Below are 54,697 nucleotides of genomic sequence, written 5' to 3'. Positions count from 1 at the left end.
CCCCCTCAAGATGAGATTTCCCACCGCGTCAGGCGGGTAAGATCCCTCGAAGATGACGAGGTCGATAGGTCCGAGGTGGAAGCGTGGCGACACGTGGAGCTGACGGATACTAATCGATCGAGGGCTTAACCTAACAAGAAAAGTGGAGGCCGCCTGCTTATCGGCGAGGTGCGCTGGAGGGCCTGCGAGCGGGCTTAGCCCGCCGCAGCAGGACCGAAGCGTCGCGAGCCGATGGCGGCTGGAACTAGACAGCGAAAAGCGCAGGCGAGCGGTTCGCCGCGGCTTCTTCCTGAAACGGTTATCTAGTTTTGAAGGAATGACTTTCCTTCTTGACAACATTTATTTTTTAAGTATAATAAATGATGTCAAAACTGAATCGCTTGCCTAGTGGTGATAGCGGAGGGGAAACACCCGTTCCCATCCCGAACACGGAAGTTAAGCCCTCCAGCGCCGATGGTAGTTGGGGCCAGCGCCCCTGCAAGAGTAGGTCGCTGCTAGGCGGAAAACAGAGCACCCTATTGTGCATGACGCGCAATGGGGTGCTTTTTTTACCCTTTATCGTCTACTAGTATAGAATGTTATCAGTGTGGGAAACATAGAGAATGGGAGGTGGAGAGCGTGGGGGCGCCGGTGATTGGGAAAAATCGACGTGAAAAAGTTTGTCTCGTTTGTGAGCAAGAAAAAGAGAAGGGCATTTTCCTTTTTGGCCATTTTCTTTGTATTGACTGCAACCAAGCGATTGTACAAACGAATACGGATGACCCAAATTACGCATTTTATGTGCAGAAGCTTCGGAAAATGGTTGCGTCGAAAATTTACTCATGAAGGCCTGTACAGGGCCTGTTTTTATTTTTCTTCGGGAAAAATGGCGGCCGCTGTCTGTTCATTTTCTTTCCGGCTGGTTCATGTTAATATTATTTTTAGCATTTCCCATCAGGCTGGCGAAACACAATGATTTCGGCCGACCCGTGTTTTGGGCTGCAAGGGAAGAGCTGTTTTGAAAAGGTTTCTCATCTTGGAAAAAGCACGTTTGGGGCCGATGGTTCAACCAATCATCAGCCTTCATACATATCGGGTGTCTGTGTACTTTTGGTGCATGCGGCCGTTGCACTTCGTAAATGATGATTAGGAAAGAGGATCATGATGGATCAAGCGAAAACTCCTTTATATGATGCATTGGCACGGCATTGGGCCCGCCGCCCCGTGTCTTTCCATGTGCCGGGGCATAAGTATGGGGCGTTGTTTCCGCCGCAGGCAACGGAATTTTTTGCGCCGTTGCTGGCTCTTGATGCGACGGAGATCGGGGGGCTTGACGATTTGCATCATCCGGAATCGGTTATCGCTGAGGCGCAGTCATTGGCGGCTGAACTGTATGGGGCTGCTAAGACATTTTTCCTTGTCAACGGGTCAACAGCGGGCAATTTGGCGATGATTGCCGCTGTATGCGATAAAAATAAACAGAAAGTCATCGTACAGCGCAACTGCCATAAGTCAGTGATGCATGCGCTGCAAATCGCGGGGGCGGCTCCGGTTCTCCTTTCTCCCGAATTTGACAGCGATGTACGCGTCGCCTCGCATGTTCGTGCCGAAGCTGTCAAGGAAGCGCTTGAGCTTCATCGCGATGCGGCGGCTGTTGTGTTGACCAATCCAAACTATTACGGGATGTCCATTGATGTAACGGACATCGTCCGCTTTGCCCATGAACGCGGCGTTCCCGTTCTAGTTGATGAAGCGCATGGCGCCCATTTTGCGGCTGGCCCGCCGTTTCCTCAGTCAGCGCTTGCCTGCGGCGCCGATGTCGTTATCCAGTCGGCGCATAAAACGTTGCCGGCGATGACGATGGGAGCGTTTTTGCATGTAAACAGCGAGCGGGTTGATCTTGAACGGTTGAAATATTTTTTGCAGTTGTTTCAGTCAAGCAGCCCATCTTACCCGATTATGGCCTCGCTCGATTTGGCGCGGCGCTACGTCGCTCAGCTGACGGCGGACGATGTCGCGGCGATTGTCGCTGAAATTGACGGATTTAAGACAGCGCTTGATCGTATTAGCGGGGTGGCGGTCGTTTCCTCCCGTCAGCCCGGTGTTCAAACCGATCCGCTGAAGGTGACGGTGCAGACGCGCAGCTCGCTGACGGGCTATGAACTGCAGCGGCGTCTTGAGGAAGAAGGAGTGTTTGCCGAACTGGCTGATCCTTCCAATGTTTTGCTCATTTGCCCGCTTGCTGCCACTGGACGGTTGATGGAGGCGGCGGAGAAAATCAAATGGGCGTGGCGCGATCTGCCGGTTGAGGAAACGCCGCCGTTTGACTTCATCCCTTGCGTACATCCTCCGATGTCGACGGTGGTTCCATACGATGAGTTGCGCCATGTGCGGACAAAAGCCGTCGCGATCGAGGAGGCGGAAGGGTGCATAGCGGCGGAAACGGTTATTCCGTATCCACCCGGGGTGCCGCTCGTTTGGGTTGGGGAGCGGATTGACGGGCGCCATATTGAGCAGATTCGCCGTCTTCTCGGCCATCGGGCGCATATACAAGGAGGGAGCCGGCTTAGGCACGGGCAGCTGGTCGTCTATGAACTCGAATGAGAGAAAGGATGCCGTGAACGATGAACGGGTATTTTTTTTCGTTTGAAGGGCCGGAGGGGGCTGGAAAAACGACGATGGTCGGCAAGCTCGAATCGTTGTTGCGCAAGCGTGGATTTGACGTGATGGCGACGAGGGAGCCGGGCGGGGTGCGCATCGCCGAGGCGATTCGCGCCATTATTTTGAATCGCGATTATACGGAAATGGATGGACGGACGGAAGCATTGCTGTACGCGGCGGCCCGGCGCCAACACTTGCTCGAGAAGATCGTGCCGGCGCTTGAGGCGGGGCGCATTGTTCTTTGCGACCGGTTTGTGGACAGTTCGTTGGCTTACCAAGGGTTTGCCCGTGGGCTTGGCATTGAGGAGGTATGGAAAATTAACGAGTTTGCCATTGATGGATATATGCCATCGCTCACCATTTATTTCGATCTTGACCCAAAAATCGGGCTCGAACGGATTCGGAAACATACGGGGCGGGAGGTCAACCGGCTCGACCTCGAGGCGTTGTCTTTCCATACGAAAGTCAGGGAGGGGTACTGGAAGCTCGCCAAGCGGTTTGCCGACCGAATCGTGGTGATCGATGCGAGCCGGCCGCTCGATGTCGTGTTTGACGAGACGGCCGCGGCAGTGCTCGCCTGCCTGGAAGGAAGATCAAAGCGCGATTTCCATGAATCCGGCCGTGATGATTTGCCATAAACATGATAGAATAGAAGGTAAGAAATGAGAGAGAGTGATGGCGATGCGATGGGAGCAGCTGGCCAAGCATCAGCCGGTGGCGGCGAAAATGCTGCAAAGCGGCCTTGAAAAAGGGCGGATTTCCCATGCGTACTTGTTTGAAGGGCAGAGGGGGACGGGAAAAAAAGCCGCTAGCTTGTTGTTGGCAAAAAGCTTGTTTTGCTTGTCCCCGTCAGGAATCGCCCCGTGTTTGGAATGCCGCAACTGCCGGCGCATCGATTCCGGCAACCATCCGGACGTTCGGGTGATCAGCCCGGATGGAGGGTCGATCAAGAAAGAGCAAATCGAATGGCTGCAACAAGAGTTTACAAAAACAGCCGTTGAGTCGGATAAGAAGATGTATATCGTCGAGCACGCCGATCAAATGACAGCCAGCGCAGCCAACAGCCTGCTGAAGTTTCTGGAGGAGCCGCATCCGGGAACGGTGGCCGTGCTGTTGACCGAGCAATATCACCGAATGTTAGGAACGATTATTTCCCGCTGTCAAGTTCTTTCTTTCCGACCGCTGCCGCCGGCGGAACTCGCGGCCCGGCTCATGGAGGAGCGCGTGCCGCCTTCGTTGGCGTTGCTGGCGGCCCACGTGACGAACAGCTACGATGAGGCGTTGGCGATCAGTCAAGACCGTTGGTTTGCTGATGCGCGAACGTTAGTGCTACAATTGTATGAGATGCTCGGCAAACCGGAGCTGCAGTTGCTGTTTTTCATCCACGATCGTGTGGTTCCGCACTTTTCGGAAAAACACCAGCTTGACCTTGGCCTCGATTTGCTTTTATATATATACCGCGATTTATTGCATATTCAGGTGGGACGGAGCGAGGGCGCCCTCTATCGCGACCATCTTGACCGCCTGCAGCAGTGGGCGCTTTCTTGCCCGCAGCGGCGGATTTTGGACAGCATGGAAGCGATTTTGCAAGCGAAAGCGCGTTTAAATACAACGAACATGAGCCAGGCGCTGTTGATGGAGCAGCTCGTTCTTCAATTAAAGCGGTAAAGGAGGGAGAGCGTTGTATACTGTCGTCGGTGTCCGCTTTAAAAAAGCGGGGAAAATTTATTATTTTGATCCAGGTGATTTCATCATTACCGTCGGCGAATTTGTCATCGTCGAAACGGCGCGCGGCATTGAATACGGAAAAGTCGTCGTCGCCAATAAACAAGTCGATGAAAACGATGTGGTGCTGCCGCTGAAAAAAGTGATCCGCGTCGCGAACGAAAAAGACAAATGGGTCGTTGAAGAAAATAAAAAAGCGGCGCGCGAGGCGTACGACATTTGTTTGCGCAAAGTGGAAGAGCACGGGCTGGAAATGAAGCTTGTTGATGTTGAATATACGTTTGACCGCAACAAAGTCATCTTTTATTTCACCGCCGATGGCCGCGTCGATTTCCGTGAGCTTGTCAAAGACTTGGCCTCGATTTTCCGGACGCGCATCGAGCTGCGGCAAATCGGGGTGCGCGATGAGGCGAAAATGCTTGGCGGCATTGGACCGTGCGGCCGCATGCTTTGCTGTTCGACCTTTCTTGGCGATTTTGAGCCGGTGTCGATCAAGATGGCGAAGGATCAAAACTTATCGCTCAACCCGACGAAAATTTCCGGGTTGTGCGGACGTCTCATGTGCTGCTTAAAATATGAGAGCGAGGAGTACGAAACAGCGAAAGAACAACTTCCTGATTTAGGGGAATATGTCGAAACGCCGTATGGCTTTGGCAAAGTCGTCGGGTTAAACATTTTGGAGCGGGTGTTGCAGATCGAATTGCCGGAGCACGGGCGGGTCGTTGAATATACGCTCGATGAGCTGATGAAGAACGGGACGCTGTCCATTCGTGTCGCAGATTAATTTGGGGTGGGGCCATGTGGAAAAGGTAGACAAAAAAGAAGTGTTTCAATTGGTGGCCAATATGGAGGAGCAGCTGAGCCATTTTTACCGTGAGCTTGTGCAGCTGAAGCAACGCGTATCAGAACTTCTCGAGGAGAACCATCAGCTGCAGATTGAAAACGCCCATTTGCGCCGGCGGCTCGAGCAGATGTCGGAAGCATGGGATGAGGAGAAGAAAAAAGAAACGAAACAGGGCAAAAAGCTGCTTGACATTGGCGAAGGGTATGACAATTTGGCACGCCTTTACCAAGAAGGATTCCATATTTGCCACGTCCACTACGGAAGCGTTCGCACGGAAGGCGATTGTTTGTTTTGCTTGTCGTTTTTGAACAAAAAATAAAGGCAGTGCTCCCCTTTCCATTTCGGAAAGGTTATTTTTTTCTATGGAGGATTGTGCGCAAAATGGTGGAATTGTACGCAGATGAACGACTCGATTATTTGCTCAATGAGGAGCTTCGCATTATCCAAAGTCCGTCTGTGTTTTCCTTTTCCCTTGATGCCGTGCTGCTTGCCCATTTTGCCTACATGCCGATTCAAAAGGGGAAGATTGTCGATTTATGCACAGGCAATGGGGTCATCCCGCTGCTGTTAAGCCGGCGGACAAAGGGGAAGATTATCGGCATCGAAATTCAGGAGCGGCTTTGCGACATGGCGAGGCGGAGCGTCGCATACAACGGACTTGAAGGACAAATTGAAATCATACACGGTGACATTAAAGAGGCGCCGCAGCGCATCGGCTACAGCCAGTATGATGTTGTCACATGCAACCCTCCGTATTTTCCGACTGTCGGCCGAGAGGAGCTAAGCAAAAATGAACATTTTGCCATCGCCCGCCATGAAATTTACTGCACGCTGGAGGATGTCGTTCGTGTCAGCAGCCAGCTGCTGAAACAAGGCGGAAAGGCGGCGTTCGTCCATCGGCCTGGACGGCTGCCCGACCTTGTGACGTTTATGCGCCGATACCGGCTTGAGCCGAAACGGCTTCGGTTTGTATATCCAAAAGCGGGCAAAGAAGCGAACATGATTTTAATCGAGGGGATGAAAGATGCGAACCCGGACTTAAAAGTGTTGCCCCCGCTCATCGTGTATGGCGAGGATGATGAATATACCGAAGAAACGAAGCGCATTCTATACGGCATCATTTCATCGTAAAGGGGCGGGAGACGGATGCTTTGGCACCAAAAAAGCTTTGCTGACCGGGATAAACAAGGAACGCTATACATCGTGCCGACGCCGATCGGCAATTTGGACGATATGACGTTTCGGGCTGTGCGGATCCTGCGGGAGGCGGACGTGATCGCTGCGGAAGACACAAGGCAGACGAAAAAGCTGTTGTCGCATTTCGACATTCATACGCCGCTCGTCAGCTACCATGAACACAATAAATATGCGAGCGGCCGGCAGCTTGTCGAATGGCTGAAAGAAGGGAAAACGGTGGCGCTGGTGAGCGACGCCGGCATGCCCGGCATTTCCGACCCTGGCTATGAGCTTGTTGCTGCTGCACTGGATGAACGGTGCCGCGTCGTGCCGCTTCCCGGAGCCAACGCGGCAGTGACGGCGCTCGTCGCCTCCGGGCTGCCAACGGAGCGTTTTTTGTTCGTCGGTTTTTTGGACCGGTCGAAAAAAGAAAAACGAGAGCAGCTGCTGTCGTTGAAAACAGCGCGGGAAACGTTGATTTTTTATGAGGCGCCCCATCGCTTGAAAGAAACGCTTGCTGTCATGTACGACGTGTTCGGTGAACGGCGCATTGCTCTTTGCCGTGAGCTGACGAAACGGTTTGAGGAATTCATCCGCGGCGATTTGAGCGAGGCGGTTGCTTGGGCCGAGACGGCGGACATCCGCGGCGAATTTTGCCTCATTGTCGAAGGGGCGCGCGGCGGTGGACATGAAGCCATGCAAGAGGAGGGGGCATGGTGGCAGCCGCTGTCGATTGTCGAACATGTCGACTATTATGTTCAAGAGCAGGGCCTTTCCGTAAAAGAAGCCGCAAAGCAGGCAGCGGCTGATCGGCATATGTCCAAACGCGACGTCTATCAACAGTACCATCAGCAGCAAGAAAAAAAAGAGTTTCTCTGAAACCAGAGAAACTCTTTTTTTTACTCGTTGTCCGCCGCTTCTTGCAAATGCTGGCGGATTTCCTGCAGCAAAATTTCCGCGCCTTCGCGGCTTAAAATGATTTTGCCGCCCGCTAATTTAAAGTTGTCGTCCGATACTTCCCCCGTGACGACGCATGTCATATTCGGCTTATATTTTTTCAAAATGATGCGATCGTCATCGACGTAAATTTCCAATGCATCCTTTTCGTTAATGTCCAGTGTACGGCGCAACTCAATCGGGATGACGACACGGCCCAACTCATCGACTTTACGTACGATCCCCGTCGATTTCATCGTCTGCTCTCCTCTCCGCAATGATTTTTGTCGTTTATTCGTCAATATTCGACAAATTTCCTACACCCTAATCATATCAGTGTTTCCATTATGCGTCAATCCTTTAATATGTAAAATTTAAAAAAAATGTATATTGTTATTGTGGAAAAAAGTTTGTGGTTGGGTATAAAGGAACATGAACCATTTTATTTGCCAAAACTCTATCCCTCTATAATAAATTCGCGGCGATTGCCCAAAATAAGGAGGTATTTTTGCCCATTTGCGTATATTTTTTTCGTCAAGGAGAAATAGATGTTTTTGTACAATGAAAAAATTATGTAAAATAGAAGTAACGCCGCTCTCGTCCTCAGGACGGGGGCTTTTGTGCGCAACAGTACGAGGGAGGGCCTAACCGATGGAGAAAAAGACGTTTTATTTGACGACGCCGATTTATTACCCAAGCGACAAATTGCACATTGGCCATGCTTATACGACCGTGGCGGGGGATGCGATGGCTCGCTATAAGCGGCTGCGCGGCTATGATGTCATGTATTTGACCGGAACGGACGAACATGGGCAAAAAATTCAGCGCAAGGCGCAAGAAAAAGGGGTCACGCCGCAGCAATATGTCGACGACATTGTCGCCGGCATCCAAGAGTTGTGGAGAAAACTGGACATTTCATACGACGATTTTATCCGGACGACACAGGAGCGGCATAAAAAAATTGTCGAAAAGATTTTCGCCCGTCTTGTCGAACAAGGCGATATTTATTTAGGCGAGTATGAAGGCTGGTACTGCACGCCGTGCGAATCGTTTTACACCGAACGGCAGCTTGTTGACGGCAACTGCCCAGACTGCGGCCGGCCTGTTGAAAAAGTGAAAGAAGAGTCGTACTTTTTCCGGATGAGCAAATACGTCGACCGCCTGCTGCAATATTACGAAGAAAATCCAGATTTCATCCAGCCGGAATCGCGGAAAAACGAGATGATCAACAACTTCATCAAGCCGGGGCTCGAGGACTTGGCTGTATCGCGGACGACGTTTGACTGGGGCATTAAAGTGCCAGGTGACCCGAAGCACGTCATTTACGTCTGGATCGATGCGCTGGCCAACTACATCACAGCGCTCGGCTACGGTACGGACAACGATGAAAAGTTTCGCAAATATTGGCCGGCGGATGTCCATCTCGTCGGCAAGGAGATCGTCCGCTTCCATACGATTTACTGGCCGATCATGCTGATGGCGCTCGGCCTGCCGCTGCCGAAAAAAGTGTTCGGACATGGCTGGCTGCTGATGAAAGATGGGAAAATGTCGAAATCGAAAGGCAATGTCGTGGATCCGGTGATGATCATTGATCGTTACGGGCTTGATGCACTCCGCTACTATTTGCTGCGGGAAGTGCCGTTTGGCTCTGACGGGGTGTTTACGCCGGAAGGGTTTATCGAGCGCATCAATTACGATTTGGCCAACGATTTAGGCAATTTGTTGCACCGGACCGTCGCGATGATTGAGAAATATTTTGGCGGCGCGATTCCGCCGTACCGCGGCCCGAAAACGCCGTTTGACCGAGATCTTTCCGAAACGGCGCGCGAGGTTGTCCGTCAATATGAAGAGGCAATGGAGCGGATGGAGTTTTCCGTTGCCCTCTCCGCCGTTTGGCAGCTGATTGGCCGAACGAACAAATATATCGACGAAACGCAGCCATGGGTGTTGGCGAAAGAGGAAAGCAAACGGGAGGAACTTGCCTCTGTCATGGCCCATCTAGCCGAATCGCTCCGCCATACGGCGGTGTTGCTGCAGCCGTTTTTGACGCGCACGCCGGAGCGCATCTTCACCCAGCTCGGCATCAGCGACCGTTCATTGAAAGAGTGGGACAGCCTGTACGATTTCGGCCTTATTCCGGAAGGGACGAACGTGCAGAAAGGGGAGCCGCTCTTCCCACGCTTGGATATCGGCGTTGAAGTCGAGTACATTAAGGCGCATATGCAAGGCGGCAAACCGGCGGAAGCGGCCAAAGAGGAAAAACAAGCGGCTCGGGCGGAGGAAATCTCCATCGACGACTTTGCGAAAGTCGACTTGCGCGTCGCCGAAGTCGTGCACGCCGAGCGAATGAAAAACGCCGACAAGCTGCTGAAGCTCCAGCTTGATCTCGGCGGCGAGAAGCGGCAAGTGATTTCCGGCATCGCCGAGTTTTACAAGCCAGAGGAACTCATCGGCAAAAAGGTCATTTGCGTCGCCAACTTAAAACCGGCCAAGCTGCGCGGCGAATGGTCGGAAGGAATGATTTTGGCCGGCGGCAGCGGCGACGGCTTTTCGTTGGCAACCGTCGACCAGCACGTGCCAAACGGCACAAAAATCAAATAATGCAACGGATGAGGGGGTGTCGTCGTTGACACCTCCTTGTTGCTATTTTGTAATGGAAATGTTACTGAGTTGTGACATACGTAATCAATTTCTATGCTACACTTAACATCAAAGTGGAAAAGAGGGACTTCGTATGCTTTTTGACACTCATGCTCATTTGAACGCCGTCCAATATGAGGAAGACTTGGAGCAAGTGATCGAGCGCGCCCGCGCTGAAGGAGTTTCGCACATCGTGGTTGTCGGGTTTGACCGGCCGACGATTGACCGGGCGATCGAGCTCGCTGAGCGATATCCGTTTATTTATGCAGCGGTCGGCTGGCATCCGGTCGATGCGATTGATATGACCGATGACGACTTGGAGATGATTGAACAGCTCGCCGCCCATCCGAAAGTGGTGGCCCTCGGCGAGATGGGACTCGATTACCATTGGGACAAATCGCCGAAAGACGTGCAGCAAGACGTTTTCCGCCGGCAAATCGCGCTGGCGAAAAAAGTGAAGCTGCCGATCATCATCCATAACCGTGAGGCAACAGCCGATATTTTAAAAATTTTGCAAGAGGAAAACGCTGCTGAAGTCGGTGGGATTATGCATTGTTTCAGCGGCAGCGTTGAGGTGGCCAAACAATGCATTGACATGAACTTTTTCATTTCCCTTGGCGGCCCGGTCACGTTTAAAAATGCGAAAAAGCCGAAAGAAGTGGCGAAAGAAATTCCGCTCCGCCATTTGTTAATCGAGACGGATTGCCCGTACTTAACGCCTCACCCTTTCCGTGGAAAACGAAATGAGCCGAGCTATGTCAAATACGTTGCCGAGGCCATCGCGGAAATTAAAAACGTTCCTTTTGCCGAAGTAGCGGAAACAACGGCGGAAAATGCCAAAAAATTGTTCGCCATCGACCGCTAAAATTAGGCGTCGAATAGCGGGGAGGCTTGTCGAAGGTGCGGCGAAGACGATAAAATTCTACAAATTCAGCCGATATGAACCAACCGCGTGTCGACAAGTCTTCCTTCCTTTTTCACTGAATTTTCTGCATAATAGAGTATGCTCGCGCGTACATGTTAGAGGGAGAGGGGATTTCAGAGGAAAAGGAGGCGTTTCCGATGTTGCCAAACAGGAGAAAGTGGCTGGACTTATGGAGGAAAAATGCGACCGTTACGGCGAGCGGATTTCTCGCCATTTCGGCAACCACAGGGGTGGCCGGCTACGAGATGGCCAAAGATGATGTAACGCTCACGATCAACGGAAAAAAGCAGGAAATCCGCACTTATGCGAAGGATGTGGAGGAACTGCTTGAGGAACAAGGCATTCAGCCTCGCAAGGAAGATTACGTCTATCCGTCTCTAAATACACCGATCACCGACGATCTTCACATCATTTGGGAAGCAAGCAAAGAAGTGACATTGACGATCAATGGAAAAAAGAAAAAAGTGTGGACGACGGCCGATACGGTCGGGGAATTGCTCCGTTCGCAACACGTGGCAGTCGGGCCACATGACAAAGTGGCGCCGTCGCTTTCCGCCAAAGTTCAAAAAGGCATGAACATCGGCATTGAAAGGGCGTTTCCGGTTCGCCTAAATGTCGGCGGCAAACAGCAACAGGCATGGACCACTTCGACTACGGTCGCTGACTTTTTGAAACAGCAAGGGATCTCGTTGGGCCAATGGGACCGAATTGAACCTTCCTTGCAAGAAACAGTCAAAGCTGGGATGACGGTTTACATCGTTCGGATTAAAAAAGTCACCGATGTAGTGGAAGAGCCCGTCGACTTTGCCGTGGTGACGAAGCGGGACGATTCGCTGCCAAAAGGAGAGCGGCGCGTCATTGCACCCGGGGAAAAGGGAAAAATCGAAAAAACGTATGAAGTGACATTGGAAAACGGCAAAGAAGTGGCACGCAAATTGCTGGCGACAAGAACGATAAAAGAGAGCAAACCGCGCATTGTCGCCATTGGCACTAAAACGGTGCACCCGGTTGCATCATCCGGCCGGCCGTCCTCGCGCGGCGCCGATCAAGCCGCGAAGGAGTTTTACGTCACCGCCACCGCCTATACCGCCTATTGTGCGGGTTGCTCAGGCATAACGAGCACAGGCATCAATTTGCGCCAAAATCCTTCCGTCAAAGTGATTGCCGTCGACCCGTCCATCATCCCCCTCGGGTCGAAGGTGTATGTGGAAGGATACGGATATGCCATTGCCGCTGACACCGGCTCAAGCATTCGCGGATATAAAATCGACGTGTTTTTCCCGGAACGGTCGGATGCGTTTCGTTGGGGCAGAAAGCGTGTCAAAATACGGGTGCTGCCATAGAAAGGCGATTGGAGAATGCAAGCGGAGGGGTTTTTCCCCTCTGCTTTTTTTCGCTATAATGGCATTGGGCCGCAACAATGCGCGTATTGCTCCATCTGTCTAATTAGACGTCTGATGCAGAAAAAAGTTTCAACAAAGTTGAAAAAATAAAATAGGGGCATGGAGCGGCGGCGGTTCGCTCTACCCTTTATTTTACCGGAAAGGAGGCATTGCAGAAATAGGAAAAATCGCTCATTTCGCTGTTTCTGCAATGATGGGATGAAGATTAAAGAAGTGATTGTCGTGGAAGGGAAAGATGATACAGCGGCGATCCGGCGCGCCGTTGATGCCGATACGATCGAAACAAACGGGGCGGCGGTGGGGGCGGAAGTCATCGAACGGATCAAGCTGGCGAAAGAGCGGCGCGGGGTGATCATCTTCACCGATCCCGACTTCCCCGGCGAGAAAATCCGCCGCACGATTGCCGAGCAAGTGCCGGGATGCAAACACGCCTTTTTGCCGCGCGAAGCCGCGAAAGCGAGAAGCGGGAAGGGCATTGGGGTCGAGCACGCTTCCCCCGACGACATTCGCCAGGCGCTTGCGAACGTGTATGAAGAGACAGCCGATTGGGAAGAAGAAATTACGTTTGCAGAATTGATTGAAGCCGGACTGGTTGGCGGGGAGATGGCGCGCCGGCGCCGGCAGCGGCTCGGGGAGGAGCTGAAAATCGGTTATGCCAACGGCCGACAGTTTCATAAGCGGCTGAAAGTGTTCCGCATTTCCCGAGACGCCTTTTACGCCGCGCTGGCGCAAGTGATGCGGGAGGAGGCGGGCGATGCATAAAGACATTGCAACACCGGGGCGGACGAAAGAAATTTTGGAGCGGTATGGTTTTTCGTTTAAAAAAAGCCTCGGACAAAACTTTTTGATTGACGCGAACATTTTGCGGAAAATTGTTGATGCTGCCGGCGTCTCCAGCGATACGGGGGCGATTGAAATCGGACCCGGCATCGGGGCGTTGACCGAACAGCTCGCACGGCGGGCAAAAAAGGTCGTCGCCTTTGAAATCGATGGCCGGCTGCTGCCGATTTTGGCGGATACATTGTCCCCCTACGACAATGTGCGCATTATTCACCAAGATGTGTTGAAGGCGGATTTGCATGCGGTCATTGCGGAAGAGCTGGCCGATGTGAACGACCGGATGGTGGTCGCTAACTTGCCGTATTATGTGACCACACCGATCATTATGAAGCTGCTTACCGACCGGCTCCCAATCCGCGGCATCGTCGTCATGCTGCAAAAAGAGGTGGCCGACCGCCTCGCTGCCAGGCCGGGAACGAAAGATTACGGCTCGCTGACGATTGCTGTGCAGTATTACACAGAGGCGGAAGTCGTGATGGCGGTGCCGCGCACCGTGTTTATGCCGCAGCCAAACGTCGATTCCGCCGTCATCCGGCTGACGAAACGGGCCCATCCGCCTGTCGCTGTTGAGGATGAGGACGTGTTTTTCCAAGTGGTGCGGGCGAGCTTTGCTCAGCGCCGCAAAACGCTGCTCAATAATTTAGTGAGCAGCTTGCCAGGCGGAAAAGAGAACAAAGAACAAATCGAACAGGCGCTTGCTGCGGTGGGCATCGATCCGCGCCGCCGCGGGGAAACGCTTCATATAACCGAGTTTGCCTCGTTAAGCAACGCATTGGCGCCGCTTTTTCGCCGTTGAGGCCGCAGCAGCTGAAAACAGGCGTCTATCACCTATTGTCCGCGTCTGCATATCGTATGGATGACAACGATTATGCAATGGAGTGAGCGGTGATGGACGTCAAAATCGGCGATATTGTCGCCCGCAAGTCTTACCAATGCGACGTATTGTTCCGCGTCATTGACCTTAAAGAAAAGGACGGGGAATGGGAAGCCATTTTATATGGCGAGGACGTGCGGCTTGTGGCCGACGCCCCGTGCAGCGACTTGGTCATTATCGATGAGCGGGAGCAACAAGAACGAAAAAGGCGGGAAATCGAACTGATTGAACAGTCATACCGGCTGTTTCGCCAAGATTATCAGATGATCAAGCAAAAAGTCGAGTATCGGGCAACCGGCGGGTACCGGGTGGAGAAAGATTTTTTTCAAATTCCGGGACGCGTCCTTCATTTGGACGGCGACCCGTTATATTTGCGCAAATGCATGGATTTGTATGAACGGATTGGGGTGCCGGTGCACGGCGTTTACTGTGAGGAAAGCGAGATGCCGGAAAAAGTCGGCTCCTTGATTGAGCAGTTTCGTCCGGATATTTTAGTCATTACCGGTCATGACTCGTATTCAAAGTCAAAAGGAAAGCTTCATGATTTGAAAGCGTACCGCCATTCACGCCATTTTGTTCAAACAGTGAAAGAAGCGCGCAAAAAAGTGCCGCATCTCGATCAGCTCATCATTTTCGCCGGCGCCTGCCAATCGCATTTTGAATCGCTCATCCGCGCGGGGGCGAATTTTGCCAGTTCGCCGGCGCGGGTCAACATTCACGCCTTAGATCCGGTTTATATCGTTTCTCGTCTCAGTTTTACCCCGTTTACGGAAACGGTCGATGTGTGGGATGTGCTTCGCAACACGCTGACCGGGGAAAAAGGGCTGGGTGGAGTCGAGACGAAAGGTGTGCTCCGCACCGGGATGCCGTTTCGCCTGATCGACGAACGGGGGGAAAACCGCCGCAATTGACGGGCGGTTTTTTTATGTCTTTCGCCATATTTTTTATAAAAAAGTTCCACAAGGTACATAAAAAGAAGGATATTGTAGAAAAATATTCATTGACAGCAATAAAAACACGCTGATATAATTTTTATTTTTTTGACTTTGAAGACCATTTTTGTTATAATTGCAAATAGTGAGGTGGATGACGAATGCCAAAAACTTTATCCGATATTAAAAAAGCGCTGGACTCTAATATCGGGAGACGTTTAACGTTGCGGGCCAACGGCGGACGCAGAAAAATGATCGAGCGTTGCGGCATTTTGGCGGAGACTTACCCATCGGTATTTGTCATTGAACTGGATCAAAAAGAAAACTCATTTGAACGTGTATCGTTCAGCTACGCCGACGTGTTGACAGAGACCGTAAAGCTGACGTTTTGGGACGATGAGCAAGCAGGGGGGCAGTAGACAAATTTGTTTGCTGCTTTTTGTTTTGTCATAAATAGGCGGACATAAAGCCGCCTTCCTCACTTCATACTAAAACTGCCGCAGCCGCCTTTCATCTGCCCCATGACCAAGCGAGTCAGCCGGCTGTTGCGCCGGCGGGTTGCACAACGTTTCGCGCCTTAACGCCAACGAACATGGAAAGGGGTTGCTGACATTGGGTCGACGCCGCGGGGTTATGTCGCAACGCTTAAAAGAAGAGCTAGCAAAAGAGCTGGGCTTTTACGATGTCGTGCAGCGTGAAGGGTGGGGAGCCATCCGCGCGAAAGACGCAGGAAACATGGTAAGATTGGCGATTGAACGGGCGGAACGGCAGCTGGCCGGAAAAACGGAATAGCGCCGGCGGCGATGGCGCGCTGCGGCAAGGGTGCCCTAGCAGGGGCGCCCTTTTTACATATATCGTTTGGCGACGGCACCAGGACATGGTAATATGGTAAAATGGGTTGATGAAAAAAGCACGAATGTCACGCGGGAAAACGCTGAAAATAGGAAACAACGGGCGGATAGGCGGCTGGCCAGAAGCCGTTTATCATCAATGTGCGTGGAAGTAGGTGAAGATGAGTGAGGCTGTCGATCAAAGCGCCGGCAAAAATTAATTTATCACTTGATGTTCTTTATAAACGCCCCGATGGCTACCATGAAGTGAAAATGGTGATGACGACGATCGATTTGGCGGACCGCATTGAGCTTATTCCGCTGCCTGAGGAGGATGTGATCCGCATTGTGTCGCAAAACCGCTTTGTGCCGGATGATTGCCGCAATTTGGCGTACCAGGCGGCGAAACTGATGAAGGAGACGTTTTCGATCCGCCAAGGGGTGGCCATTTCGATTACGAAGCATATTCCGGTGGCGGCCGGCCTGGCAGGGGGAAGCAGCGACGCGGCCGCAACGTTGCGCGGGCTCAACAAGCTTTGGCAGCTCGGATTGACCGTCCGGGAATTGGCTGAGCTTGGTGCGCAAATCGGCTCGGATGTTGCGTTTTGCGTCTACGGCGGAACAGCTGTGGCGACCGGGCGCGGCGAAATCATCACCCCCATCCCGTCGCCGCCGCCATGCTGGGTGGTGTTGGCTAAGCCCCCAATTGGCGTGTCGACGGCCGATGTGTACCGAAATTTGCAGCTTGAGCATGTCTGCCATCCGGATGTCGATGCAATGGTGAAAGCGATCGAACGGCAAGATTATGAGGGCATTTGCCGGTTGGTCGGCAACGTGTTGGAGGAAGTGACCTTAAAAAAATATCCGGAAGTTGCGCATATTAAAGAGCAAATGAAACGGTTCGGAGCTGATGCGGTGCTGATGAGCGGAAGCGGGCCGACAGTGTTTGGGCTGATCGAGCATGATTCGAGAATGCAGCGGGTGTATAACGGACTGCGGGGCTTTTGCGATCAAGTGTTTGCGGTCAGGCTGTTGGGGGAGCGGCATTCGCTTGATTAAACACGTACATTTTTGTTAAAATAAATTTATAATATTCGGTTTTAGGAGGTCGGCTATGAAGCTTAGGCGAAGCGGCCGTTTAGTCGATATGACGCATTATCTTCTCGAACGGCCACATCAGCTCATTCCGCTGACGTTTTTTGCCGATCGGTACGAATCGGCCAAATCATCGATCAGCGAAGACTTGACGATTATTAAACAAACGTTTGAGCAGCAAGGAATCGGGACGGTTCGGACGCTGCCCGGCGCGGCCGGCGGCGTGCAATACATTCCGAAAATGGCTGCCGGGGAGGCGGAGGAAGTGATCGCCTATTTGTGCGAGCAATTGTCGCGCCCGGACCGGCTTCTTCCCGGCGGATATTTGTATATGACCGACATTCTTGGCGACCCCCGTATTATGAACAAAATCGGCCGCCTTTATGCGTCGATGTTTGCCGACCGTCCGGTGGATGTCGTCATGACCATTGCCACCAATGGAATTCCGCTCGCATATGCGATCGCCAATTTTTTGTATGTGCCGGTTGTGATTGTCCGCCATGACAATAAAGTGACGGAAGGGCCGATGGTGAGCATCAACTACGTATCCGGCTCGTCCAAACGCATCCAAACAATGGTTTTGTCGAAGCGCAGCCTGGCGGAGGGAGCCAACGTGCTGATTGTCGATGACTTCATGAAAGCGGGCGGCACGATCAACGGTATGGTCAGCTTATTGCAAGAGTTTAACGGCAACGTCTCCGGCATCGGTGTGCTCGTTGAGTCTGAGGAAGCAAAAGAGCGGCTTGTCGACGAGTACATCTCGCTCGTCAAACTGTCGGCGGTGGACGTGAAAGAAAAGCGGATCGCCGTCAAGGAAGGCAATTACAAAGCGTTTTTTTAGGCAGCCTGCTGCCTGATTATAAAACTTTAGAAAGGGGATTTCTTTCAATGAAAAAAGTGGAAACGACCAATGCGCCGCAAGCGATCGGCCCGTATTCGCAAGCGATCATCGTCAACAATATGGTTTACAGCTCTGGGCAAATTCCGCTCACTCCAGAGGGGGAAATGGTAAAAGGCGACATTCAGGCGCAGACGCATCAAGTGTTTCAAAATTTGAAAGCGGTGCTGGAAGCCGCCGGCGCCTCACTCGACACAGTCGTGAAAACAACCGTTTTTTTAAAAAGCATGGATGATTTTGCGGCCATGAACGAAGTGTACAGTCAATATTTCCCGAACCATAAACCAGCGCGCTCATGCGTTGAGGTGGCTCGGCTGCCGAAAGACGCCCTAGTTGAAATCGAAGTCGTTGCCCTCGTGCGATAAAGAGGGGCGCATCCATCTTTTCCCTTGCTGAAATTTAGAAAAAATTTTTTGAAAAAGGAAGGAATTTGCCGAAAGGCGTGGAATTAATTACATCGAGTCTTATATAGGGGAAAAGGTGGTGAACATAATGGAAGTGACAGACGTAAGATTACGCCGCGTCAACACCGAAGGACGGATGAAAGCGATCGCCTCCATTACGTTGGACAATGAGTTCGTTGTCCATGACATCCGCGTCATTGACGGGAATAACGGCTTGTTTGTCGCGATGCCAAGCAAGCGTACACCGGACGGGGAGTTCCGCGATATCGCGCATCCGATCAACTCCGCTACGCGCGGAAAAATTCAAGAGGCGATCTTAGCTGAGTACCACCGCCTCGGGAAGCTGGAAGAAGAACTTGAAGAAGCGGGCGCTTCGTAAACATATGAAAGGGGGCTTAGGTGAAATTCACCAAGCTCCTTATTTTTTGCCAGCCGCATTGTTTCCTTGAAAAGTGCTGTTGATTCATATATATTCAATTATGGGCGAACTACTCCCACTTCGCTTTGCTTGAAGTGGGAGCTTCTCAGTTCCATGACGAAAGCCATTCTTTCGTCTCCCTGAGCGTCACTTCGGGTCGTCCCAACCTTGGTTCGACGATTTGGGGTTTTTTCGCGCCTTTGAATATGGTACGCATGGAAGGCTTTGCTTGTTTTCGCATTGAATGTTCTCCATGCAACCCGCTATATCTAGTTTACAAAGAACATGATATACATTGATTTGATTATGTGTTTTGGCTGATGCCACCGGTATTCCCCCGCTGGTCGTGGGGCTTCGTCTTTCACGCGCTTGAAGCGGGGGGATCTTCTCTTGGGACTATGATTAAAAGGATAATTGGAGGCTTTTCACATGAAGCGATATGCGGTCGTTTTGGCGGCCGGACAAGGAACGCGGATGAAGTCGAAGCAGTATAAGGTGCTTCATCCCGTTTGCGGCAAGCCAATGGTTCAGCACGTCATGGACCAAGTATCCAAACTTGGGGTGGAAAAAACCGTCACGGTCGTTGGATTTGGGGCGGAGCAGGTGAAAGAGCAGCTTGGCGCCCAATGCGAGTACGCATTGCAAGAGGAACAGCTTGGGACGGCGCATGCGGTGATGCAGGCAGCCCCATATTTGCAAGGCCTCGAAGGGGTGACGATCGTCGTCTGCGGAGACACGCCGCTCATCACAGCTGAGACGATGAAGGCGCTCGTCGAGCACCATTTGGCCGCCAAAGCGAAGGCGACGGTATTGACAGCCATCGCTGACGACCCGGCTGGATATGGCCGCATCGTCCGCAACAGTGCCGGCGGCGTTGAAAAAATTGTTGAACATAAAGATGCGAATGAAGAGGAACGGGCTATTCGCGAGATTAACACTGGAACGTATTGCTTTGACAACCAAACATTGTTTCAAGCGCTTACAAACGTGACAAACAACAACGCCCAAGGGGAATATTATTTAACCGACGTGATTGAAATTATCAAAGCGGGCGGCGGCACAGTATCCGCTTATCAGGCGCCGTCATTTGAGGAAACGATCGGGGTCAATGACCGCATCGCCCTTGCCGAGGCGGAGCGGATCATGCGCGAGCGCATTTGCCGCCGGCATATGGAAAACGGGGTTACGATCATCGACCCGGGCTGCACGTATATTTCCGCCGACGCGACGATTGGCCGCGATACGGTCATTTATCCCGGCACAGTCATCGAAGGCGAAACAGTGATCGGCGAGGATTGCACGATTGGACCGCATGCGGAAATTAAAAACTGTCATATCGGCCACCGCACGTCCATCCGCCATTCGGTCGCCCATGACAGCGAGATCGGCAACGATGTCACGATCGGCCCGTTCGCCCATATCCGCCCGCTGTCGAAAATTGATGACGAGGTGCGGATCGGCAATTTTGTCGAGGTGAAAAAATCGACGTTCGGCAAAGGAAGCAAAGCCTCGCATTTAAGCTATATCGGCGACGCGCAAGTCGGCGCCGATGTCAACCTTGGTTGCGGGTCGATTACCGTCAACTATGATGGCGTGCATAAGTATATGACCAAAATTGAAGACGGGGCGTTTATCGGCTGCAACGTCAACTTGATTGCCCCGGTTACGGTCGGCCGGGGCGCTTACGTTGCCGCCGGATCGACGATCACCGACGACGTTCCCGGCCGCGCCCTCGCCATCGCCCGCGCCCGGCAAGTCAATAAAGAACATTATGTTGATCGCCTGCCAGGCAAGAAAAAATCTTAATGGAGGTTTATCATGTCTGAATGCCAGCACCAACTAAAGTTGTTCGCCCTTAACTCGAACATGAGGCTAGCGAAAGAAATTGCGGAAGTCATGGGGATCGAGCTTGGCAAATGTTCCGTTTCCCGCTTTAGCGACGGGGAGATCCAAATTAACATTGAGGAAAGCATCCGCGGCGACCATGTATTTGTCATTCAATCGACGAGCGTCCCGGTCAATGAGCATTTAATGGAGCTGCTCATTATGATCGATGCGTTAAAGCGGGCGTCCGCGCGCACGATCAATATCGTCATCCCGTATTACGGCTATGCCCGCCAAGACCGGAAAGCGCGGGCGCGCGAGCCGATCACGGCCAAGCTGGTGGCGAACTTGCTTGAGACGGCCGGGGCGTCGCGCGTCATTACGCTTGATTTGCATGCCCCGCAAATCCAAGGGTTTTTTGATATCCCGATCGATCATCTAATGGGCGTGCCGATTTTGGCTGATTATTTTAAAAGCAAACAGTTGGATGACATTGTCGTTGTGTCCCCGGATCACGGCGGCGTAACGCGGGCGCGCAAACTCGCCGACCGTCTGAAAGCGCCATTGGCGATCATCGACAAACGCCGGCCGCGCCCGAACGCGGTGGAAGTGATGAACATTATTGGGCAAGTGAGCGGGAAAACGGCCATTTTGATTGACGACATTATCGACACGGCCGGCACGATTACGCTCGCGGCGAACGCTCTTGTTGAACATGGGGCGAAGGAAGTGTACGCGTGCTGCACCCATCCGGTGCTGTCTGGTCCAGCGATCGAGCGCATTCAAAGTTCCAAAATTAAGGAACTGATCGTCACCAATTCGATTGCCTTGCCAGAAGAAAAGAAAATTGATAAAATTGTAGAGCTGTCGGTGGCGCCGCTCATTGCTGAAGCGATTACGCGCGTGTATGAAATGAAGTCTGTCAGCGTCCTGTTCGACTAACGCAAGAAAACATGTTTAGCCCTTCTTGTTTTAGGATAAAGTAGTCAATAGATTCTAATTCAGGAAGGTGAAGAAACATGGCGATTGTGTTGGAAGCGAAAGAACGCACAGACAAAAAACGTTCGACATTGCGGCGTATTCGTTCGCAAGGGGGCATTCCAGCGATTTTGTACGGCAAAAAAGTCGAAAACAAAATGATTTTTGTCAGCGCTGCTGAACTGGAGAAGGCGCTTCGTGAAGGTGGGCGCACGAGCTTGATAACATTGAAAGTCGGCGGCGACGACTATTCGGTGCTCTTGCGCGAGCTGCAGCGCGATCCGCTGCGCGGCGAGCTCCTTCACGCTGATTTTCAAGCGGTCGACATGTCGACAGAAGTCGATATTGACGTAGAAGTCCGATTGGTGGGCGAAGCGCCGGGGGTAAAAGACGGCGGCGTGTTGCAGCAAAACTTGCATGAGTTGTCGATCCGCGTCTTGCCGGCGAACATTCCGCCAGCGATTGAAGTGGACATCTCCGGTTTGCAAGTCGGCGATACCGTCACGGTTGGCGATGTGCAGACAGATGGAAAATTTGAAATTAACCATGAACCTTCCGAAGTGATTGCGACGATCTTGCCGCCGCAGCAGGAAGAGGAAATCCATAGCGGCGAGCAGCAAGAGCCGGGGCAGCCTGATGCCGAGGAAGGAAGAGAGACGACGCCAGAAAAGTGACAGACGTAACCGTTTCGGTTACGTCTTTTGTAGTATCATGCATAGAGAGGGGCGCAACGATTGAAGCTGTTTGTCGGGCTTGGAAATCCGGGCAAGGAATACGAGCAAACGCGGCACAACATCGGTTTTTTCGTCATTGATGAGCTGGCCAAACGTTGGGACGTTTCGTTGAAAACCGCCAAGTTCCGCGGCCTGTTCGGAACGGCGTCCGTTTCCGGCGAAAAAGTGGCATTATGCAAACCGTTGACATATATGAATTTATCAGGGGAATGTGTTCGCCCGCTCATCGATTACTATGGCATCGCCATTGAAGATGTCATTGTTATTTACGATGACCTCGATCTTCCGCCAGGAAAAATCCGCCTTCGCTTGAAAGGGAGCTCCGGCGGTCACAACGGTGTCAAATCGCTTATCCATCACCTCGGCACCGAGCAGTTTAAGCGCATTCGCATCGGCATCGGCCGGCCGGCCGGCGGGCAGCCGGTGGCGGATTATGTGCTCAGCCGTTTTACGGAGGAGGAGAAGCCGGCGGTCGCTGAAGCGGTTTTGCGGGCTGCCGATGCGTGCGAACAGGCGGTGGCGGCGCCGTTTACCCAGGTGATGAACGAGTTTAACAAGTGAATATTTTCCTCCAAACTGGTGCACAATGTGAGTACGGAAGGCATGGGGCGCCGGCTCCATCCGCCCTGCGGACGGAACAGCCCAGTGAGGAGGTTTGCTTCGATGGCATTGCATTACTATTGCCGCCATTGCGGCGCCAAAGTCGGAACTATTGACCAGGTATCCGTCTATAGCGAAAAGCTCGGATTTCACCATTTAACGGAAGAGGAACGGCTTGATATGATTTCGTACGAGCCGAACGGGGATATTCACGTCAAAACCATTTGCGAAGACTGTCAAGAAGCGTTGGCGCGAAATCCGGAGTGGCATCAATACGAAAAATTTATCCATTAGGCGCAGCTTTGGGCGACCAAAGCATTTTTATGTTTTGGCTGAACGCGGAAAGAGAAAGAAACTAGCATTGAGAGGAGGGAGAATAGGGGTGCTTTCATTGCATCGCTATTTAGCTGAGAACCAAGATGTTCGCACCATCATAGAAGGAATCCACGCCCGCCTGAAAGAACAGCTTGTCGCCGGGCTGTCGGGGTCGGCCCGGTCTGTTTTTGTTTCCACGCTTTATAAGGAAACGGGACGCCCGTTGCTCGTAGTGGCTTACAACTTGTTTCAGGCGCAAAAAATGTATGATGACCTCGTTTCGCTGCTCGGTCCGGACGAGGTGTTTCTGTATTCCGTCGATGAAGTGATCGCCGCCGAAATGGCAGTCGCCAGTCCGGAGCTGAAGGCACAACGCCTCGAAATTATGAACCATTGGGTGCAAGGCGGTAAGGGGATCGTCGTCTGTCCGGTCGCCGGCCTGCGGCGCTTGCTGCCGCCGCCATCGCTTTGGAAACAGTATTTGTTCACGTTCACGGTTGGACAAGAGCTGGATCTCGAGCAGTATAAACAGCGGTTTGTCCAAATGGGATACAAGCGGGTGGCAACTGTTTCCGCCCCTGGGGAGTTCAGCATCCGCGGCGGCATCGTGGATATTTATCCGCTCACGGCCGAGCTCCCGTACCGGATCGAGCTGTTTGATACGGAAATCGAATCGATTCGCACGTTCACCCCCGATGATCAGCGCTCGCACGGGCAAGTAGAGAGCATCGCCATCGGCCCAGCCGACGAAATCATTCTCGACGAGGGGACGCGGCAGCGGGGGATTGAACGAATTGAAGCCGGTTTGGCGGCCAGCCTCGAAAAAATGAAGGATGACGCCGCCAAGCAGCGGATGTACGAACAGATCCATGCCGAATTGGAACAGTTGCGCGAGGGTCGGGAAATCGAGCAACAATATAAATATATGTCCCTTTTCTATGAGAACGTTTCAAGTTTGCTAGATTATATGCCGGAAGACGGCGTGCTGCTGATGGATGAAATGAGCCGGTTGCAGGAGACGGCGGAGCGGCTCGACCGCGAAGAAGCGGATTGGTATACAAGCCTGCTTGACAGCGGGAAAATCATTCATGATGTGCCCATTTCACACTCACTTTCTGAATTGTTGAAAAAACATCGATTCCAGCGGGTTTATTTGTCCTTGTTTTTGCGCCATGCGCCTTATACCCATCCGCAAAATGTCGTCAATATTACGTGCAAGCAAATGCAAAACTTCCACGGACAAATGGCGCTTCTCCAGTCTGAAGTCGAGCGTTGGAAGAAAGCGAATTACGCCGTCGTCTTTTTGGCGCCGGATGCCGAACGGGCAAAAAGGCTGCAGTCAGTTTTGGAAGATTATGGGGTCGATGCAGCGCCGCTTCCGCCTGAGGCCGCACTGCTTTACGGCAAATGCCAACTTCTCGAAGGCGATTTAAATACAGGATTTGAGCTGCCGCTGCAAAAGCTGGCTGTCATTACGGAAGAGGAACTGTTTAAGAAGCGAGCGAAACGCCCGGTGCGCCGGCAAAAGCTGTCCAACGCCGAGCGGATCAAAAGCTACGCTGAACTGCAAGTCGGCGATTACGTCGTCCATGTCAACCACGGCATCGGAAAATATTTAGGCATCGAGACGTTAGAAATCAATGGAGTGCATAAAGACTACATCCATATCCAATATCAAGGCGGCGACACGCTGTACGTCCCGGTCGACCAAATGGATCAAGTGCAAAAGTACGTCGGTTCGGAAGGAAAAGAGCCGAAAATTTATAAGCTTGGCGGCTCGGAATGGAAAAAAGTCAAAAAGAAAGTGGAATCGTCTGTTCAAGATATCGCGGAAGATTTGATCAAGTTGTATGCCGAGCGCGAGGCGAGCAAGGGGTACGCGTTTTCGCCGGACACGGAAATGCAGCGCGAATTTGAGGCCGCGTTTCCATATCAAGAGACGGAAGACCAGCTCCGGTCGATTGAAGAAATTAAGCGCGATATGGAAAGCGAAAAGCCGATGGACCGCCTCCTTTGCGGCGATGTCGGCTACGGGAAAACGGAAGTGGCGCTGCGCGCGGCGTTTAAAGCCATTATGGACGGCAAGCAAGTCGCTTTTCTTGTGCCGACGACGATTTTGGCTCAGCAGCATTACGAAACGGTGCGTGAGCGGTTTCAAGGATTTCCGATTAACGTCGGGCTGCTCAACCGGTTCCGCACGAAAAAACAGCAGGCGGAGACGATCAAAGGGTTGAAAGACGGCACAATCGATATGGTCATTGGCACGCACCGGCTGCTGTCGAAGGATGTCAAGTTTAAGGATTTAGGGTTGCTCATCATCGACGAGGAGCAGCGGTTTGGCGTGGCGCATAAAGAAAAAATCAAGCAGCTGAAAGCGAATATCGACGTGCTCACCTTAACGGCGACGCCGATTCCGCGGACGCTTCATATGTCGATGATCGGCGTGCGCGATTTATCGATCATCGAGACGCCGCCGGAAAACCGGTTCCCGGTGCAGACGTATGTCATGGAATATACGCCGGAGCTTGTCAAAGAGGCGATTGAACGTGAGCTCGCCCGCGATGGGCAAGTGTTTTTCCTCTACAACCATATTGAAGACATCGACTTGAAAGCGGAAGAAATCGCCCAGCTTGTCCCGGAAGCACGCGTCACGTTCGCGCACGGGCGGATGTCAGAAACCGAACTTGAATCAACGATTTTAGCGTTTTTGGAAGGACAATATGACGTGCTCGTGACGACGACGATTATTGAGACAGGCGTCGATATTCCAAACGTCAATACACTCATCGTGTACGATGCCGACCGGATGGGGCTGTCGCAGCTGTACCAGCTGCGCGGGCGCGTCGGCCGTTCGAACCGCGTTGCCTACGCGTATTTCACCTACCGGAAAGACAAAGTGCTGAATGAAACGGCGGAAAAACGGCTGCAAGCCATTAAAGAGTTCACCGAGCTTGGCTCCGGCTTTAAAATCGCCATGCGTGACTTGTCGATCCGTGGCGCCGGCAATATTCTCGGCGCTGAACAGCACGGCTTTATCGACTCGGTCGGATTTGACTTATATTCGCAAATGTTGAAAGAGGCGATCGAAAAACGGCGCGGCTTGAAACGGGAAGACGAGCGGCCGGAAGTGACGATCGACGTGGAAGTCGACGCCTACATTCCGGATTCCTACATTTCCGATGGGCTGCAAAAAATCGAGATGTACAAGCGGTTTAAAGCGGTCGAGACGCTCGAAGATGTTGAAGCGCTGCGCGAAGAGATGGTGGACCGCTTCGGCGATTATCCGGATGCCGTCGCCTATTTGCTGCAGATTGCCGAGATCAAAGCGCTGGCGAAACAGCTCGGTGTTGAATCGATTAAGCAACATAAGCAGCAAGTTGACATTCTATTCACTGAAGAAGCGTCGAAAACGGTGGAGATTCAGCGCTTGTCCGGCGTCGGCCGCCAGTACGGGCGCCTGTTTGGGTTTGGCATGGAGGGGGTGAAGCTGAAAATTGTGCTTTACATTAAGCAAATGAAAGCGCACGAGTGGCTGGCGATTTTATATGAGACGTTGAGGGAATTGTCCGGAGTGAAAAACGAAAAGTCGATCATCGCCTAGCTATAAAGAAAAAATGAGGCGTTATGTTCATTTTATACGTTTACGGTTTTGCTGATGTGGCGATAGTGAAGGATGGGCAATTTTATCTAAAATGGCCAAAATCACTTTCATCGTGCATAGAACGTGGATTGTGAAGGATACTAATGACAACAATGGTGAATTCCCCATTACAACAGGATTCATCGGAGTATCCTTCAAATCCTAGATGAAAGTGAGGGTATACAAGGCATGAAAGCAACCGGTATTGTTCGTCGGATTGACGACTTAGGCAGGGTTGTAATTCCGAAGGAAATTCGCAGAACATTACGCATTCGCGAAGGAGATCCGCTCGAAATATTTGTCGATCGCGATGGAGAGGTCATTTTGAAAAAATATTCGCCGATCAGTGAGCTCGGCGACTTTGCCAAGGAGTACGCCGAGGCGCTGTTTGACAGCCTCGGACAGCCGGTGCTCATTTGCGACCGCGACGTATTTATTGCCGTCGCCGGTGTTTCGAAAAAAGAATACATGAACAAAAGCGTCAGCCCGTTAGTGGAGAGAGCCATGGAAGATCGCAACTCCGTTCTCCATACGGAGGAGGGCGAGGTCGAGCTGGTCGACGGGATGACGGAAACGTTGAAGTCGTATACGATCGGCCCGATTGTGGCCAACGGCGATCCGATTGGAGCCGTCATCATTTTATCGCGCGAGAAAACGCTCGGCGAAGTTGAACATAAAGCAGTGGAAACAGCGGCCAGCTTTTTGGCCCGGCAAATGGAACAATAAATGGAACGCAAAAAGAGGGTGTCCCAAAAGATCGGGACACCCTTTTTGATCGGGCCGCACATTTATCGTTGATGGGAGAAGGTCGGGATCTTTTCCTTTCTGCTTTGTCTGCAATGGGGTTGCTATGTTGGTTGGTCCGTTCCCGTTCCGCTGGACTGAGGCCATGGCCGATGGGCGGCTCCCGCTTTTGTCTCATCGCCTGCATTGCGCTATAATATCGAGCGTAGCCGTTTGTTGCGGTAATGTTGACGGTTTGCGCGGCCAATGCTCTTGATGGACTGTTCGCCATCTGGCGCCATACAAGCGGGAGGAGAAGGGGCATGGGAAACGTATGGAAAGGTGCAGCTGCCTTGACTGCTGCCACTTTGCTTACGAAGCTGTTAAGCGCGCTCTACCGCATCCCGTATCAAAATATGGTCGGGGATGTCGGTTTTTATATTTACCAACAAGTTTACCCCATTTATGGAATCGTTGTCGCGCTGTCGCTGACCGGTTACCCGGTTGCCATTTCGAAGCTCATCGCTGAGCGGCTGGCGGCACGGGACGAGGCGGGCGCGGCCGCTGTCGGCCGCATCGCGCTGCTGCTGTTGGGCGGGGCGGGAGCGGTGTTGTTTGCCGTGTTATATATAGGAGCCGGCGCCATTTCGTCATGGATGGGCGACAGGCAGCTTGAAGGGTTGGTGCGGGTGCTTTCATTTTCATGCTTATTCTTTCCGCTCATTGCGGTGTTGCGCGGCGTTTTTCAAGGGTGCCATGACATGGCGCCGACGGCAGTGTCCCAAGTCGGCGAGCAGACGGTGCGTGTGACGGCGATTTTAGGGTTGTCTTATTGGGCGATCAAGCGCGGCGCTGACACCTATGCGTGCGGCATGGCTGCGGTCGGCGGGACGTTGGCGGGCATGGCGGCCGCGCTTCTCATCTTGCTCTTTTATCTGGTCCGGCGCGGACGGCAAAAACCGGCCGGGCGTACGCCGCCCGGCTCGGTGCGACAGGCGGGATGGCATTTGCTTACAGTTGGAACGGTCATTTGTTTCACCAACATGGTGTTGACGCTTGTTCCGCTCGTCGACTCGTTTTTGTTCGTCCCGCTTCTCCAAGAAACCGGGCTGGAGTTGAATGAGGTGAAAGAGTTAAAAGGGGTGTACGACCGCGGCCAGCCGCTGATTCAGCTTGGCACGGCTGTCGGCACATCGCTTTCATTGGCGCTTGTTCCGTTCGTTTCCGGCATGCGGCGCGGGCGGGAGCTGTCCTTTCTGCACAGCATGCTGCCGATCCGGTTCGCCGCGGTCATCGGCGTCGGCGCTTCATCGGGGCTCATTTGCCTCATTCGCCCGATCAACACCATGCTGTTTGAAAACGACCGCGGTTCGTTGGTCCTTGCCGTCTTGTCCGCTTCTGTCTTTTTTGCGACGATGGCGTTGACTGCCTCCGCTTTATTGCAAGGAATGGGGAAAGAGTGGACAGCGGCGGCCGGCGTGGCGGCGGCTTTGGCAGGGAAAATCGTCCTTATGCGCTGGCTTGTGCCGTCGTTCGGCGCCCTTGGCGCCGCCTTGGCGACAACAGGGGCTTATGCGCTTATGGCAGGCTTCTTATACGTGCGTTTGCCGCGTGAATGCCGGTCAGCGCGCGCCCGAGTATGCATATATCCAATTGTGAAGGCGGCTGTCGCCATGATGGCGGTGCTGAAGTTGTATACATGGTTAATGGACGCTTCAGGCGGGGGACGCCTATGGGCGTCCGCCGAGGCGCTTGGCGGCGTCGTTCTCGGCGCGGCTGTCTATATCGCATGCATCGTGAGGGGGAGTGTATTTTCCGAACAAGAGTTGTCCGCTCTCCCGTTCGTTCACAAATTTCATTTACGATTAGGAAGCAGGTGATCAGCGGTGAATACGATTTATATTTTCGGCCTTGGCGCCGGGGATGTGGAGCAGCTGACGGTCGGCGTGTATCGAAAGCTAAAAAAGGCGCATCCGCTTTTTTTGCGGACGAAGGAGCATCCGGCGGCCGAAGGGCTTCAAGAAGAGGGCATCGCGTTTACATCGTTTGATGATGTTTACGAAAAGCATGAGCAATTTGCTGATGTATATGAAGAAATTGCCGGCACTCTCATCGAGCAGGCAAAACACGGGGATGTGTTTTACGCTGTCCCTGGCCATCCGCTTGTCGCCGAACGGACGGTGCAGCTGTTGTTGGAAGCGGAGCAACGCGGCGATTGCCGGGTGGTCATCGAGGGCGGGCAAAGCTTTTTAGATGCGTTGTTTACAGCGGTGCGCATTGATCCAATCGAGGGGTTTCAGCTGTTGGATGCGACCGCTTTCCAAGGGGACGAATGGTCGCCATCGCTGCATGCTGTCTTTTGCCAAGTGTACGACCCGTTCGTCGCTTCGAATGTGAAACTGTCGCTGATGGAACAGCTTCCGGACGACTATCCGGTCTATATTGTGACCGCGGCCGGGACGAAGAGCGAACAAGTGAAGCAAGTGCCGCTCTATGAATTGGACCGTCAGGCGGCGCTTGACAATTTAACGAGCGTCTATGTGCCGCCGGTCAAGGATGAGCCGCTGCTATACCATCGGTTTGAAACGTTGCGCCGCGTCATCGCGACGTTGAGAGGGCCGCACGGCTGCCCGTGGGACCGGAAGCAGACGCATGCGTCGCTGAAGCGGTACTTGCTTGAAGAGGCGTATGAGTTGCTTGAAGCCATTGACGATGATGACGATGACCATATGGTCGAAGAGCTCGGTGACGTGCTGCTGCAAGTGATGCTCCATGCCCAGATCGGCGCTGACCGTGGGATGTTTTCGATTGATGACGTCATCCGGACATTGACTGCGAAGATGATTCGCCGCCATCCGCACGTATTTGGCGATGCGACGGCTGAAACAGCTGAGCAAGTTACAGCGAACTGGGAAAAAATTAAGGAGAAGGAAAAAGGGACCGGCCGGCCAGTGTCGATTTTAGCGGATGTTCCAAAAAGCCTGCCGGGGACGATGCGGGCGTATGAGCTGCAGAAAAAAGCAGCAAACGTCGGCTTTGACTGGGACGATGCCGCTCCCATTTGGGAAAAGGTAGAGGAAGAAATGGCGGAGTTCCGGGCTGAAGCGTCGGACGGCCGCCGCGCGGCGCTCGTCAGCGAGTTCGGCGACGTATTGTTTGCGCTTATCAACCTTGCCCGCTATTATGATATTCAGCCCGAAGAAGCATTGCAGATGGCGAACGACAAATTCGCCCGCCGCTTCGCCTACATTGAGGAGCAAGTGCGAAAAAGCGGCCGACCGATCACATCGTTCTCGCTCGCTGAGCTCGACCGCTTTTGGGAAGAAGCAAAAGAAAACGAACAGTAAGGGGGAAAGGGCATGCGCCTTGATAAATTTTTAAAAGTATCCCGCCTCATTAAACGCCGCACATTGGCAAAAGAAGTTGCCGACCAAGGCCGGGTGTGGATCAACGGCCACGTCGCGAAGGCAAGTTCAGATGTAAAAATCGGCGATGAACTGACGATTCAGTTCGGGCAAAAACGGGTAACGGTAAAAGTGACTAGCGTAAAAGAAACGGTGAAAAAAGAAGAGGCAGCCGAAATGTACGAGCTCGTTCGCGAGGAACGGACGGCCCCTGATCCGGATCAAGGAGGCGTTTAACGGATTTCCGAAAGACGTCTCCTGTCTCAGGGAGCGCGAAGGGCGAAGCCTAGTGAATAGGGGGAAGTGAATTTCGGCCGGCAATCGCCAATTGAATATCATTCGGTTCTTGTTCGAACGGGCGCCTTCGGAACGAAGGGAAGCGTCAAGGATTCCTGTGCAGGGCTGCCGTTCAGCGGAGCACGCACAAGGCGCTGGAAGCCCCCGCCTCTAAGTGAAGCGCAGGCGGTGGGGGTTCACTTTGTCCTTAAGGCTTGTTCTAAACGATCCCCCGCTGACATACATATGGTACAGACAGCGGATGAGAAACAACGGGCGGCCTAGCCGGCTTTCATTCTAAATCGGAAATGCGGGGGATGAACATGAACCGACATGAGGAATTTGGCGGAAACACGAATAAAGGCCCGGTCCAAGAACACGACGTGATCATGCGCGGCCGGCGCCTCCTTGACATTACCGGGGTCAAACAAGTGGAAAGCTTTGACAATGAGGAGTTTTTGCTTGAGACGGTCATGGGTTTTTTGGCGATCCGCGGGCAGAATTTGCAAATGAAAAACTTAGATGTCGACAAAGGCGTCGTTTCGATTAAAGGGCGCATTTTTGACCTCGTTTACTTAGACGATCATCAGGAGAAGGCTAAAGGATTCTTTAGCAAGTTGTTCAAATGACCATCACCACACAGTTCCTCACCATGCTCGCGATGATTGGCATGGGGGGCTGGCTCGGCATGGCGCTGGACACGTACAATCGGTTTCTCAACCGGCGTGAACGGGCGCACTGGCTCGTTTTCGTGAACGATGTACTGTTTTGGGCGGTGCAGGCGCTTCTCGTATTTTATGTGTTGCTGCTCGTCAACAATGGCGAGCTTCGCTTTTATCTGTTTTTGGCGCTGTTGTGCGGCTATGCCGCCTATCAAAGCCTGCTCCGTTCGTTGTACGTTCGGGTGCTGGAATGGCTCATTCAGCTGGCGGTCAGAACCGGAAACATCATCGCCCAGCTGTTCCGTTACATCGTGATCCGCCCGCTCGTTCTTCTCGGGCAAATGGCGCTTGCGCTTCTTTTGTTTGCCTGGCGGCTTGTGATATGGACGGGACGATTTTTGTTGCTTGCGGTTTGGAAAGCCGTTGTTCTTCTGTTTGCCCCGTTTCGTTGGACGGGCATCGCCGTTTGGCGGCGGATTCCGCCGTCCCGCCGGGCCTGGGTGGAAAAATTTTTTCGCCGTTTGAAGGGATTTGCTGGACAAATCAAGAATACACAAGAGAAAATAGGCATGTGGCTGGCGAAATGGCGAAAGTAAAAGAGGTGCAAAGGCAATGAACATGCCCAGGAGAACAAACGTGACGAAGCTGGCATCGACGTATGCGGCCGAGCAGGAGGAGAAACAGCGGAGGGCGTCGCGAAGACGGCGAATTTTGGCCATCCGTTTTGCCTTTTGGTCGTTGCTGTTGGCCGTGGTCGCCTCCGTCCTTGTCTATGCTTTGCACCTGCAGGCAAAGACGGTTGATGCGAAAAGGGCGGAAAAAGAAAGGTTGACCAAACAGCTTGCGGAACTGGAACGCCAGGAAAAGCAGATGAAAGAGGAAATGAAAAGGCTGCATGATGATGACTACATCGCTGAGCTGGCGCGAAAAAAATATTATTTGTCAAAGGATGGGGAAATTATTTTTGTGTTGCCCGAAAAGTAACAAATCCCTCCAATGCCCGTTCAATACGGGCATTCGTCATATTGACACTTATTTTTTTTATTCGCTATAATGAAAGCAACACCATCTTTAAAGCGTTTTAAGGAGGAGCACTTTTTTTATGTCGATTGAAGTAGGCAGCAAGTTACAAGGCAAAGTCACAGGCATTACGAAATTCGGGGCGTTTGTGGAGCTGCCGGAAGGTGTGACAGGACTCGTTCATATCAGCGAGGTAGCCGATAACTACGTCAAAGATATCAACGACCATTTGAAAGTCGGCGACACGGTGTATGTCAAAGTCATTAATGTCGGCCAAGACGGAAAGATCGGCTTGTCCATTCGCAAAGCAAAGGATACGCCTTCTTCGCAGCGGCCGAGCCGGGCGCACGACCGCTCTGCGGCTGACAGCTTAGAGCAAAAAATCAGCCGTTTCCTGAAAGAGAGTGAAGACCGATTGGCGTCGTTGCGCCGCCATACCGAATCGAAGCGGGGAGGTCGTGGAGCGAGACGCGGGTAACTTGCTGCTGAATGAATGCCGGAAAGATGACGAATAGGTGGACAACAAAGCATCCATGGTCATGGATGCTTCTTTGTTGGGTTTGGCGAAAGAAAGGATGTATTTTCCTGAACGATACATATTGACAATCGGTATGGGCTCCAGTATTATATTAACTGTTGCCACACGGCGGTGTAGCTCAGCTGGCTAGAGCGTACGGTTCATACCCGTGAGGTCGGGGGTTCGATCCCCTCCACCGCCACCAAAATTCAATATGGCCCGTTGGTCAAGTGGTTAAGACACCGCCCTTTCACGGCGGTAACACGGGTTCGAATCCCGTACGGGTCATCATCATTGACGAACGAGCATGCGCCATGAAGCGACATGCTCGTTTTTCGTTTTTGTCTGCTTCTGTCGGAACAAAAACGTTGCCTGCACATTGTCGGGAAAAACGTCGAACGATTTTTTATTTTTCTCCGTTATTTTGACAAATTTTTGGCAATTTCAAATATATAATAGGGGGTAATAGAAAAGCAAAGGAGAGGATCGGGAATGGAAAGAGTAGAAAGAGGGACGTTGCGCCGTATTTCGGAAGTGCCGATTCATGACACGCAAGCAACCGTATCGCGTTGGATACGCCATGTGAAGCTGCGCCTTGGCCACTTGTTCGTCCATCAAGGATTTTTGCTTCTTCTCGTCGGCTTTTTGCTTGGACGAGCACTCATTTTGGCGAAGCTGACCCCGTTTGCGCTGCCGTTTTTCGTTTCCGTCTATATGTTGCGCCGTGACAAGGCGGCCTTTGCTTTGATTGCCCTAATGGCCGGCGCGTTGACACTGTCGTTCGATGTTTTGCTGTTTGTCGGCGTTTCCATTTTCGGCTTTCTCTTTATTTACGGATGGGTGCGCAGGGTGATCAGCGAATCGTTAAAAATCGTCCCGTTCGTCGTCTTTGCGGTCTCATTGGCAGCGAAATGGCTGATCTCCTACTACTGGGTCGGGGAGCGGACGGTTTACGGGACGGCCATGGCGGTTGTCGAAGCCGGGCTTTCGCTTGTGCTTACACTGATTTTTATGCAAAGCATCCCTTTGCTGACGGTCCGGAAACACAAACATGCCTTGCGGGCTGAGGAAATCATTTCATTGATTATTTTGCTTGCCTCGATGTTGACAGGGATGATCGGTTGGTCGGCGTATGGCTTGTCGCTTGAGCATGTGATGTCGCGTTATCTCGTGCTGCTGTTCGCATTTGTCGCCGGGGCGGCGACCGGTTCGACTGTCGGAGTGGTCACCGGCCTCATTTTGAGCTTAGCGAACGTCGGCAACTTGTCGGAAATGAGCTTGCTTGCCTTCGCCGGGCTGCTCGGTGGGCTACTTAAAGAAGGGCGAAAGCTTGGGGTCGCGTTCGGGCTTATCGTCGCGACGTTGTTAATGGGTTTATACGGGAATGGAAAGGCGGAGCTTGTGCCGACGTTGCTTGAATCAGGCATCGCCATTGTGCTGTTTTTGTTCACGGCCCGCTCCTTGACAGAGAAAATCGCCAAATACATTCCGGGTACGGCCGAATATATCAATGAGCAGCAACAATACGTCCGCAAAATTCGCGACGTGACCGCCCAGCGCGTTTCACAGTTTTCGAACGTCTTCCAAGCATTGGCGGAAAGTTTTTCACCCGAACCATTGTCAGATGACAGTGAACATCAGGAGCGCGAAGAAGACTACTTTCTTGGCGATATTACGGGGCAAACGTGCCAAACGTGTTTCAAAAAGGCCCAGTGCTGGGTGACAAACTTTAGTACAACCTATGCGTATATGAAGCGAATGATGCATGAAGCCGAAGAAAAAACATTGGCGCACAACCATCAGCTGCTGCGCGAATGGGAGCGCCATTGCGTAAAAGCAGGCAAAGTCGTTGACGCGATGGAAAAGGAGATGGTCATTTATCAGGCGAATCGCAAACTCAAACAGCAAATTTATGAAAGCCGAAAACTCGTCGCCGAGCAGTTGCTGGGCATTTCCCAGGTGATGGACGATTTCGCCAAAGAAATGCAAAAGGAACAGGAAAACCATTATTTGCAGGAAGAGCAAATTTACCACGCTTTGCAAGAGTTTGGCATTGAAATCGGCCACGTCGATATTTACAGTTTGGAAAAGGGAAATATCGATATTGAAATGAGCATTCCGTATTGCGAGGGGCGCGGCGAGTGCGAAAAACTGATCGCGCCGATGCTGTCGGACATTTTAGGGGAAACAATTGTTGTCAAGCGTGAAGAGTGCGCCGCTTACCCGAACGGCTACTGCCGTGTTGCCTTTGGTTCAACCAAAGCGTTTGTCGTGGAAACGGGAGTCGCGTTTGCGGCTAAAGGGGGCGAGCTCATTTCCGGCGACAGCTATGCGACGATTGAGCTTGGCACCGGCAAATATGCGGTTGCCGTCAGCGACGGCATGGGCAACGGCGAACGGGCGCACTACGAAAGCCGCGAGACGCTGCGCCTGCTGCAAAAAATTTTGCAGACAGGGATGGACGAATCGATTGCCATTAAATCGATCAATTCGATCCTGGCGCTGCGGACGACAGAGGACATGTATGCGACGCTCGATTTGGCCATCATCGACTTGCAAAACGCCGCGACAAAGTTTTTGAAAATCGGGTCGATGCCGAGTTTCATCAAGCGGGGCAACAAAGTGATCAAGGTAGAGGCGAGCAACTTGCCGATGGGGATCCTTAAAGAGGTCGAATTTGATGTCGTCAGCGAACAGTTAAAATCGGGCGACTTGCTCATCATGATGAGCGATGGGGTGTTTGAAGGGCCGATGAACGTAGAGAACCATGATGTATGGATGAAGCGAAAAATTCAAGAGTTAAAAACGAACGACCCGCAGGAAGTCGCTGATTTGATCATAGAAGAAGTGATCCGCCAATGCGGCGGGGAAATTGAAGACGATATGACGGTCGTTGTCGCGAAAGTGCGGCACAACACGCCAAAATGGGCGACGATTCCCGCGTATATGTATATGAAAAAGGCGCAGTAATGCACGTATAAAAATGTTCCCTGGCGGCGATGATGGTAATACTTATTCGCCAAGGAGGGGAACGAACATGCGGAAGGGAACGTTGCGGCAAATTTTGTTGATTACGGACGGCTGCTCAAACCATGGCGAGGACCCGGCTGCGATGGCAGCATTGGCTCGCGAACAAGGCATTACAGTGAACGTAATCGGCGTGTTGGATCAAGACACGATTGACGAAAACGGACGGCGGGAAATTGAAGCGATCGCTGCCGCCGGCGGCGGCATGAGCCAAATCGTGTATGCGAAACAGCTGTCGCAGACGGTGCAAATGGTGACGCGCCAGGCGATGACGCAGACGCTGCAAGGGCTCGTCAATCGCGAGTTGAAACAAATCTTTGGTTCTGACGTTTCGCTTGAGGACTTGCCGCCGGACAAGCGCGGCCAAGTGATGGAAGTCGTCGATGAACTTGGGGAAACGGCCGCACTTGATGTGCTCATCTTAATCGATACGAGCGGAAGCATGAAGACGAAACTGCCGATGGTCAAAGAGGCGCTCCTTGACTTGTCGCTCAGTTTAAACGCGCGCATGGGCGAAAATCGCTTTTCTGTGTTTATTTTCCCGGGCAAACGGAATTACGCTGAGAAAATGATGGATTGGACGCCGAAAATTGAAGAGCTGTCCACCATCTTTCCAAAGCTTTCATCAGGCGGGCTGACGCCGACCGGACCGGCGTTGCGTGAAGCGATGGCCTATTTCGGCCGCAATCGGTCGCTAAGGAGTTGGATACATGATGGCGATGAGCCATACATCGAAGGATCGTCTTGGTAATCTTCCGCCCGGCACGGTCATCACTGGCAAATGGCACGGCCATTCGTACCGGTTGCTGCGTCGGCTCGGCAGCGGGGCGAACGGCGTCGTCTATCTGGCGGAGAGCGGCCGCCGCCGCGTTGCGCTGAAACTGAGCGACGACTATGCGTCGCTAGCCTCGGAAATGAATATATTGCGCCGTTTTGCCAAGGTCCAGGGAGCCGCCCTCGGGCCTTCTTTGCTGGAAGCCGATGATTGGCAAAGCCCGTTTGCCCGGAGGGTGGTTCCGTTTTATGCCATGGAGTACATTGAAGGGGAGCAGTTCTCCGCTTTCGTCCGCCGGCGCGGAAAAGAATGGGCGCCGGTGCTGCTTATGCAGCTTTTGTCTGTGCTCGGACGGCTTCATGAAGAAGGATGGGTATTCGGTGATTTGAAGCCGGACAATTTGATCGTCACCGGGCCGCCGCCGTCCGTCCGACTGTTGGATGTCGGGGGGACGACGATGCAGGGGCGGGCGATCAAAGAGTTTACCGAGCTGTATGACCGCGGCTATTGGGGGCTCGGGTCGCGCAAAGCAGAGCCGTCGTACGATTTGTTTGCGGCGGCGATGGTGATGATTGCCGCCTGTTATCCGGGGCCGCTCGAGAAAAAAGGGAACGGGCGGGCGCAACTTTTGTCCATCATTGAAACGGATCGTTTTTTAGCCCAATATAAAGAAGTTTTGCAAAATGCGCTTGACGGCCGGTATGCGAAGGCCGAGGACATGCGCCGCGACTTATTGGCTGCCTCTTCCCGCCGCGTGGCGGCACACTATGAGGTCAAGACAGCAGCGGCCGCACCGAACCGCCGGTCGGGGCGGCGGGCCGCCAAGCGCCGCAAAACGAGCAGGATTGCCGAAACGGTGCTGATCGCTGTCTTGCTGCTTGGCGCGTACGGTTTTTATATATACTGGCATCTGTCGATGTAACCTAGTAAAATAAAGAAACGGAAGTTTTGAGAAAATGGGGCGGTCGTGTTACGATGAAGCTAAAAGAGGGTAAAGAGGGTTTCGGCGATGATGGATAAAGTGCGCGCCTTTATTGACAGGCACGGACTGCTTTCAAAAGGGGCGACAGTCATTGTCGGCGTTTCCGGGGGCCCCGACTCGCTTGCTCTGCTGCACGTGTTTCTTTCGCTTCGCGATGAGTGGAAGCTTCGCCTTGTAGCGGCCCATGTCGACCATATGTTTCGCGGGCGGGAATCGGAAGAGGAGATGGAGTTTGTGAAACATTTTTGCGCCGAACACCGTATTTTATGTGAGACGGCGCAAATCGACGTTCCCGCTTTCCAGCGCCGCACGGGCCTTGGCGCCCAAGAGGCGGCGCGCAACTGTCGATACCGCTTTTTTGCCGAACTGGTGAAAAAACATCAAGCCCAGTATGTCGCTGTCGGCCATCACGGCGATGACCAAGTCGAGACGATTTTAATGCGGCTTGTGCGCGGCAGCACAGGAAAAGGATATGCCGGCATCCCCGCCAAGCGGCCGTTTCACGGCGGGTATCTCATCCGCCCGTTTTTAGCCGTCAGCCGGGCGGACATCGAGGAGTATTGCGAAAAGGCAGGGCTCGCCCCGCGCCGCGACCCAAGCAACGAAAAAGACGACTACACGCGCAACCGGTTCCGCCGCTATATTATTCCGTTGCTGAAACAGGAAAATCCGCGCTTGCATGAGCGATTTCAACAATATAGTGAAATGATGGCGGAAGATGAGCAGTTCTTGGAGGAATTGGCAATCGACGCGCTGAATAAAGTAATGGAAAAACAATATAATGAAGTTGTGTTGCATCTCCGCCCGTTTCTCGCATTGCCTCGGCCGTTGCAGCGTCGGGTGTTGCAGCTTTTGCTGCTTCGCCTTTACGACGCCGTTCCGGCGGCGTTGACTTTTGTACATATCGGTCATATACTGATGCTTTGCGAACGCGCCCGCCCTTCCGGACAAATTGATTTGCCAAAAGGGCTCAAAGCGATCCGCTCGTATGACCGCTGTTTGTTTACGTTTGGCGTCCAAAGCGGCGCTCCAAGCTATCAGCTTGACTTGCCGGTTCCAGCGCTATTGCCCCTCCCAACCGGTGGTGCAATCGTGAGTGAATTTAGGGAACACTATCCGAAGGGACGGCTGGGAAACGATTCGTTTGTGGTTGACCCCGATGCGGTGTCCCTTCCGCTTCGCGTGCGGACGCGCCGCGAGGGCGACCGGATGGTGCTGAAAGGGACGGGAGGCACGAAAAAAATTAAAGAGATTTTCATTGAAGCCAAAGTTCCGCGGACGGAAAGGGATGGCTGGCCGATCGTCGAAGATGCCGACGGCCGCATTCTCTGGGTGCCAGGGCTGAAAAAATCGGCTTTTGAAGCCGAAGACCGCGGGCAAGCCCGTTATATCCTGCTCCATTATGAGGCGATGAACAGCTAGGAGGAAAAAAGATGGGAATGAAAGACGATATTCAAAAAGTGTTGATCACTGAGGAGGAAATTCAGGCGAAAGTCAAAGAACTGGGCGGCTTGTTGACGAAAGAGTATGAGGGGCGTTTTCCGCTCGCCGTCGGCGTCCTCAAAGGGGCGATGCCGTTTATGGCCGATTTGCTCAAACATATCGATACATACTTGGAAATGGATTTTATGGATGTGTCAAGCTACGGCAATGCGACTGTTTCATCCGGTGAAGTGAAAATTGTCAAAGACTTAAATACATCGGTTGAGGGCCGCGACATTTTGATCATTGAAGACATTATCGACAGCGGGTTGACGCTCAGTTATTTGGTGGATTTGTTCCGCTACCGGAAAGCGAATTCGATTAAAATCGTCACCCTCCTTGACAAGCCGTCGGGCCGGAAGGCGGATATTCAGGCTGATTACACTGGATTTACCGTCCCCGACGAATTCGTTGTCGGCTATGGCCTCGATTATGCTGAAAAATACCGCAACCTCCCGTTTATCGGCGTCTTAAAGCCAGAAGTGTACCAAAAGTGAAGCGATTGTCGTGCACCGGCCGAATTGTTTGTATTTAAGCAAATTTCTATGCTAGTATTGAGTATAGTGTGTTTCATATGGGAGGAGGCAAGAAATGAACCGGATTTTCCGCAACACCATCTTTTATTTGCTGATTTTCCTCGTCGTGATCGGCGTCGTCAGCTTTTTTAACGGCACGAACCAGCGGGCTGAGCCGATGACGTACGATGCGTTTATCACTCATCTGGAAAACGGGGACGTTGAGTCGTTTTCCATTAAGCCGGAGCGCGGCGTATATGAAATCAAAGGCCGATTGAAAACATACAATGAAGGTCAGTATTTTTCCACTTATGTCATGAACAGCGACAAAGTGCTGGACCGCATCGATGCGGCGGCGGCACGGACGCGGGTGGAAGTTGTGCCTGCGGATGAAACGAGCGGATGGGTGACGTTTTTCACTTCCATCATTCCGTTTGTGATTATGTTTATTTTGTTTTTCTTCCTTTTGAATCAGGCGCAAGGCGGCGGCAGCCGGGTGATGAATTTCGGCAAAAGCCGGGCGCGGCTGTATACGGATGACAAGCGGAAGGTCCGTTTTCGCGATGTGGCTGGAGCGGACGAGGAAAAAGAAGAGCTCGTGGAAATTGTTGAGTTTTTGAAAGATCCGCGCAAATTCGCCGAACTCGGCGCCCGCATTCCAAAAGGGGTGTTGCTTGTCGGGCCGCCGGGGACCGGGAAAACGTTGTTGGCGCGCGCAGTTGCCGGGGAAGCGGGCGTGCCGTTTTTCTCGATCAGCGGGTCGGATTTCGTAGAAATGTTCGTTGGGGTTGGCGCTTCGCGCGTGCGCGACTTGTTTGAAACAGCGAAAAAGAACGCACCGTGCATCATTTTCATCGACGAGATTGACGCCGTCGGCCGCCAGCGCGGCGCCGGCCTTGGCGGCGGCCACGATGAGAGGGAGCAGACGCTCAACCAGCTGCTTGTGGAAATGGACGGTTTTAACGGCAATGAAGGCATCATCATTATTGCGGCAACAAACCGGCCGGACATTTTAGACCCGGCGCTGTTGCGCCCGGGCCGCTTCGACCGGCAGATTACCGTCGACCGGCCGGATGTGAAAGGGCGCGAAGCGGTGTTGCGCGTGCATGCCCGCAACAAGCCGCTCGATGAGTCGGTTGATTTGAAGGCGATCGCCATGCGCACGCCGGGATTTTCCGGCGCCGATTTGGAAAACTTGTTGAACGAGGCGGCGCTCGTTGCAGCGCGCCGCAACAAAAAGAAAATCGACATGAGCGACATCGACGAGGCGACCGACCGCGTCATTGCCGGACCGGCGAAAAAAAGCCGCGTCATTTCGGAAAAAGAGCGGCGGATCGTCGCGTTTCACGAAGCTGGGCATACGGTCATCGGCATGGTGCTTGCCGACGCGGAAATGGTGCATAAAGTGACGATCGTTCCGCGCGGCCAAGCCGGAGGCTATGCGGTCATGCTGCCGAAAGAAGACCGGTACTTTATGACGAAAGCCGAATTAATGGATAAAATCACCGGCCTGCTCGGCGGGCGCGTCGCCGAGGAAATCGTGTTCAACGAAGTGAGCACGGGGGCCCACAACGATTTTCAGCGGGCGACAAACATCGCGCGCCGGATGGTGATGGAGTTCGGCATGAGCGAAAAGCTTGGTCCGCTGCAATTCGGCCAACCGAGCGGGCAAGTGTTTTTAGGACGCGACTTGCATAATGAGCAAAATTACAGCGATAAAATTGCTTACGAAATTGACTTGGAAATCCAGCGCATCATTAAAGAGTGCTACGAAAAGGCGAAGCAGATTTTAACGCAGCACCGTGACAAACTGGATCTAATCGCCACAACGTTGTTGGAAGTCGAAACGCTTGATGCGGAACAAATTAAACATTTATTTGAGCACGGCACGCTGCCGCCCGACCGCAAAGGCCGCGATGAAGCAGGCAAGGGCGACATCGACGTGAAAATCAATATTCAAAAGAAAGAGGAGTAATCGATGTCTCTATTCAGAGGCATCTTTTTTTTAGCCGCGGCTCCGTAGGTTGGCGCTGTTTTTTTCCGCGGGAAAGTCAAGTATGATATGATAGAGAAAGGAACTTATTGAAGAAAAGTGGGGAATGAGGCCATGATTTTTGTGTTGGACGTCGGCAACACCAATACCGTGTTGGGGGTTTATGACGGCGATGAATTAAAACACCATTGGCGCATCGAGACGAGCCGGGCGAAAACGGAAGACGAGTATGGCATGACCATCAAGGCGCTCTTGAGCCATGTCGGCTTGCAGTTTTCCGACATCCGCGGCATCATCATTTCTTCGGTTGTGCCGCCGATTATGTTTGCCCTTGAACGCATGTGCTTAAAATATTTCCACGTAAAGCCGCTCGTTGTCGGACCGGGCATTAAAACCGGGCTGGACATTAAATACGATAATCCGCGCGAAGTGGGCGCCGACCGGATCGTCAATGCGGTCGCGGGCATCCATTTGTACGGCAGCCCGCTCATTATTGTCGATTTTGGCACGGCGACGACGTATTGTTATATTAACGAACATAAACAATATATGGGAGGGGCTATTGCCCCGGGAATTATGATTTCGACGGAGGCGCTGTTTGCGCGGGCAGCAAAATTGCCGCGCATTGAAATCGCCCGTCCGGACGATATCATCGGCAAAAATACAGTCAGCGCCATGCAGGCCGGCATTTTATACGGATATGTTGGACAAGTGGAAGGCATCGTGTCGCGCATGAAGGCGAAAAGCAAAGTTCCGCCGAAAGTCATCGCCACTGGCGGCCTTGCGCCTCTCATTGCCGGCGAATCGGACGTGATCGATGTCGTGGATCCGTTTTTGACGCTGACAGGCTTAAAATTGTTGTACGAGAAAAACACCGAGAAAAAAGGATGAAGGGTTTGGTGAAGATGGGAGATTACTTAGTCAAAGCGCTCGCCTATGACGGACAGGTGAGGGCGTATGCGGCAAGGACGACGGAGACGGTGGCGGAAGCGCAGCGCCGCCATCAAACGTGGCCGACCGCCTCGGCGGCGCTCGGACGGGCGCTGACGGCCGGCGTTATGATGGGAGCAATGTTAAAAGGGGATGAAACGTTGACCATCAAAATTGATGGCGGCGGGCCGATCGGCACGATTTTAATCGACAGCAATGCCAAAGGGGAAGTGCGCGGCTATGTGACCAATCCGCACGTGCATTTCGAGCTGAATGAACACGGGAAACTCGATGTCGCGCGGGCGGTCGGCAAAAACGGGATGCTGACGGTCGTCAAAGACCTCGGGCTGCGCGACTTTTTCACCGGTCAAGTGCCGATCATCTCGGGGGAGCTCGGTGAGGATTTCACCTATTATTTCGCTTCTTCCGAGCAAATCCCGTCGTCCGTCGGCGTCGGCGTGCTCGTCAACCCCGATTACACGATCCGGGCCGCGGGAGGGTTTATCATTCAATTGATGCCTGGAACGGAAGAACAAACGATCAGCCGCATTGAGGAGCGGTTGAAACAAATTCCGCCTGTGTCGCGCATGATTGAAAACGGCCTAACACCGGAGCAAATATTGGAACAATTAGGCGGCGGCGTCCGGGTGTTGGAGACGATGCCGGTGTCATTTGTCTGCCGCTGTTCGCGCGAGCGGATCGCGGATGCGCTCATCAGCCTGGGGCCAGGGGAGATTCAAGATATCATCGACAAGGAAGGGCAGGCGGAAGCGTCGTGCCATTTTTGCAATGAAACGTACCATTTCGACAAAGCGGAGCTGGAACAGTTGAAACAACTCGCAAAAAAAGAATGAAAACAGTAAAATGATTGACAATTACGCCAATAGTTGATACATTGGAGACAAAGTCGATAAAATTAATGGGGATTAGAGGTGGAACCATGGCACGCACAGTCAACTCGATAACCGAATTGATCGGCGATACGCCGGCCGTGAAACTGAACCGCATCGTTGATGAAGACAGCGCGGATGTGTATTTGAAACTGGAATTTATGAACCCGGGCAGCAGCGTCAAAGACCGGATTGCATTGGCGATGATTGAGGCGGCGGAAAAAGAAGGAAAACTGAAGCCAGGCGATACGATCGTCGAACCGACAAGCGGCAACACCGGAATCGGGCTGGCAATGGTCGCGGCGGCGAAAGGATACAAAGCAGTGTTGGTCATGCCGGATACGATGAGCTTGGAGCGCCGCAACCTGTTGCGGGCGTATGGAGCTGAGCTGGTGCTCACGCCGGGCGCTCAAGGAATGCGTGGTGCGATCGAAAAAGCGGAAGAGCTCGTTCGCGAGCATGGCTATTTTATGCCGCAGCAATTTAAAAACGAGGCGAACCCGGAAATCCATCGCTTGACGACCGGGAAAGAGATCGTGGAGCAAATGGGCGACCAGCTTGATGCGTTTGTTGCCGGCGTTGGCACGGGCGGAACGATCACCGGAGCAGGCAAAGTGTTGCGCGAAGCTTACCCAAACATTAAAATTTACGCCGTTGAACCGGCCGATTCCCCAGTCTTGTCGGGAGGAAAACCGGGCCCGCACAAAATCCAAGGGATCGGCGCTGGCTTTGTTCCAGATATTTTGGATACGAGCATTTACGATGGGGTTATTACGGTAACGACGGAAGAAGCGTTTGCGGCTGCCCGCCGCGCCGCCCGCGAAGAAGGCATCCTTGGCGGCATTTCGTCCGGCGCTGCCATTCATGCAGCGTTGAAGGTGGCGAAAGAGCTCGGCAAAGGGAAAAAAGTGCTTGCCATCATCCCGAGCAATGGGGAGCGCTATTTGAGCACGCCGCTTTACCAATTCGAAGACTAAGCAGCTTTACTTTCGGCAGGGGTGACCCTGTCGAACTTTTTTATATTTATGGGTGATATGAGCGCCGACTCATTGTACAATAAGGATAATGATGAGCGTCGTAAAGGGGTTGGCTGTGATGAAACAAAGACGAAGGCGGCTGAAGCGGACCATTCATTACAGCGGGCGGGATTGGTTTTATCAGTATGAGCAACTGGCATACGGCCGGCGGCACCACGTGTTGCTGGAGAGCGGACAAGGGGGAAGATACAGCATCATCGGCCTCAATCCGAGCGGGATCATTCGTGCCGCCGGGCATCAGCTGTCCATTATCTATCGTGGAAAAGAAACGGTGCTGAACGGGCCGCCGCTCGAGTTGCTGCAGCAATGGTTTTCACAACGTGTGGCGCCGGGGGAGGGGGAGCCGCTCCCGTGCCAAGGCGGGTTGGTCGGCTATATCAGCTATGACGCCGCTCGTTATATCGAACGGCTTCCATCGCTGGCTGTAGATGATTTGCAGCTGCCGTCTATGCAGTTTTTTGTATTTGACGATGTGGCGATTTACGATCATCAAACCGATCGCCTTCATTTGCTCGCTTATGCAGATGAAGGGGAAGAAGGAGAAGCGGAGCGGCGGTTGGAGATGTATGAACGGCTGTGGCTTGAAGAGCGAAGCAGCCCGCCGGTTTGGCCGTCCGTTGTCTCATCGGCTTGTCCATCGGTTTCCATGACAAAGGAGCAGTTTATGGAAGCGGTCCGCCGCGTTCAACATTATATTGCAGCGGGCGATGTGTTCCAAGTCAATTTGTCGGTGCGCCAGTCCCGTCCGCTGTTGACTCACCCGTTCGCTGTGTACAAACAACTGCGGACCATTAACCCGTCGCCGTACATGGCGTATGTGCATACCCCTGAATGTCAAATTGTCAGCGGTTCGCCGGAGCTGCTCGTCCGCAAGCAGGGAGAACGGCTGGAAACACGCCCGATAGCCGGAACCCGCTCGCGCGGACGCACGGAAGCGGAAGACGGGCAAATCGCCCGCCAACTGCTAGCCAGCGAAAAAGAGCGGGCCGAGCACGCCATGCTCGTTGATCTTGAGCGGAATGACCTTGGGCGTGTCTGTGTCTATGGGACGGTGCGTGTCGATGAGTGGATGACGGTGGAAAAGTATTCGCATGTGATGCATATTGTTTCCCACGTATCCGGCATCATGGCTCCGGAACATGATGCGTTTTCTGTTATTCGTGCGATGTTTCCCGGCGGAACGATCACCGGCGCTCCGAAAGTGCGGACGATGGAAATCATCGAAGAATTGGAGCCGGTTCGCCGCGGTTTGTACACCGGTTCGATCGGCTGGATCGATTTTCAAGGGAATATGGAGCTAAACATCGCCATCCGCACGATGGTTGTGAAAAACGGGCTGGCCCATGTGCAAGCAGGCGCAGGCATTGTCATCGATTCCAACCCGGAGCACGAGTACAAAGAATGTTTGAAAAAAGCCGCTGCCCTCTGGAAGGCGAAAGAGCTGAGCGAAGCAGAGACTCTATTTCAGAGCATGAGGTGAGAAGGATGATCGTCATGATCGATAACTATGATTCGTTTACGTACAATTTGGTGCAATATTTAGGGGTTTTAGGCGAAGAGCTGCTTGTAAAGCGGAACGACGAAATTACGGTGGACGAGATTGAGCGGCTTCATCCCGATTTTATCATGATTTCCCCCGGCCCATGTACACCGAATGAGGCGGGAATCAGCTTGGCCGTTATCGATCGCTTCGCCGGCCGCATCCCGATTTTTGGCGTCTGCCTCGGCCATCAGGCGATCGCCCAGGCGTTTGGCGGCCGCGTCATCCGTGCCCCAAGGCTGATGCACGGGAAAACGTCGTCCGTTTACCATGACGGGGAAACGATTTTCCGCGGCGTGCCAAGCCCGTTTACAGCGACGCGCTACCATTCCCTTATCGTTGAGAAAGAGACGCTTCCAGACTGTTTCATCGTGTCGGCTTGGACGGACGAAGACGAAGTGATGGCCATTCGCCATAAAACATTGCCAATCGAAGGAGTACAGTTCCACCCGGAGTCGATTATGACCAGCCATGGGATGCAGCTGCTGAAAAATTTTATTGATACGTACAAAAAGGCGTGATGGGCATATGTATGTGTATGTCAATGGGGAGATTGTCCCGTATGAGGAGGCGAGGGTTTCGGCGTTTGACCACGGTTTTTTATACGGGATCGGCTTGTTTGAGACGTTCCGCACGTATGAGGGACATCCGTTTTTGCTTGACGATCATTTAGCGCGGCTAAATCGCGGGCTTTCCGAGTTGCGCATCCAAAAGCAGGTAAGCCGTGCGGAGGCGCTCGGGATCATCGAGCGGTTGCTCAGGGCCAATGGTCTTCAGGACGCCTATGTACGTTTCAACGTCTCGGCTGGGGTTGGCGGTCTTGGCTTGTCGATGGAGCAGTATAGCCATCCAACGGTGATCGTCTATATGAAGCCGCTGCCGCCATCCGCCCCTCCAGAAGGGAAAGAAGGGGTCGTTTTAACAACGAGGCGGAACAGCCCTGAAGGCGATGAACGGTTAAAATCGCATCATTATTTAAACAATATAATTGGAAAGTGGGAGCTTGGCCGCCGTGTGGATGTGGAAGGCATTTTTTTAAATCGGGACGGGCAAGTAGCCGAGGGAATCGTTTCGAATATTTTTTGGGTCAAGGACGGCGTTGTCTACACCCCGGCGCCGTCTGTTGGCATATTAAACGGCGTTACGAGGCAGTTCGTCATCGCCTTGCTCGAACGGCTTCATATCCCGATTAAAGAGGGAGCGTATCCCCTGTCCCATTTGCAGGAGGCTGATGAGGTCTTTATTACGAATTCACTGCAGGAAATTGTGCCGCTTCACCGCATCGGCCGCCGCTCTTATAGCGGAAAACATGGCCCGGTGACCTGTTCGCTGCAACATCATTACCGCCGCTTTACCGATACATTATGGACGAGGAACGAACTGAAAGAAAGGATGAACGAATGATGGCAACGATGACGCGTTCCTTTGTATTAAAATGCCGCGGGCATGAGCTGGATTTGCGCCAAAAAACGTTGATCATGGGCATTGTCAATGTGACGCCTGACTCGTTTTCCGACGGCGGCCGGTTTTATGAAGTGGAAAAAGCAGTCGAGCATGCGAAACGGCTCGTGGCGGAAGGAGCCGACATCATTGACATCGGCGGTGAATCAACTCGTCCGGGGGCGGATCCAGTGCCGCTTGATGAAGAGCTACAGCGCGTCATTCCGGCAGTCAAAGCGATCGCCGATGCGGTGGACGTGCCGATTTCCGTCGACACGTATAAAGCCGAGGTCGCAAGGCAGGCCATTGAAGCGGGAGCGCATATCATCAACGACGTTTGGGGCGCCAAAGCCGATCCGGATATGGCCCACGTCGCCGCTTCGTACGGAGTGCCGATCATTTTAATGCACAACCGTCACGATATGGCATACCGCGATCTCATTTCCGACATGATCGCCGACTTGAAGGAGAGCATCCGTATTGTCAAACAGGCGGGAGTAAAAGAGGAAAACATTATTGTAGATCCGGGGATCGGATTTGCCAAAACGGTTGAACATAACCTGGAAGTGATGCGGCGTCTCGATGAGTTTGCTGCTTTGGGATACCCACTTTTGCTTGGCACATCGCGCAAACGGTTTATCGGCCATGTGCTCGATGTGCCGGTTGAGGAGCGGGTCGAAGGAACGGGGGCGACGGTTTGCCTTGGCATCGTGAAGGGGGCGCATATCGTCCGCGTCCATGACGTATTGCCGATCGCCCGCATGGCGAAAATGATGGATGCGATGCTCGGGAAAGGAGAGAGCGGCCATCGATAAAATTTATATTCAAGGTATGGAATTTTACGGTTATCACGGAGTGCTCCGAGAAGAAAACGTCCTCGGCCAGCGGTTTTTGGTCGATGTGGCCCTTGAGCTCGACTTGCGTCCAGCCGGCCGGAGCGACCGTCTCGAGCATACGGTGAACTATGCGGAAGTATACGAGCGCTGTCGGACGATCGTGGAAGAGAGGACGCTCGCCTTGATCGAAGCGGTTGCCGAGGCGATCGCGGATGAGCTGCTTGCCGCTTTCCCCGCCGTTCAGCGGTGCACGGTGAAAGTAATCAAGCCGAATCCGCCCATTCGCGGCCATTATCAGCATGTCGCCGTTGAAATCTACAGGGGGCGGTAAGATGGAAAACATTGCGTATATTGCTTTAGGTTCCAACCTTGGAGATCGTGCGTACTATTTGCGTTCAGCCGTCGCGGCGCTTCATCGCCATAAGGGAATTTTTGTCACATCGGGTTCGTCCATCTATGAAACCGACCCGGTCGGTTACGTCAACCAAGACAAGTTTTTAAACATGGTGATTGAGGTGGCGACCGCTTTGTCGCCATTTGCTTTGTTTGACGTGACGCAACAAATCGAACAGGAATTTGGCAGGAAAAGGGAAACTCGCTGGGGGCCGCGCACGTTAGACCTTGACATTTTGTTGTACAATCATGAAAATATTGAGACAGAGCGACTTGTCATTCCGCATCCGCGCATGGCGGAGCGGGCGTTTGTTTTAATCCCGTTGCTCGAGATCAATTCCCATTTGACAATACCGAACGTTCCGGAACCGTTAGCAGACATTATTGACCGACTACCCGACAAAAAAGGAGTTCGTGTATGGAAGCAGAAAGATGGGGAAGACGTATTCGCGCTTTTCGAAAGCTGAAAGGATATACACAAGAAAAGTTGGCCAAGGAACTCGGCATTTCCGTTTCGATTCTCGGCGAAATTGAACGGGGGAACCGGATGCCGTCCGACACGCTTGTCGGACAGATCGCCGAGCGGCTGAACGTATCGGTTGAGGAGCTGGCACCGCCAAAGTTCGAATCAAACAGGTAGAAAGGAGGCGTTTTTATGTTTCGCATTGGTGATGTGGAAATTCAAAACCGTGTCGTCCTTGCGCCGATGGCAGGCGTGTGCAATTCGGCTTTCCGCCTGACCGTAAAGGAGTTCGGCGCCGGTCTTGTATGCGCAGAGATGGTGAGCGATAAAGGAATCGTATACAACAATGAAAAGACGTTAAATATGCTCTATATCGACGAACGCGAAAAGCCGCTCAGCTTGCAAATTTTCGGCGGTGAAAAGGAAACACTTGTCAAAGCAGCGAAATTTGTCGACAAAAATACAAATGCCGATATTATCGACATCAACATGGGCTGCCCAGTGCCGAAAATTACGAATTGCGATGCCGGAGCGAAATGGCTCCTCGACCCGAACAAAATTTACGATGTCGTCGCCGCCATTGTCGACGCCGTCGAAAAACCCGTCACGGTCAAGATGCGAATCGGTTGGGATGACCAACATATTTACGCTGTTGAAAACGCCCAAGCGGTCGAACGCGCCGGCGGCAAAGCCGTCGCCGTCCATGGACGGACAAGGGTGCAAATGTATGAAGGGAAGGCGAATTGGGACATCATTAAGCAAGTCAAAGAGGCCGTCAACATTCCAGTCATCGGAAACGGTGATGTCAAAACGCCGCAGGATGCCAAGCGGATGCTCGAAGAAACTGGGGTTGACGGCGTGATGATCGGGCGGGCGGCGCTCGGCAACCCGTGGATGATTTATCGCACGGTCCGCTATTTAGAAACAGGGGAGCTCATTCCCGAACCGACCCCAAGGGAAAAAATCGATGTCTGCCTGCTGCACTTGGACCGTCTGATCGCCCTTAAAGGCGAGTACATTGCGGTGAAAGAAATGCGCAAGCACGCGGCTTGGTATTTAAAAGGCATCCGCGGGGCAGCGAAAATCCGCAACGCCATCAACGAGTGCGAGACGCGGGACGAATTGGCCGCGCTCTTGCTTCAAGTCGCCGAAGAAGCGGAAAGCCGGGCGGCGAACGCCGAAGCCGTTTAACGGATTTCCGAAAGAAGTCTCCCACCTCAAGGAACGCGAAGGGTGTAACCCAGTGAGTAAGTGGGAGATGAATGTTGGTTGGCGTTAGCCAACGAATAGGATAGAATATGGCTAGAACGGACACCTTCGGAACGAAGGGAAGCGTAAAGGGTTCTGGTGTGTGGCTTACCGTTCGGCGAACACGCACAAGTCGCTTGAAGCCTTCACCTCTAAGCGAAGCGTAGGTGGCGGGTAGTTCACACAACGGAGATGACGTTCATGCAGCGGAAGACTGCCAGCGGGTGCTGGCAGTATTTTTCGTAAAAAATCGCTAAATGGAGTGAATGAGGTATGAGCCATGAAGAATTGAACGACCAACTGCGCGTCCGCAGGGAAAAGCTGAAAAAAATTGAGGAATTGGGTGTCGATCCGTTTGGCAAACGGTTCGAGCGCACGCATAAAGCGGAAGAGCTGTTTGAACTGTACGGAGATTTGTCAAAAGAGGAACTCGAAGAGCAACAAATCGAAGTCGCCGTCGCCGGCCGCATCATGACAAAGAGAGGCAAGGGAAAAGCGGGCTTTGCTCACATCCAGGACGTGACGGGACAAATTCAAATTTACGTCCGCCAAGACGATGTTGGCGAACAGCAATACGAGCTGTTTAAAATCTCCGACCTCGGCGACATCGTCGGCGTGCGCGGCACGATGTTTAAAACAAAGGTCGGCGAACTTTCGATCAAAGTATCGTCGTATGAATTTTTAACAAAAGCGCTGCGTCCGCTGCCGGAAAAATACCACGGCTTAAAAGATATCGAGCAGCGCTACCGCCAACGCTACCTCGATTTAATTATGAATCCGGAGAGCAAAAAGACGTTCATCACCCGCAGTCTCATTATTCAATCGATGCGCCGCTATCTTGACAGCCATGGCTACTTGGAAGTCGAAACACCGATGATGCACGCCGTAGCAGGCGGTGCGGCGGCGCGCCCGTTCATTACGCATCATAATGCGCTCGATATGACGCTGTATATGCGGATCGCCATCGAGCTGCATTTGAAACGGCTCATCGTCGGCGGCTTGGAAAAAGTGTATGAAATCGGGCGCGTTTTCCGGAATGAAGGCATTTCCACCCGCCATAACCCGGAGTTTACGATGCTCGAATTGTACGAGGCGTATGCCGACTTCCGCGATATCATGAAATTAACGGAGAACTTGATCGCTCATATTGCCACGGAAGTGCTTGGCACAACAAAAATCCAGTACGGCGAACATCTTGTCGACTTGACGCCTGAATGGCGGCGCCTCCATATGATCGATGCGATCAAGGAATATGTCGGCGTCGATTTCTGGCGGCAGATGAGCGACGAAGAGGCGCGGGAGCTGGCCAAAGAACACGGTGTCGAAGTCGCGCCGCACATGACGTTCGGCCATATCGTCAATGAATTTTTTGAACAAAAAGTAGAGGATAAACTGATCCAGCCGACGTTCATTTACGGCCACCCGGTCGAAATCTCGCCATTAGCCAAGAAAAACCCAGACGACCCGCGCTTTACCGATCGGTTTGAGCTGTTCATCGTCGGGCGCGAACATGCGAACGCCTTTACGGAACTAAACGACCCGATCGATCAGCGTCAACGGTTTGAGGAGCAGCTGAAGGAGCGCGAACAAGGAAACGATGAAGCGCACGAAATGGACGAAGATTTCCTCGAAGCGCTCGAATACGGCATGCCGCCGACGGGCGGACTCGGGATCGGGGTCGACCGGTTAGTCATGCTTTTGACCAATTCACCGTCCATTCGCGATGTATTGCTCTTCCCGCAAATGCGCCATAAATAACCACGATCGTCCCCTGTTGCGAACAACGGCAGGGGACAGTTTGTTATGAGAACTCGATTCAAGAAAAAGCCGGCTGCTGCCAGCCCCTAAGAAGGCCGGTGAAAAACAACGGATTCGTTTGGTTTTTGAGAAATCGAAAGGAACGAAGTTATAGTGTTGCAAAGTTTCTCAATTTGCCGCCCGTCCTAGACAAATGGGAAGATCTAAACCGGAAAATCGTTGATCATTACTATCGTCTTGGCAAATCATATTTGCATCATACACCACTCGCATTTGCCTATAACACGTACCAACGCTAATTTTCGTTCGACGATTGACTTTTAGTCATAGAATGTATATAATGAGCAATGTTGTTTTTGAGAACAAAACAAAAAACGAAATGAGTTGACAAGCTTTCTTCAGTGTGTTATATTATGATAGCACGTGAGACGTCAATAATGACGCACAAAAGGATATTGACAAGCAAACAAATTTGATTATAATATAACTTGTCTGTTCTGTTGACTGCCTAGTGATGATAGCGGAGGGGAAACACCCGTTCCCATCCCGAACACGGAAGTTAAGCCCTCCAGCGCCGATGGTAGTTGGGGCCAGCGCCCCTGCGAGAGTAGGTCGTCGCTAGGCAACAGCGTGGAGGATTAGCTCAGCTGGGAGAGCACTTGCCTTACAAGCAAGGGGTCGGCGGTTCGATCCCGTCATCCTCCACCATTTATATACCATGAGCCATTAGCTCAGTAACGAGCGTTGCATCTTCGAGTTCGCTGCGAGTTGCCCCGACGCACTTGACTTCTTCGAATAAGCTTGTAGAGGAAGGGGCAGGTAGAGTGAAATGAAGCTTAGAGTGTTATCCCAACCATGAGCCATTAGCTCAGTAGGTAGAGCAACGAGCGATGCATCATCGAGTTTGCTACGAGTTGTCCCGACGCATCTTGCATCTTCGAATACGCTAGCAGAGGAAGGGACATCGTTCACTGTGAGTGTATACCCAACCATGAGCCATTAGCTCAGTAGGTAGAGCAACGAGCGTTACATCATCGAGTTGGCTGCGAGTTGTCCCGACGCATCTGACATCTTCGAATATGCTAGTAGAGGAAGGGACATCGTTGTCTCGGAGTGTTATTGAACCCATGAGCCATTAGCTCAGTAGGTAGAGCATCTGACTTTTAATCAGAGGGTCGGAGGTTCGAGTCCTCCATGGCTCACCACCAACTATATATTTGCGGGTGTGGCGGAATTGGCAGACGCGCTAGATTCAGGGTCTAGTGCCCTTTACGGGCGTGGGGGTTCGAGTCCCTTCACCCGCATAATGATTTGGGCGGAAGTAGTTCAGTGGTAGAACACCACCTTGCCAAGGTGGGGGTCGCGGGTTCGAGTCCCGTCTTCCGCTCCATTTATTTGCCTATTAGCCGGGGTGGCGGAATTGGCAGACGCACAGGACTTAAAATCCTGGGGTAGGTAACTACCGTGCCGGTTCGAGTCCGGCCCTCGGCACTTGCGCTCGTAGCTCAATTGGATAGAGCATCTGACTACGGATCAGAAGGTTAGGGGTTCGAATCCTCTCGAGCGCGTTAGCGGGAAGTAGCTCAGCTTGGCAGAGCACATGGTTTGGGACCATGGGGTCGCAGGTTCAAATCCTGTCTTCCCGATAGCGGCCGCATGGGGCCTTAGCTCAGCTGGGAGAGCGCCTGCTTTGCACGCAGGAGGTCATCGGTTCGATCCCGATAGGCTCCATTATCGTTCCTTGAAAACTGAACGAAACGAAGCGCGACGAAAAGCGGAGGTTCGCATGGGCCGAAGCAAAAGCCAATCAACTTTCTTTGGAGAGTTTGATCCTGGCTCAGGACGAACGCTGGCGGCGTGCCTAATACATGCAAGTCGAGCGGACCGAACGAGGGCTTGCTCTTGTTTGGTCAGCGGCGGACGGGTGAGTAACACGTGGGCAACCTGCCCGCAAGACCGGGATAACTCCGGGAAACCGGAGCTAATACCGGATAACACCGAAGACCGCATGGTCTTCGGTTGAAAGGCGGCCTTTGGGCTGTCACTTGCGGATGGGCCCGCGGCGCATTAGCTAGTTGGTGAGGTAACGGCTCACCAAGGCGACGATGCGTAGCC

At 52.7% G+C, this 54,697-nt stretch carries 53 protein-coding genes, 10 tRNA genes and 4 rRNA genes; 66 read left to right on the top strand and 1 reads right to left on the bottom strand.

Annotated elements, in window-relative coordinates:
* From ETC02_RS09815 to rsmI, 10 genes are all read left to right on the top strand, one after another.
* Window positions 1-133: ribosomal RNA gene (locus ETC02_RS09815) — 23S ribosomal RNA — on the top strand; the annotation flags it as partial.
* A gap of 250 nt (window positions 134-383) precedes the next feature.
* Window positions 384-500, top strand: a 5S ribosomal RNA gene (gene rrf, locus ETC02_RS09810).
* A gap of 34 nt (window positions 501-534) precedes the next feature.
* A complete protein-coding gene (locus tag ETC02_RS09805; protein WP_080729565.1) occupies window positions 535-825 on the top strand; it encodes a sigma factor G inhibitor Gin in 291 nt (96 codons plus the stop codon).
* Window positions 826-1,143: 318 nt separating this feature from the next.
* Window positions 1,144-2,583 carry an aminotransferase class I/II-fold pyridoxal phosphate-dependent enzyme gene (locus ETC02_RS09800; RefSeq protein WP_044746532.1) on the top strand — a complete coding sequence of 480 codons (1,440 nt, stop codon included), beginning with the start codon at window positions 1,144-1,146 and terminating at the stop codon, window positions 2,581-2,583.
* Between the two features lie 20 nt (window positions 2,584-2,603).
* Entirely contained in the window at window positions 2,604-3,278 is a 675-nt protein-coding gene (gene tmk, locus ETC02_RS09795) for a dTMP kinase (protein WP_033009015.1), read from the top strand.
* Window positions 3,279-3,315: 37 nt separating this feature from the next.
* Window positions 3,316-4,308 (top strand): DNA polymerase III subunit delta', encoded by a 993-nt coding sequence (gene holB / locus ETC02_RS09790; RefSeq protein WP_047817621.1) that lies wholly within the window; start codon window positions 3,316-3,318, stop codon window positions 4,306-4,308.
* Window positions 4,309-4,321: 13 nt separating this feature from the next.
* Window positions 4,322-5,149 (top strand): PSP1 domain-containing protein, encoded by an 828-nt coding sequence (locus ETC02_RS09785; RefSeq protein WP_050368035.1) that lies wholly within the window; start codon window positions 4,322-4,324, stop codon window positions 5,147-5,149.
* Between the two features lie 16 nt (window positions 5,150-5,165).
* A complete protein-coding gene (gene yabA / locus ETC02_RS09780) occupies window positions 5,166-5,528 on the top strand; it encodes a DNA replication initiation control protein YabA (RefSeq protein WP_033009009.1) in 363 nt (120 codons plus the stop codon).
* A 62-nt stretch (window positions 5,529-5,590) separates the two neighbouring features.
* Window positions 5,591-6,340: a tRNA1(Val) (adenine(37)-N6)-methyltransferase gene (locus ETC02_RS09775; RefSeq protein WP_050368036.1), complete on the top strand. Its 750-nt coding sequence runs from the start codon at window positions 5,591-5,593 to the stop codon at window positions 6,338-6,340.
* A 15-nt stretch (window positions 6,341-6,355) separates the two neighbouring features.
* The gene (gene rsmI / locus ETC02_RS09770) at window positions 6,356-7,264 is read left to right on the top strand and encodes a 16S rRNA (cytidine(1402)-2'-O)-methyltransferase (protein WP_033009008.1); all 909 of its coding nucleotides are present in this window, start codon (window positions 6,356-6,358) and stop codon (window positions 7,262-7,264) included.
* A 20-nt stretch (window positions 7,265-7,284) separates the two neighbouring features.
* On the opposite strand, the gene ETC02_RS09765 is transcribed toward rsmI, so the two are convergent.
* Window positions 7,285-7,578: a transition state genes transcriptional regulator AbrB gene (locus ETC02_RS09765; protein ID WP_033009007.1), complete on the bottom strand. Its 294-nt coding sequence runs from the start codon at window positions 7,576-7,578 to the stop codon at window positions 7,285-7,287.
* 394 nt (window positions 7,579-7,972) lie between these two features.
* On the opposite strand from ETC02_RS09765, the gene metG reads away from it, so the two are divergent.
* The 56 genes from metG to ETC02_RS09485 all read left to right on the top strand — a co-directional run.
* Window positions 7,973-9,922: a methionine--tRNA ligase gene (metG, locus tag ETC02_RS09760; protein ID WP_033009006.1), complete on the top strand. Its 1,950-nt coding sequence runs from the start codon at window positions 7,973-7,975 to the stop codon at window positions 9,920-9,922.
* Window positions 9,923-10,055: 133 nt separating this feature from the next.
* Complete coding sequence (locus ETC02_RS09755) at window positions 10,056-10,826, top strand: TatD family hydrolase (protein WP_050368037.1); 771 nt, start codon at window positions 10,056-10,058, stop codon at window positions 10,824-10,826.
* A 197-nt stretch (window positions 10,827-11,023) separates the two neighbouring features.
* On the top strand, window positions 11,024-12,229 hold the full coding sequence (locus ETC02_RS09750; RefSeq protein WP_033009002.1) for a G5 and 3D domain-containing protein: 1,206 nt from the start codon (window positions 11,024-11,026) through the stop codon (window positions 12,227-12,229).
* A 258-nt stretch (window positions 12,230-12,487) separates the two neighbouring features.
* Entirely contained in the window at window positions 12,488-13,051 is a 564-nt protein-coding gene (gene rnmV / locus ETC02_RS09745; protein WP_033009000.1) for a ribonuclease M5, read from the top strand.
* Complete coding sequence (gene rsmA / locus ETC02_RS09740; RefSeq protein WP_033008999.1) at window positions 13,044-13,925, top strand: 16S rRNA (adenine(1518)-N(6)/adenine(1519)-N(6))-dimethyltransferase RsmA; 882 nt, start codon at window positions 13,044-13,046, stop codon at window positions 13,923-13,925. Before rnmV ends, rsmA begins: the two co-directional genes overlap by 8 nt.
* A 92-nt stretch (window positions 13,926-14,017) precedes the next feature.
* Window positions 14,018-14,914 (top strand): sporulation peptidase YabG, encoded by an 897-nt coding sequence (yabG, locus tag ETC02_RS09735; RefSeq protein ID WP_033008997.1) that lies wholly within the window; start codon window positions 14,018-14,020, stop codon window positions 14,912-14,914.
* A gap of 182 nt (window positions 14,915-15,096) precedes the next feature.
* Window positions 15,097-15,354 carry a biofilm formation stimulator Veg gene (gene veg / locus ETC02_RS09730; protein WP_033008996.1) on the top strand — a complete coding sequence of 86 codons (258 nt, stop codon included), beginning with the start codon at window positions 15,097-15,099 and terminating at the stop codon, window positions 15,352-15,354.
* A 193-nt stretch (window positions 15,355-15,547) separates the two neighbouring features.
* Window positions 15,548-15,727: a small, acid-soluble spore protein, alpha/beta type gene (locus ETC02_RS09725; protein ID WP_011886605.1), complete on the top strand. Its 180-nt coding sequence runs from the start codon at window positions 15,548-15,550 to the stop codon at window positions 15,725-15,727.
* A 224-nt stretch (window positions 15,728-15,951) separates the two neighbouring features.
* Entirely contained in the window at window positions 15,952-16,824 is an 873-nt protein-coding gene (gene ispE, locus ETC02_RS09720; protein WP_033008994.1) for a 4-(cytidine 5'-diphospho)-2-C-methyl-D-erythritol kinase, read from the top strand.
* Window positions 16,825-16,879: 55 nt separating this feature from the next.
* Window positions 16,880-17,701 (top strand): pur operon repressor, encoded by an 822-nt coding sequence (gene purR / locus ETC02_RS09715; RefSeq protein ID WP_033008992.1) that lies wholly within the window; start codon window positions 16,880-16,882, stop codon window positions 17,699-17,701.
* Window positions 17,702-17,748: 47 nt separating this feature from the next.
* Entirely contained in the window at window positions 17,749-18,123 is a 375-nt protein-coding gene (locus tag ETC02_RS09710) for a RidA family protein (protein ID WP_033008991.1), read from the top strand.
* 127 nt (window positions 18,124-18,250) lie between these two features.
* Window positions 18,251-18,541, top strand: a complete 291-nt coding sequence (spoVG, locus tag ETC02_RS09705) for a septation regulator SpoVG (RefSeq protein ID WP_003247437.1) — start codon at window positions 18,251-18,253, stop codon at window positions 18,539-18,541.
* Window positions 18,542-19,009: 468 nt separating this feature from the next.
* Window positions 19,010-20,386: a bifunctional UDP-N-acetylglucosamine diphosphorylase/glucosamine-1-phosphate N-acetyltransferase GlmU gene (glmU, locus tag ETC02_RS09700; RefSeq protein ID WP_033008990.1), complete on the top strand. Its 1,377-nt coding sequence runs from the start codon at window positions 19,010-19,012 to the stop codon at window positions 20,384-20,386.
* 12 nt (window positions 20,387-20,398) lie between these two features.
* A complete protein-coding gene (locus ETC02_RS09695) occupies window positions 20,399-21,346 on the top strand; it encodes a ribose-phosphate diphosphokinase (protein WP_063211259.1) in 948 nt (315 codons plus the stop codon).
* Window positions 21,347-21,423: 77 nt separating this feature from the next.
* Entirely contained in the window at window positions 21,424-22,056 is a 633-nt protein-coding gene (locus ETC02_RS09690) for a 50S ribosomal protein L25/general stress protein Ctc (RefSeq protein WP_050368039.1), read from the top strand.
* Window positions 22,057-22,116: 60 nt separating this feature from the next.
* Window positions 22,117-22,677 (top strand): aminoacyl-tRNA hydrolase, encoded by a 561-nt coding sequence (gene pth / locus ETC02_RS09685; RefSeq protein WP_033008986.1) that lies wholly within the window; start codon window positions 22,117-22,119, stop codon window positions 22,675-22,677.
* Between the two features lie 102 nt (window positions 22,678-22,779).
* The gene (gene fin / locus ETC02_RS09680) at window positions 22,780-23,010 is read left to right on the top strand and encodes an anti-sigma-F factor Fin (RefSeq protein WP_033008984.1); all 231 of its coding nucleotides are present in this window, start codon (window positions 22,780-22,782) and stop codon (window positions 23,008-23,010) included.
* A gap of 88 nt (window positions 23,011-23,098) precedes the next feature.
* Window positions 23,099-26,632, top strand: coding sequence for a transcription-repair coupling factor (gene mfd / locus ETC02_RS09675; protein WP_063211258.1), 3,534 nt, complete (start codon window positions 23,099-23,101; stop codon window positions 26,630-26,632).
* A 228-nt stretch (window positions 26,633-26,860) separates the two neighbouring features.
* On the top strand, window positions 26,861-27,397 hold the full coding sequence (spoVT, locus tag ETC02_RS09670; RefSeq protein ID WP_033014196.1) for a stage V sporulation protein T: 537 nt from the start codon (window positions 26,861-26,863) through the stop codon (window positions 27,395-27,397).
* A 320-nt stretch (window positions 27,398-27,717) separates the two neighbouring features.
* Window positions 27,718-29,274 carry a putative polysaccharide biosynthesis protein gene (locus tag ETC02_RS09665; protein ID WP_063211256.1) on the top strand — a complete coding sequence of 519 codons (1,557 nt, stop codon included), beginning with the start codon at window positions 27,718-27,720 and terminating at the stop codon, window positions 29,272-29,274.
* 6 nt (window positions 29,275-29,280) lie between these two features.
* Window positions 29,281-30,741 (top strand): bifunctional methyltransferase/pyrophosphohydrolase YabN, encoded by a 1,461-nt coding sequence (yabN, locus tag ETC02_RS09660; RefSeq protein WP_063211254.1) that lies wholly within the window; start codon window positions 29,281-29,283, stop codon window positions 30,739-30,741.
* A 12-nt stretch (window positions 30,742-30,753) separates the two neighbouring features.
* Window positions 30,754-31,035 carry an RNA-binding S4 domain-containing protein gene (locus ETC02_RS09655; protein ID WP_033008978.1) on the top strand — a complete coding sequence of 94 codons (282 nt, stop codon included), beginning with the start codon at window positions 30,754-30,756 and terminating at the stop codon, window positions 31,033-31,035.
* A gap of 362 nt (window positions 31,036-31,397) precedes the next feature.
* Entirely contained in the window at window positions 31,398-31,703 is a 306-nt protein-coding gene (gene yabP / locus ETC02_RS09650; RefSeq protein ID WP_033008977.1) for a sporulation protein YabP, read from the top strand.
* Window positions 31,700-32,332, top strand: coding sequence for a spore cortex biosynthesis protein YabQ (yabQ, locus tag ETC02_RS09645; RefSeq protein WP_033008975.1), 633 nt, complete (start codon window positions 31,700-31,702; stop codon window positions 32,330-32,332). The genes yabP and yabQ overlap by 4 nt, the downstream gene beginning before the upstream one ends.
* A 16-nt stretch (window positions 32,333-32,348) precedes the next feature.
* Window positions 32,349-32,720 (top strand): FtsB family cell division protein, encoded by a 372-nt coding sequence (locus tag ETC02_RS09640; RefSeq protein ID WP_050368043.1) that lies wholly within the window; start codon window positions 32,349-32,351, stop codon window positions 32,718-32,720.
* Between the two features lie 118 nt (window positions 32,721-32,838).
* Complete coding sequence (locus ETC02_RS09635; protein WP_171698241.1) at window positions 32,839-33,234, top strand: S1 domain-containing RNA-binding protein; 396 nt, start codon at window positions 32,839-32,841, stop codon at window positions 33,232-33,234.
* Window positions 33,235-33,401: 167 nt separating this feature from the next.
* Window positions 33,402-33,478 (top strand) — tRNA-Met (locus tag ETC02_RS09630).
* A gap of 11 nt (window positions 33,479-33,489) precedes the next feature.
* Window positions 33,490-33,561: transfer RNA gene (locus tag ETC02_RS09625), tRNA-Glu, on the top strand.
* Between the two features lie 204 nt (window positions 33,562-33,765).
* On the top strand, window positions 33,766-36,243 hold the full coding sequence (gene spoIIE, locus ETC02_RS09620; protein ID WP_050368044.1) for a stage II sporulation protein E: 2,478 nt from the start codon (window positions 33,766-33,768) through the stop codon (window positions 36,241-36,243).
* A gap of 13 nt (window positions 36,244-36,256) precedes the next feature.
* Window positions 36,257-37,051, top strand: coding sequence for a vWA domain-containing protein (locus ETC02_RS09615; RefSeq protein WP_080706498.1), 795 nt, complete (start codon window positions 36,257-36,259; stop codon window positions 37,049-37,051).
* On the top strand, window positions 37,014-37,997 hold the full coding sequence (locus tag ETC02_RS09610) for a protein kinase domain-containing protein (protein ID WP_171698242.1): 984 nt from the start codon (window positions 37,014-37,016) through the stop codon (window positions 37,995-37,997). The genes ETC02_RS09615 and ETC02_RS09610 overlap by 38 nt, the downstream gene beginning before the upstream one ends.
* Window positions 37,998-38,084: 87 nt before the next feature.
* Complete coding sequence (gene tilS / locus ETC02_RS09605) at window positions 38,085-39,479, top strand: tRNA lysidine(34) synthetase TilS (RefSeq protein ID WP_171698240.1); 1,395 nt, start codon at window positions 38,085-38,087, stop codon at window positions 39,477-39,479.
* Window positions 39,480-39,490: 11 nt separating this feature from the next.
* A complete protein-coding gene (gene hpt, locus ETC02_RS09600; RefSeq protein ID WP_012820458.1) occupies window positions 39,491-40,036 on the top strand; it encodes a hypoxanthine phosphoribosyltransferase in 546 nt (181 codons plus the stop codon).
* A gap of 94 nt (window positions 40,037-40,130) precedes the next feature.
* The gene (gene ftsH / locus ETC02_RS09595) at window positions 40,131-42,029 is read left to right on the top strand and encodes an ATP-dependent zinc metalloprotease FtsH (RefSeq protein ID WP_160268498.1); all 1,899 of its coding nucleotides are present in this window, start codon (window positions 40,131-40,133) and stop codon (window positions 42,027-42,029) included.
* A 132-nt stretch (window positions 42,030-42,161) separates the two neighbouring features.
* Complete coding sequence (locus ETC02_RS09590) at window positions 42,162-42,938, top strand: type III pantothenate kinase (protein ID WP_033009019.1); 777 nt, start codon at window positions 42,162-42,164, stop codon at window positions 42,936-42,938.
* 14 nt (window positions 42,939-42,952) lie between these two features.
* Window positions 42,953-43,831, top strand: a complete 879-nt coding sequence (hslO, locus tag ETC02_RS09585; RefSeq protein WP_171698239.1) for an Hsp33 family molecular chaperone HslO — start codon at window positions 42,953-42,955, stop codon at window positions 43,829-43,831.
* An 86-nt stretch (window positions 43,832-43,917) separates the two neighbouring features.
* Window positions 43,918-44,844: a cysteine synthase A gene (gene cysK, locus ETC02_RS09580; protein ID WP_050368048.1), complete on the top strand. Its 927-nt coding sequence runs from the start codon at window positions 43,918-43,920 to the stop codon at window positions 44,842-44,844.
* Window positions 44,845-44,962: 118 nt separating this feature from the next.
* Entirely contained in the window at window positions 44,963-46,384 is a 1,422-nt protein-coding gene (gene pabB, locus ETC02_RS09575; protein ID WP_049624449.1) for an aminodeoxychorismate synthase, component I, read from the top strand.
* Window positions 46,385-46,389: 5 nt separating this feature from the next.
* Window positions 46,390-46,965 carry an aminodeoxychorismate/anthranilate synthase component II gene (pabA, locus tag ETC02_RS09570; protein ID WP_033008961.1) on the top strand — a complete coding sequence of 192 codons (576 nt, stop codon included), beginning with the start codon at window positions 46,390-46,392 and terminating at the stop codon, window positions 46,963-46,965.
* Between the two features lie 7 nt (window positions 46,966-46,972).
* A complete protein-coding gene (gene pabC / locus ETC02_RS09565) occupies window positions 46,973-47,848 on the top strand; it encodes an aminodeoxychorismate lyase (protein ID WP_050368049.1) in 876 nt (291 codons plus the stop codon).
* Window positions 47,845-48,699, top strand: coding sequence for a dihydropteroate synthase (gene folP, locus ETC02_RS09560; RefSeq protein WP_050368050.1), 855 nt, complete (start codon window positions 47,845-47,847; stop codon window positions 48,697-48,699). Before pabC ends, folP begins: the two co-directional genes overlap by 4 nt.
* Window positions 48,692-49,051 (top strand): dihydroneopterin aldolase, encoded by a 360-nt coding sequence (gene folB / locus ETC02_RS09555; RefSeq protein ID WP_287136198.1) that lies wholly within the window; start codon window positions 48,692-48,694, stop codon window positions 49,049-49,051. Before folP ends, folB begins: the two co-directional genes overlap by 8 nt.
* 1 nt (window position 49,052) lies before the next feature.
* Window positions 49,053-49,580, top strand: coding sequence for a 2-amino-4-hydroxy-6-hydroxymethyldihydropteridine diphosphokinase (gene folK, locus ETC02_RS09550; RefSeq protein ID WP_094239419.1), 528 nt, complete (start codon window positions 49,053-49,055; stop codon window positions 49,578-49,580).
* Entirely contained in the window at window positions 49,532-49,753 is a 222-nt protein-coding gene (locus ETC02_RS09545) for a helix-turn-helix domain-containing protein (protein WP_033008955.1), read from the top strand. Before folK ends, ETC02_RS09545 begins: the two co-directional genes overlap by 49 nt.
* Window positions 49,754-49,768: 15 nt before the next feature.
* Entirely contained in the window at window positions 49,769-50,767 is a 999-nt protein-coding gene (gene dusB / locus ETC02_RS09540; RefSeq protein ID WP_033008953.1) for a tRNA dihydrouridine synthase DusB, read from the top strand.
* A gap of 330 nt (window positions 50,768-51,097) precedes the next feature.
* Window positions 51,098-52,582 carry a lysine--tRNA ligase gene (gene lysS / locus ETC02_RS09535; RefSeq protein WP_050368052.1) on the top strand — a complete coding sequence of 495 codons (1,485 nt, stop codon included), beginning with the start codon at window positions 51,098-51,100 and terminating at the stop codon, window positions 52,580-52,582.
* Between the two features lie 507 nt (window positions 52,583-53,089).
* Window positions 53,090-53,206: ribosomal RNA gene (gene rrf, locus ETC02_RS09530) — 5S ribosomal RNA — on the top strand.
* 8 nt (window positions 53,207-53,214) lie between these two features.
* A tRNA-Val gene (locus tag ETC02_RS09525) sits at window positions 53,215-53,290 on the top strand.
* A 421-nt stretch (window positions 53,291-53,711) separates the two neighbouring features.
* A tRNA-Lys gene (locus tag ETC02_RS09520) sits at window positions 53,712-53,787 on the top strand.
* A 14-nt stretch (window positions 53,788-53,801) separates the two neighbouring features.
* Window positions 53,802-53,886: transfer RNA gene (locus ETC02_RS09515), tRNA-Leu, on the top strand.
* Between the two features lie 11 nt (window positions 53,887-53,897).
* Window positions 53,898-53,972 (top strand) — tRNA-Gly (locus tag ETC02_RS09510).
* Between the two features lie 15 nt (window positions 53,973-53,987).
* A tRNA-Leu gene (locus tag ETC02_RS09505) sits at window positions 53,988-54,073 on the top strand.
* Window positions 54,074-54,076: 3 nt separating this feature from the next.
* Window positions 54,077-54,150, top strand: a tRNA-Arg gene (locus tag ETC02_RS09500).
* Window positions 54,151-54,154: 4 nt separating this feature from the next.
* A tRNA-Pro gene (locus ETC02_RS09495) sits at window positions 54,155-54,228 on the top strand.
* A gap of 12 nt (window positions 54,229-54,240) precedes the next feature.
* Window positions 54,241-54,313, top strand: a tRNA-Ala gene (locus ETC02_RS09490).
* 83 nt (window positions 54,314-54,396) lie between these two features.
* A 16S ribosomal RNA gene (locus ETC02_RS09485) occupies window positions 54,397-54,697 on the top strand; the annotation flags it as partial.

The organism is Geobacillus sp. DSP4a, from assembly GCF_013096875.1.
In the GTDB taxonomy this organism is placed as follows: Bacteria; Bacillota; Bacilli; order Bacillales; family Anoxybacillaceae; genus Geobacillus; species Geobacillus thermophilus.
Note: the sequence above shows the minus strand (reverse complement) of the source record. Positions and strands in the feature narration are given on the sequence as shown.

Coding starts and splice junctions, on each gene's coding strand:
- tmk (WP_033009015.1), top strand. CDS start 2,604: ATGAACGGGTATTTTTTTTCGTTTGAAGGGCCGGAGGGGGCTGGAAAA.
- ETC02_RS09610 (WP_171698242.1), top strand. CDS start 37,014: ATGGCGATGAGCCATACATCGAAGGATCGTCTTGGTAATCTTCCGCCC.
- cysK (WP_050368048.1), top strand. CDS start 43,918: ATGGCACGCACAGTCAACTCGATAACCGAATTGATCGGCGATACGCCG.
- ETC02_RS09695 (WP_063211259.1), top strand. CDS start 20,399: ATGTCTGAATGCCAGCACCAACTAAAGTTGTTCGCCCTTAACTCGAAC.
- hslO (WP_171698239.1), top strand. CDS start 42,953: ATGGGAGATTACTTAGTCAAAGCGCTCGCCTATGACGGACAGGTGAGG.
- spoVG (WP_003247437.1), top strand. CDS start 18,251: ATGGAAGTGACAGACGTAAGATTACGCCGCGTCAACACCGAAGGACGG.
- metG (WP_033009006.1), top strand. CDS start 7,973: ATGGAGAAAAAGACGTTTTATTTGACGACGCCGATTTATTACCCAAGC.
- ETC02_RS09755 (WP_050368037.1), top strand. CDS start 10,056: ATGCTTTTTGACACTCATGCTCATTTGAACGCCGTCCAATATGAGGAA.
- ETC02_RS09775 (WP_050368036.1), top strand. CDS start 5,591: ATGGTGGAATTGTACGCAGATGAACGACTCGATTATTTGCTCAATGAG.
- ETC02_RS09590 (WP_033009019.1), top strand. CDS start 42,162: ATGATTTTTGTGTTGGACGTCGGCAACACCAATACCGTGTTGGGGGTT.
- folP (WP_050368050.1), top strand. CDS start 47,845: ATGATGGCAACGATGACGCGTTCCTTTGTATTAAAATGCCGCGGGCAT.
- spoIIE (WP_050368044.1), top strand. CDS start 33,766: ATGGAAAGAGTAGAAAGAGGGACGTTGCGCCGTATTTCGGAAGTGCCG.
- rsmA (WP_033008999.1), top strand. CDS start 13,044: ATGCATAAAGACATTGCAACACCGGGGCGGACGAAAGAAATTTTGGAG.
- ETC02_RS09690 (WP_050368039.1), top strand. CDS start 21,424: ATGGCGATTGTGTTGGAAGCGAAAGAACGCACAGACAAAAAACGTTCG.
- ETC02_RS09615 (WP_080706498.1), top strand. CDS start 36,257: ATGTTCCCTGGCGGCGATGATGGTAATACTTATTCGCCAAGGAGGGGA.
- yabP (WP_033008977.1), top strand. CDS start 31,398: ATGAACCGACATGAGGAATTTGGCGGAAACACGAATAAAGGCCCGGTC.
- pabB (WP_049624449.1), top strand. CDS start 44,963: ATGAAACAAAGACGAAGGCGGCTGAAGCGGACCATTCATTACAGCGGG.
- ETC02_RS09665 (WP_063211256.1), top strand. CDS start 27,718: ATGGGAAACGTATGGAAAGGTGCAGCTGCCTTGACTGCTGCCACTTTG.
- lysS (WP_050368052.1), top strand. CDS start 51,098: ATGAGCCATGAAGAATTGAACGACCAACTGCGCGTCCGCAGGGAAAAG.
- ETC02_RS09750 (WP_033009002.1), top strand. CDS start 11,024: ATGTTGCCAAACAGGAGAAAGTGGCTGGACTTATGGAGGAAAAATGCG.
- ETC02_RS09805 (WP_080729565.1), top strand. CDS start 535: ATGGGGTGCTTTTTTTACCCTTTATCGTCTACTAGTATAGAATGTTAT.
- purR (WP_033008992.1), top strand. CDS start 16,880: ATGAAGCTTAGGCGAAGCGGCCGTTTAGTCGATATGACGCATTATCTT.
- yabG (WP_033008997.1), top strand. CDS start 14,018: ATGGACGTCAAAATCGGCGATATTGTCGCCCGCAAGTCTTACCAATGC.
- ETC02_RS09655 (WP_033008978.1), top strand. CDS start 30,754: ATGCGCCTTGATAAATTTTTAAAAGTATCCCGCCTCATTAAACGCCGC.
- holB (WP_047817621.1), top strand. CDS start 3,316: ATGGCGATGCGATGGGAGCAGCTGGCCAAGCATCAGCCGGTGGCGGCG.
- tilS (WP_171698240.1), top strand. CDS start 38,085: ATGATGGATAAAGTGCGCGCCTTTATTGACAGGCACGGACTGCTTTCA.
- hpt (WP_012820458.1), top strand. CDS start 39,491: ATGGGAATGAAAGACGATATTCAAAAAGTGTTGATCACTGAGGAGGAA.
- ETC02_RS09640 (WP_050368043.1), top strand. CDS start 32,349: ATGAACATGCCCAGGAGAACAAACGTGACGAAGCTGGCATCGACGTAT.
- pabA (WP_033008961.1), top strand. CDS start 46,390: ATGATCGTCATGATCGATAACTATGATTCGTTTACGTACAATTTGGTG.
- yabQ (WP_033008975.1), top strand. CDS start 31,700: ATGACCATCACCACACAGTTCCTCACCATGCTCGCGATGATTGGCATG.
- ETC02_RS09800 (WP_044746532.1), top strand. CDS start 1,144: ATGGATCAAGCGAAAACTCCTTTATATGATGCATTGGCACGGCATTGG.
- folK (WP_094239419.1), top strand. CDS start 49,053: ATGGAAAACATTGCGTATATTGCTTTAGGTTCCAACCTTGGAGATCGT.
- dusB (WP_033008953.1), top strand. CDS start 49,769: ATGTTTCGCATTGGTGATGTGGAAATTCAAAACCGTGTCGTCCTTGCG.
- spoVT (WP_033014196.1), top strand. CDS start 26,861: ATGAAAGCAACCGGTATTGTTCGTCGGATTGACGACTTAGGCAGGGTT.
- rnmV (WP_033009000.1), top strand. CDS start 12,488: ATGAAGATTAAAGAAGTGATTGTCGTGGAAGGGAAAGATGATACAGCG.
- ETC02_RS09635 (WP_171698241.1), top strand. CDS start 32,839: ATGTCGATTGAAGTAGGCAGCAAGTTACAAGGCAAAGTCACAGGCATT.
- fin (WP_033008984.1), top strand. CDS start 22,780: ATGGCATTGCATTACTATTGCCGCCATTGCGGCGCCAAAGTCGGAACT.
- ETC02_RS09545 (WP_033008955.1), top strand. CDS start 49,532: ATGGAAGCAGAAAGATGGGGAAGACGTATTCGCGCTTTTCGAAAGCTG.
- pabC (WP_050368049.1), top strand. CDS start 46,973: ATGTATGTGTATGTCAATGGGGAGATTGTCCCGTATGAGGAGGCGAGG.
- glmU (WP_033008990.1), top strand. CDS start 19,010: ATGAAGCGATATGCGGTCGTTTTGGCGGCCGGACAAGGAACGCGGATG.
- ftsH (WP_160268498.1), top strand. CDS start 40,131: ATGAACCGGATTTTCCGCAACACCATCTTTTATTTGCTGATTTTCCTC.
- rsmI (WP_033009008.1), top strand. CDS start 6,356: ATGCTTTGGCACCAAAAAAGCTTTGCTGACCGGGATAAACAAGGAACG.
- ETC02_RS09765 (WP_033009007.1), bottom strand. CDS start 7,578: ATGAAATCGACGGGGATCGTACGTAAAGTCGATGAGTTGGGCCGTGTC.
- veg (WP_033008996.1), top strand. CDS start 15,097: ATGCCAAAAACTTTATCCGATATTAAAAAAGCGCTGGACTCTAATATC.
- ETC02_RS09710 (WP_033008991.1), top strand. CDS start 17,749: ATGAAAAAAGTGGAAACGACCAATGCGCCGCAAGCGATCGGCCCGTAT.